Raw genomic sequence first — 43864 nt, 5'->3', positions numbered from 1 at the left:
CAAGTGGGACTTGCGGTATGACTGCGCTGCACCAATGATGCCAGGCGCGCTCGTTACCAACGGTCATGAAGGGCCACGCCGTCAGTAACGTTCAAGTATCAATCGCTCCGAACCGTCCGTTTTGTTACCGCTTTCAGCGGATTTCCTCCGATTGGACTACGGCAGCGAGGCCGCCACCTGGCGATTTGCTCCCGAACCGGCGATTCGGCTAATGTTCTGTCTCGCAAGAGCGAGCGCCTATAGCTCAGTTGGTAGAGCAAGTGACTCTTAATCACTGGGTCCGGGGTTCGAGTCCCTGTGGGCGCACTTGCAAAGGTCCCCACCTTCTTCGGAAGGTGGGGATTTTTCTTTGTGGCTTGGTGGACAGGTCGTGGTGAATAGACTTCACAGTTACCGGAACCACGGCCTGGAGGTCTGATGACTGAGCGCGAATTCACGCCCGGCGGCGAACTGGCATTTGCCGGGGTGGCAGGTCAGGCAGCTCTGATCCGGTCCGGAGCTTTGTCCGCCCGCGAACTCACCGAGACCACACTTCGCCGTATCGAGCGCCTCGATTCGACGCTCAACGCATTTGTACGAGTTCTCGCGGACGAAGCACTCGACGAGGCGACACGGCTCGATCAACGTCAGGCCGACGGCAAAACCCTGGGCCCACTGCACGGAGTCCCGATTGCAATCAAGGACGAGAACGACGTCGCCGGAACGCCGACGACGTACGGCGGTGCGGCAGCAACGCGCATCGCATCGGCCGATTCAGAGGTTGTCCGTCGGTTGCGCGAAGCGGGTGCGGTGATCGTCGGCAAGACGACCATGCCCGAGTTCGGCATCTGGCCCTTCACCGAGACTGCCGCAAACGGATACACGAGAAACCCTTGGGACACCGGCATATCCACCGGCGGATCGAGCGGAGGATCTGCGTCGGCCGTCGCGTCGGGAATGGTCGCGGCGGCAATAGGCGGCGACGGCGGCGGTTCCATACGATTGCCTTCGGCGTTCTGCGGGTTGTTCGGACTCAAGCCGCAACGCGGTCGGGTGAGCACCGCGCCGAACCGAAACCTCTGGCGCGGACTCGGCACACTCGGGCCTCTCACTCGTTCGGTCGAGGACAGCGCGCTCGTATACGACGCAATCACCGGTACCACCGAGATCGACGACTACACGGCCGAAACGCTCCGAACCAGCTTTGCCGACGCGGCCGTGTCGGCACCCGGGCCGCTTCGCATCGCGGTGTCCACCCGGAGTCCGGTCCGGGGCGTCCGTCCGTCAGCGGAGATCGTTGCCGCGGTGCTCTCGATCGCAGAGATGTTGAGCGTGTTGGGACATCACGTCGAAGAACATGATCCCGAGTACCCGGATGCCACTGCCGCTTTTCTCCCGCAGGTGCTCGGCGGTGTCCGCGACGAAGCGCTTCGTGTCGATCATCCAGCGCTTCTCGAGAAGCGCACGCGAGCGCTCGCCTCGATCGGCCGGATAGCTGCACCCGCGCGCGTCGGTAAATTCGCCTACCGCAAAGGTGAGCGAATTGCAGCGACGGTCAACCAGGTCTTCGACACCTTCGACCTGGTCCTGATGCCGACGACGCCCGCGCTGCCACGCCCGATCGGACAACTCGAAGGAACCGGCCTTCTGTCCGCAGTCCGCAAGGCGTTGCCGATCGCCGCCTACTGTTCTATCTGGAATGTCTGCGGCAACCCGGCGGCCGCGGTACCCGCCGGCTTCTCCGAACATGGACTCCCCCTGAGCGTCCAACTGGTTGCGCGCAGCGGTGGCGAATCGGCGATTCTCGCCGTCGCACAGCAGTTGGAAAGCACCGTCCGCTGGCCGGATTCACGCCCGCCACACTCGTGAATTCCGGAAGCGATGTAACCATCGTCACCACGATGAACACGCGTTTTGCAAACTCCTGAGCCTGTCGGCTAATGTTCTGTCTCGCAAGAGCGAGCGCCTATAGCTCAGTTGGTAGAGCAAGTGACTCTTAATCACTGGGTCCGGGGTTCGAGTCCCTGTGGGCGCACTTGCAAGAAGGCCCCCACCTCACCAGGTGGGGGCCTTCTTCATGTGCTGCCTTCGAAAACTCGGGTCAGCGAATGATCTTCCGGACCACGAGTAGTCCCACCACGGAACCAACTGCGATCAGCGCGTACTTCACTGCCGGCTCGTTGAGCTTGGCGAGCACCGTCTTCTTGGTGTTCTCGACCAGCCGCTTCGGGTTGGTGCGGACCGTCAGTTCGTCGAGTGTGCTCGCGAGCTGGTTACGCGCCTTCTCGATCTCGCGTTCGATGCTCTCGGTGTCCCTGGGCACGTGTCCTCCAACTTGTCTGTGTTCTGCTGCTCTGTGTGCGGGTCTGCTGTGCGGACGCAGCGCGCCGACACTTCGCTCTACCGTAGAGGAGCAGAATGCCCTCGCGCCCACCTGCCGCGCAATTTCTCGACTAACCTCGATTCCCGTGACCGAGAACAGTAGATTGTCCGCCGGCGACGTCGCGCCGGATTTCACGCTCCCAGACGCCGACGGCAACGAGGTTTCGCTTCACGATTACCGCGGCCGCAAGGTCATCGTGTACTTCTACCCCGCGGCCAGCACCCCGGGGTGCACCAAGCAGGCCTGCGACTTCCGCGACAGCCTCGCCGAATTGAACGGCGCCGGGCTGGAGGTCGTCGGAATCTCGCCGGACAAGCCAGCAAAACTCGCGAAGTTCCGCGATACCGAAGAGCTGACCTTCCCGCTGCTCTCCGACCCCGAGAAGGCGACGCTCGAAGCCTGGGGCGCATTCGGAGAGAAGAAGATGTACGGCAAGACGGTCCAGGGCGTCATCCGCTCGACGTTCCTCGTCGACGAGGAAGGCAAGATCGAGGTGGCCCAGTACAACGTCCGGGCCACCGGCCATGTCGCCAAGCTACGACGCGATCTATCCGTCTAACTCCCGTACCTGCTCAAGAACAGCGCCTCCGCGAAAGCGAGATTCTCGATCTCCGACGGGTCGACGCTTTCGTCAGGTGCATGAATGCGGCACTGCGGTTCCTCGACGCCGATCAACGCGATCTCCGCGTCGGGGAACTGCTCGGCCAACGCACTGCACAGCGGAATCGATCCCCCTTGGCCGGCAAACCCCACTTCGCGGCCGTAGGCATCGGTCAGCGCAGACTTCAGCTGCGCGAAACCCGCTCCTTCCGTCGAGGACGAGAACGGTGATCCCGTCGATTCCGGTACGACCTCGATGTGGACGCCCCACGGCGCCGCTGCGCGGAGGTGGTCAGTCAACAACTTCTGTGCCTGCGCCGGATCCGTGCCAGGCGGGACACGAAGATTCAGGCGTGCGGATGCACGGGGCGTGATTGCCGCCGCAGAACCCACGACCGGCGGGCAGTCGATACCCAGGATGGTCAGCGCCGGACGAGCCCACACCTGCTCGGCGACCGAACCGGAACCAGTCAGCTGTACCCCTTCGAGTACCCCGGCGTCGGAGCGGAACTGATCGCCGTCGTAACTGACTCCCTCCCACTCCTGGTCGTTGGTCAAGCCTTCGACAGTGGTGTTTCCGGCGCCGTCGTGCAGCGTCGAGAGAATGTGCACCAGCGCGGTGATCGCATCGGGTGCCGGTCCACCGAAGACACCGGAGTGAATCTCACCCTCGAGCGTCGACACGTGGACCACCACGTTGGCGATCCCGCGCAGTGATGTCGTGATCGTCGGCTCCCCCACCTCGGTGTTGCCGGTATCGGCGATCAGGATCATGTCGGCCGCAAAAAGTTCGGGCCGCTCTCGCACCAGATCCTCGAGACCGCCAGTGCCCATCTCCTCGGATCCTTCGGCGACGATCGTCAGATGTGCGCTCGGATCCACACCGGCAGCGGCGAGCGCTCGCAGAGCTGTCAGATGCATGACGACGTTGCCCTTGCAGTCGGAAGCGCCGCGTCCGTACCACCGTCCACCCCGCTCGGTGAGTGTGAAAGGCGGCGAGCCCCAGAGCTCTTCGTTTCCCGGCGGCTGAACGTCGTAGTGGCAGTACAGCAGAACGGTCGGAGCACCGTCTGGACCTGGTCGACGACCGACGACGGCGGCCGAGCCGTCGGGGGTCTCGATCGCCTCGATATCGGCGAAACCCTGATCGCGGAATGCCTCCAGGACCCAATGTGCCGCGGCCGCGCATTCTTCCGGCGGGTACTGCCGTGCATCTGCGACGGACTTCATCGCCACAAGTGCACTCAGATCCTCATGGGCACGCGGCATGAGTTCACGTACCGCGGTTCGCAGTTCTTCCGTCATCGTCTCCCTCTCCTCGGCATCGAACCTCGGTGTGCCCGAAGAATCTCAGTGTGCCCGAATCGGGCGTAGGGAGTCGGCAGGATCGCCGTTGCGCCACACCGCGCAGCAACCTCTTCAGCTACTGGACAGGTGGTCACCTAGTATCGAGGTGTGGCAACAGCATCGGGACTCGTGTGCGCGCACCTGCGCGGTGCGTTTCGACCGATCACGACCGCCGAAGTAGGTGGCCGATGACACCGGATAATGCACAAGTCCCAAATTCGACAGAAAACACCGATAGCCTGGAAGACGTGCAGCCCACGACTCGTAACCGCGCGCGGCGACGAGTCGACCCAGCACTGGAGAATCCTCAGAGCCTCGAAGAACCGCAGGAACTGCTGCCGCGCAAGCGTCCGACGCAAGAGCGCAGCCAGCGTAAATTCGACGCACTCCTGGCAGCGTCACGGGAACTCCTCACCGATGTCGGTTTCGAATCGTTCACCTGCGAAGAGGTCGCGGCACGTGCTGACGTCCCGATCGGGACGCTCTACCAATTCTTCGCGAACAAGTACGTCATCGTGTGCGAATTGAACCGCCAGGACCTCGTCGGGGTCCAGCACGAGCTTGCGCAGTTCGGCGGCGAAGTACCCTCGCTCGACTGGTTGCGGTTCCTGAACAGTTTCGTCGATCACATGGCCGGACTGTGGACGTCCGATCCATCGCGCCGCGAGGTCTGGCTGGCGATGCAGTCGACGCCGTCCACGCGGGCCACCGGAGTCATTCACGAAAAGCAATTCGCCGAGACCGTAGCGAAAATGCTCGGTCCGTTGACGCCTCGTACGCGGCGAGATCGTCGCCTGATGATGGCGGAAGTTCTTGTCCACGTGGTGTATTCGATGCTCAATTTCTCGGTTCAGGACGGTCAGTCGCATGCCGACGCCGTCGCCGAACTGAAAAGGTTGATGATCGCGTATCTCCTCGTCGCCGAGAAGGAATCCCGCACGAAGGACTAGTCGAACGACAAAGAGCCGGTCTCCCCTTGGGAGACCGGCTCTTTCGTGTCCGGCAGTGCTACTCCGGGTCGGATTCGATGACCGCGAAAGCGCCCGCCATGTCCCCGTCGTGGGTGAGCGAGATATGAATTTTCACTCCGGTGAGGTGTTTGGCCACGTCACCGCGAAGCCGGATGCCCGGGCGACCCCAGGCGTCCGAGATGACCTCGATATGATTGTGGATCATCTCCCCCAGCACCGGCGGGCTGGCGAAGAGAGCAGTTGACCATGCCTTGATCACTGCTTCCTTCGCTGCCCACCGGGCGGCGAAATGTCGTGCCGGTTCGGAGCTCCGGGTAGCGGCGTCTCGACGCTCGCCCGGTGTGAAGTTGTCGAGCATTGCCGTTCCCGGCCTGTTCAATTGCTCGGCGAACTCCGACACCGTCACGAGGTCGAAGCCGATACCCAGAACTCCCATACCGTGATTATTACTTGCAGCCGGGCAGATTCGAGCGGTACACCAGATCTGCGCCGAGTCGTGCGTCCTCGCTCAGCAGCATGTCCGCTTCGAGCTGACGCGACGCCTTTGCCGGCGTTCCGTCGGCACCGAGGCGACGATCCGCCGGGCGCTCGTAGAGGCTGTCGCCACCGCACATCGCCTTGGCGAGGCGGCGCTGACCGTCGATCGTCCGCTGCTGCGCCGCAGCAACATAGTCGGCGCGCTTGTCGGCCGGAACCGACTCGACGAATGCCTGCGGGTGCACGACTGCGATCAGGCCGGAGACGTGACCGAAGCCGAGGCTGGTCAGCAGGCCGGCACGCAGCGGAAGCTGATCACCGAACTTGAGCGGCTGACGTGCCCACACGAGGTGCTCGAACTCGGCCATCTTGTCGTCGACGCAGTCGAGGCTGCGGTTCGGCGGGACGATGCCCTGGCTCAGTACCTGGCAGAGCCCGATCAGCTGGAAGGCTGCGGCACCACCCTTGGCGTGACCGGTCAGGCTCTTCTGCGAGACCACGAACATCGGCGCACCTTCACTGCGTCCCAATGCCCCGGCGAGGCGCTCGTGCAGCTCTGCCTCGTTCGGATCGTTGGCGGCAGTGGAGGTGTCGTGCTTGGAGATCACGGCGATGTCGTCGGCGCTCACGCCGAGAGCGTTGAGCGAGAGTGCGAGCTGCGAATCCGCTCCCCCACGTCCGGCGCCCAGTGCTCCGAGTCCCGGTGCCGGGATCGAGGTGTGGACACCGTCGGCGAACGATCCGGCCCAGGCGACCACACCGAGGACGGGCAGGCCCATCTCGAGTGCCAGGTCTCCGCGAGCGAGGAGAATCGTTCCGCCACCGGCCGACTCGACGAATCCGCCGCGGCGACGATCGTTGGCCCGCGAGAAGCGGCGATCCTCGATGCCCTTGGCGTGCATGTCCTCGGTCTTGGCAGTTGCCGACATGTCACCGAAGCCGATGATGCCTTCCGTGCTCAGATCGTCGAACCCGCCGGCAACAACCAACTGCGCCTTGCCGAGTCGGATCTTGTCGACGCCTTCTTCGACGGATACCGCTGCCGTGGCGCAGGCGGCGACGGGGTGAACCATCGCGCCGTAACCGCCGACGTACGACTGAACGACGTGCGCTGCAATGACGTTCGGCAGCGCTTCCTGCAGGATGTCGTTCGGACGGTTCTCGCCGAGCAGCGTGTCGATGTACAGGCTCCGCATCGAGGTCATGCCGCCCATGCCGGTGCCCTGCGTGTTGGCGACCAGGCTCGGGTGTACCCAGCGGAGCAGTTCGCTCGGAGTGAAGCCGCCGGTGAGGAAGGCGTCCACCGTTGCGACGATGTTCCAGAGTCCGACGCGGTCGACCGAATCTGCCATGTCGGCGGGGATGCCCCACTTGGTGACGTCGAAGTTGGTCGGGATCTGGCCGCCGACACTGCGAGTCAGCTTCATCTTGCGCGGGACGCGGATCTCGGTGCCTGCGCGGCGGGTGACCGTCCAGTCTCCGGACTCGGCGGAAACCGTCGCCGTCGTGTTCTCCGGATCGGATTCGACGAAGGCCTGAGCCTCTGCCTCACTGCCGACCACGAAGCTCAGATCCTTGTCCAGGAACACGGAGGTGAGCAGCGGAGCGGTGTTGTCGACCATCGCGCCCTCGTCGACGTAGCGACGGATGCCGCAACGCTCGACGACTGCGTCGTGGTACTTGTCGGCGATTTCCGCCTCGGGTACCAGGTCACCGGATTCGACGTCGTACCAGCCCGGCTTGGGGTCGTTCTCCCAGACGATGAGTCCGGTGTTCCACGCCAATTCGAGAACGCCTGCGGCAGAGAGCTGCTCGTCGACCTCCATCTCGAAGCGGGTACGCGAGGAACCGTAGGGTCCGAGCTCTCCGGCACCCACGATGACCACGAGGTCCGCGGGGGTGACGTCCAGTTCGGGCCAGCTCGGAGCCTTGACCGAGTCGTCGATGCGAGCCGGCGTGGGCAGCGCCAGGATGCTGGACTCGTCCACTGCTTCGTCGACAGCCTCGGCGATCTCGGCAACCTCGGCAGCTTCCTTGGCCAAAGCACCCAGATCCAGGTTGGCCTCGGACAGTCCGCCGGTCAGGTCGACCTCGAGCGGAGCCTCTGCTGCAGCGCGCCGCGACTCGCGGGTTGCCGTCTTCAGCAGTTGGGTCGCCATCTCCTGGGTGGACCAGGTGCGGACGCCCGCAGCTTCGACCGCGTCGACGATCGGATCGTTGTGACCCATGAGTCCGGTTCCGCGAACCCAACCGATGACCGCGTGTGCCAACGTGACCCGCTCGGCCCAGTTCCGCTCGGCCTTCCAGCGGTTGACCACGGCGATCAGCGAAGCCTTGGCCTCACCGTAAGCACCGTCGCCGCCGAACGTTCCGCGGTTCGGCGAACCGGGCAGCACTACGTGCAGGTGCGTGTCGACATCGCTGTCGTAACCGATCTTCGACAGACCGCCGATGAGGCGCTCCACCGACCAGAGCAGCACGCGCATTTCCATTTCGGCGCGAGCGCCGGCGTCGGAGAGTTCGCCGCCGACACGCGGAGCTGCGAACGGGAAGAGCATCGTCGGCGTCATGGCCGGCTTGATGAGCTTCTTTGCGCCGCCTGCGTTCTCGGTGGCCTCGTTGCCGATCCAGTCGATCAGTGCGTCGACGTCGGTGTACGACGCCATGTTCGCGGGAACCACCCAGAGGGCGGCACCGGCGCGAGCGTTCTCGCGGTACAGGTCGCGGTAGAAGCCCAAACGCTGACCGTCGAGTCGTGAGGTGGTCACGAATACCGTTGCGCCACCGGCAAGGAGCTTGCCCGTGACCGCTGCCGCGATGGAACCCTTGCTGGCGCCGGTCACTACTGCGACCTCGCCTGCCCACTCGGGTGCGTCGGATTCTGTCGTCACGGCTGCATCAACGATGCGGGTGTAGACCTCGGCGAGCGCCGTGCGGCCCTCGTCGGTTGCACGGGTGGCCCACCACTTGGCCTGTGCGGCGACGGTGGAACCGGCACCGATGAAGTTCTCGACCGACAACGCGGTGTCACCGAGCCAAATACGAGCGAGATCCTCACGCGCACTTGCCCAACGGTCGTCGAGCAGCACGGCCTTCTGTGCGTCGAATGCCGGAGCAACCAGACGCGGCCAGTCGGAGCCGAGTTCAGCCGAGACCAGGTCGACCAGTTCGGTGTCCTCGACCGTCGCGACTGCCGCTTCTTCGTTCAGTCCGAGCTGCTCGAGCACCAGGCGTGCAGCCGAGGCCAGAACGCCGTTGCGCCCGGTGATGTTCTCGGTGAACTCACCCAGGGCGGCTGCGTCGACGGTTCCGCCGCTTCCGCCGCCGGTGGCCGGCAACGAGACACTGACTCCGCGTGCAGAGCCGACCGAGGCAACTGCGCTGTCGATGACTGCGTCGACCGCTGCGGCGTCGGCCAGTGCGCCGGAGCTCAGGCCACCGAGGTCGCCGCCGCGGATGCTGGCGCCGTCACGGGTGCCGAGAGCCACTGCTGCGGTGACGTGGTGCGCCCAGCCGTCGCCCAGTTCCCAGACCTTCTTGACGCGGTCGGCGATGTAGCCGGGACGCTTGCCCGAGGGGCCGAAGACCTTGCGCAGGTGATCGTTGATCGAATCGGAGAGCACCGGTCCGAACGGCTTGTACGTACGGGCGAGCTTGTCGACGGTTGCTCCCAAGGAGCCCATGTCGGCATCCGCGGCACCGTCGATGGCGCCGAGGGACAGCTCGGAGCCGAGGTCGACCAGAAGCTGGTTACGACGCGAGGAGACGCCGTCGCACAGTGCCTCGATCGTGTCGGCGGGGCCGACCTGATCGGGACGGAGCTTGGTCCACAGGCTGATCAGGACCTTCGTGGCGTCGGGCGCCTTGAAGGTGAGGTCGTCCGGACGCGGTCCACCCGAAGGTGCGGCCGGCGCAGCAGCTGCAACCGGAGCAGCGGCCGCGGCAACCGGTGCAGCCTGCGCGGCAGGCGCTTCGATCTCGTCGTCGTCATCGACGGCGGGGTCGACGTCGGTGCCGTAGACGATCGCAGCTTCGCGCTCGACGTTGAGAACCTCGACCGGGTAGCCGAAGCGGCCCGGCAGCTTGAGGGTCTGCGACGCGAGGTTTGCAACGGTCGGGGCAGCGCCGAGACCGATCTCGACGAAGCGTTCGACCCCGAGTCCACCTTCGGACTCGTCGCCGAAGAGCAGGTCCTGCGTCTCGATCCAGCGGACCGGGCTGGCGAACTGCCAAGCCAGCAGCTCGATCAGGATGATGCGGGACAACTCGTGAGTGCGCGTTGCGTAGCTGTCGAAGTCTGCGAGGACTTCCTGCAGCGGCTCGGACGGCACCAGGTCGGCGATTTCCTGAACGAAGTCACGACGCAGCGAGAACGGCTTCGGAACCAGGTTCGGGATGTAGCGGCCGATCAGGATGTCCGGATCGATGTCGTGCGGGAGCAAGTCCTGCAGGCACACGCGGAAGTCCGCCACGCCGCCACGAAGGACGGTGGAGTGGAACGGCACGTCGATGCCGGGAACCTGGATGTATGCCCGCTTGCCACCGAATTCTGCTCGGCGACGGTCGATTTCGACCTCGAGTGCGTCGAGACCGGCTACCGAACCGGCGATGGCGTACTGGCTGCCGCGCAGGTTCAGGTTGACGATTTCGAGGAACTCACCGGAGGTCTCGGCGACACCGGCGACGAAGCCCTGCACGTCGTCGTCGGAAACACCGATCTGCGACGGGCGAATAGCAGCCATGCGGTAGTCGGAGCGTCCGGCTTCGTCACGGGGAACGAGCTGGTGCATGGCGGAGCCACGCTGGAAGACGACCTCGAGAAGTGCTTCGAGCGGGAAAACCTCGGCGACAGCAGCGAGTGCGTTGTACTCACCGACCGAGTGACCGGCCAGAAGGGAATCCTCGATGAAGGTTCCGGATTCGCGCAGCTCGGCAACCTGGGCAACACCGAGAACGGCCATGGCCACCTGGGTGAACTGAGTCAGGTGCAGGACACCGTCAGGATGCTTGTGCTCGACACCGCGCGCCTTGACGGTCACCGGGTTGTCGCGCACGACAGCGAGAATCGAGAATCCGAGCGCCTTGCGGGTGTGCTTGTCCGCACGCTCCCAGACGTCGCGGGCGGCCTTGGAGCGTGCACGAGCGTCGAGGCCCATGCCCGGGCGCTGGATGCCCTGGCCGGGGAAGGCGTAGACGGTCTTCGGTGCGGCAGTGCGGCCGGTGGCGACCATCACCAGTTCGCCGTCGATGCGGCAGCCGACCTCGACGATTTCTGCGCCCTGGTCGATGCCGACACGGTCGACGCGGACGTCGATCTCGGCGCCGGGGCGAACCATCCCGAGGAAGCGGGCGGTCCAGGCGGTCAGGCGGCGCGGCGGGACGCGGGTCTCGGCCGGGTCGACTGCGGTGACTACCTGCTGCGCTGCGGCGGAGAGCCACATGCCGTGCACGATCGGGGTTCCGAGGCCGGCCAGCAGAGCGGCGTTGTCGGAGGTGTGAATCGGGTTGTGGTCACCGGAAACCTGAGCGAACGCGCCCATGCTGACCGGCGCGAGGATCTTCGCGTCACGGCGACGACGACGCGAGGTGTCGACAGCCGCATCGCTGATCGATCCACCGGCGCGAGCCGGGTCGGCGAGTTCGCCAGCGCCGGTGCGTCCGCGGATCGCGAAACGCTCGGTCATGGTGACGACTGCGGGGGCGTCGAGGCCCTCGCCGAGCATGGCACCGACCTCGACCTTGACCTCGACGACGCGACCGAGGTCGGTGTCGAGAACCGAGGCGACCTCGGCATTGACCACGAGAATGCTTGTCTCGGAGGGAAGTTCACCGACGAAGTCGACGGTGTGGTCGAGGTGGACCAGGTCGAGCATGCCTTCGATAACGGAAAGACTGTCGAGCTTGGCTGCGCCGAGGACTGCGAACACTGCAGGCCAGCATGCTCCGACGACGACGTCCGGAACAGCCTTGCCGCTGACACTGAGCGTGGTGGGCAGGCCGGAACCGGTGACACCGGCGTGATCGGCGATGCGATCGGGAACCCACGCGACGTTGAGGCGGGCCTTTCCGTTCTTGACTGTCGGAAGTTCCTGTCCGGCAGCAACTGCCAGCAGCGCGGACATCGCACCCTCGGCGTCTGCCTCGGTGACAACCGGAGCGCCGCCGTCTACGACGGACTCGGGGATGGTGATCGTGATGTCGACCGACTTGTCTGCCACCAACGGAACCGAGAGCAGCACGTGCGAGGAATCGACGACGGTCAAGCTGGACCCCGTGGTGCCGTGAACTGCCTTGTCGGCAGACTCTGCGTTCCACTCGTCGAGGTCGCCGAGGCGACGGACGGGGTTCTGGGTCAGGCGGCCGGCCCACTGGAGGTCGGGAGCGGAGAGGACGGCGTCGAGAAGTCCGGGTGCGGAATCCTGGTGGCGACGGCTCGCGAGTGCAACCGGAGCGGCTCCGGCAGCAACCAATTCGTCGTAGGTCGCCTTCTCGAAGCGATCGAGCAGGTCACCGACCGGCTCGTCGACACGGGTGATGCCCGCGACGGCGACGGTGCCGGGGATGACACAAACCTGATCGGCGGTGTAGCGGGGATCGTGTGCCTGCCACAGGGAGTCGCTGCGCCACCAACGGCGAACGTCACCGTCGACGACGGGAACGAAGTTGACCGGCTTGCCCGGCGTCTTGCACAACGAGGTGAAGAACGAGACGTCTGCGGGATGCAGAACCGTCGTCGAGTAGTCCGGGTACGACGCCTGCAGTGCGCAGATCGCAGCCTCGGGGCGCTCGAGGGTCTCGGCGTCGCCGAACAGTGTGGGGATCGGGCCACGGTCGACCGGGTGCAGACGCGCCTCGGTGCGCTGGAGCATCTCGCCGAAGCGAGCACGCCAGGTGATGTCGAGCCACGGGCTCGAGGTCGCCTCGACGATGGCGTCCTGAAGATCTGCGCCGCAATCGAATTCCTTCGCCGCGTCGATGCCGACGGTCAGCTCGAGGTAGCGGCGCAGCCACTGTGCGTACGTCATGGTCTCGACGTCGCCGAAGTACGGCTTGGCGGTGACGTCGAGGGCGGCGATGATCTCGTCGCGGCGCTCGGCCACTGCCTCGGAATCGCCGGCAACCTCGTCGAGGAGGCGTCCGGTGCGCGAAGCCGCGTTGTCGATCTCGTGAATGTCGGCACCGAGCTGGCTACGGCCAGAGGCCATTCCGCCTTCGGCGGTACCGGCACCGACCCAATCCGGTGTTCCGGGCGTGTCGACGAGGAGCTGCTTGACCTCGGGAGAGGTGGTGGCCTCGAGAGTCGCCATGGCTGCCGTGCCGACCAGGATGCCGTCGACGGGCATGGCCGGGAAACCGGCTGCGGCAGACCAGCGACCGGTGAGGTAATCGGCTGCGCGCTCGGGTGTTCCGATGCCGCCGCCGACGCAGATGACCAAGTTCGGACGTGTACGCAGCTCGGCGTACGTGTCGAGGAGCAGGTCGTCGAGGTCTTCCCACGAGTGGTGTCCGCCGGCGCGGCCGCCTTCGATGTGGACGATGACCGGGAAGTTCGGAACCTCGTTGGCGATGCGGATCACGGAGCGGATCTGCGCCACGGTGCCGGGCTTGAACGCGATGTTGGTGATGCCGATCTCGGACAGCTCGTCGATGAGGGCAACGGCCTCTTCGAGTTCCGGGATACCGGCGGTGACGATGACGCCGTCGATGGGAGCGCCGGCAGTACGGGCACGCTGCACAAGGCGCTTGCCACCGAGCTGCAGCTTCCACAGGTACGGGTCGAGGAACAGGGAGTTGAACTGGACCGCACGGCCCGGCTCGAGCAGCATCTTCAGCTCTGCGACACGGTCTTCGAAGATTTCCTCGGTGACCTGTCCGCCACCGGCGAGCTCAGCCCAGTGACCGGCATTGGCTGCTGCGGCAACGATCTTGGCGTCGACCGTCGTCGGCGTCATGCCTGCGAGCAGGATGGGTGAACGACCGGTCAGCTTCGTGAACGCCGTCTCGACGCCGATGCGGCCACCGGGAAGCGAAACAGGCTTCGGCGCGAATTCGCTCCACGAACGTGAGACCTCAGGCGCAGCACCGGGGGTGAGGAGATTGCGGTGTCCGCCGCGGGTGGCGGCTGCGATGATGCCGATGCCCTGCCCACGCAGCGAAGAGGACGTCATACGGGTCAGCTGATCGCTGGGTCCGAGATCGAGAATCCACTTGGCGCCGGCGGAGATTGCGCCGTCGACAGCCTCGACCCAGTCGACCGGATCGACGAGGACACCCTGTGCAAGTTCACGCGCACGGTCGGCATCGAGACCGCAACGGGTTGCCCAGCTGCCGACAAGTTCGACGGCCTCGGCCAATGCTGGGTGATGGAAGCCGATTTCGGTGTCGAGCGGATCGAAGGACGGAGCGAAGACGGAACCGCCACGCTTCTTGCCCTCTCGCTCGCGAGCTTCTTCGGCTTCGATCTGCTCGCAACGCTCTTGCACGCGTGCCAGCTGAGCGGGTGGTCCGGCGAGAACGACGCGGCGACGGCCGTTGCGAATGGCGAGGACAGCCGCGCGTTCGGGGGCAACACCCTCGGCAAGCTCGGCGACGATGGCGGCGAGACGCTCGGGATCGACGCCCGAGACCGCAACCATCGGCTTCGCGGAGGCGCCGGCGATGACGCCGCGGCGACGGCCGACCAGGCTGGCAGCAGCACCGACGAGCTGTGCGACGGCGAGGAGTTCACCGTCGTCGTTGCCCTGCGCGGCTACGGCAGCGGTGGCCAGCAGGCCCTGCGAGTGGCCGATGACGGCAGCAGGCGGGTTGCCGGCTACATCCAGACCCTGAGCGGAGAGTGCACGCAACGCCGCAAGCTGCGTGAGGAAGACGCCGGGGAGTGACACCGGAGCTGCGGTGAGCGCGGCAGCGGAAGGCCCGGCCGACTTCTCACCTTCTTCTTCGTCGACGATCTCGGCTTCGAGCATCCACGCGATCGGATCGAATCCGACCGGACGAACCACGAGGAGATCCTGTGCGACGGGCGCGAGGCGTGCTGCTGCGTCATTGACCAGATCGGTCAGAACGGGCTCCAGGCCGTTGTCACGGCTGAGCTCCTCGAGCGAAGTGAGCCAGGGAGCGCCCTGTCCACCGAAAGCGATTGCGTAGGAAACGCCGTTGTTCAGCGAATCGACGAGGGCACCTTTGCTGGTCGTGCGGGACTGTCCCCCATCGACGCCGAAACGGCGTCCACCCTTCGAGTCGCGTCCGTTTCCTGTAGGTGTCGTGTCATCGATCGTCACGCGTACGTCCTCTCCTGGTCACCTCTGCGGCGAGGTGGGATTTGCGGTGTGCTGCCCGGCTGAAGTGCTCGCGAATTCGTCGAGAGAATCGACGGAGTCAGGGCGTTCGTGCAAGACAAGGTTTACACAGAATCATGAGGATTTCCTCACGTTTGTCGGCACCCTGGAAATCTGGACTTTCGAGGCCGTGATCTTCCTCACGAGACTTCGAGAAAGTGACTCGCGAGTAGGTCGCGAACGCCCTGCCTGGGACTGTTACCGGGATTTTCAGAAACCTGAGGAACCCCTCATATTTATTGTTACCAATTCGTGACCTCCTTGACGGACGGTCGATCCCGTGCGTTCCGGGCCACCATCTGTCGGACCCCCTCGCTACGTTCAGCGCGTCCACACCGGACGACTTCTCGGGGGGAGAAATCATGAAAGACACAGACGTAGTCAGAGCGGCCGAATTCATCGGCGCCGAGCTTCCGCGCGAGGCGTGGCCGCATTGGAATCAGGGATGGCCGCGCGAGTCCGAAGCCGCCCTTCTCGATGCGATCTTCTCGTCGCGCGCCGCCTACGGAACACCGAAGACCGGAGTCCGCGCCGTCCTCGACCGTTGGCGCACACACCGCTCGGTAGCCGCAGGCGAACACCTCGACAGCTTGTCCGCTCTCGCCGCCTTCACTGACCGTGGCGACGAGCTCGCAACGATTCTCGGCAATCGCCAGCGCGTGCCGGGCAACTACTTCACCAAAGCCGAGGGTGCGGCTCGTGCGGCCAAAGCGCTCGCCGACGCCGGTTGCCGGTGCGGTGCCGACGTCGAGGACACCGAAGGCCTCCGTTCGGCAGTCGTCTCCGTTCCAGGCCTGGGCCCCAGGACCTTCGAGACGCTGGTGTTCCTGTCCGGGAAGTTGACGGCAACTTCGATAGATCTACTTGCACGGTTCGCCACCGAAGCAAGCAGTAGCGAGGAATTGTTGTCGAGCACCGACGCAGCCGAGTTGCTAGTTGCGGTCTCCGAACATCTCGACGTCGATGTTCGGACACTCACCCACGCTGCGTGGCGGTATCAACGCACGGCCGAGCAACCTCGCAGATCGAAGAAATCCACCATGCCGTCCGCAGCGGATCCACTCGCCGAAACGGCCTGAGAGCCGGCGGGCGCATCCCGACCAGGGTGGTGTGCCCACGAGCGATTCCACTCGCGTATCGTTTGAATTCCGCGCGCGAGTGGCGGAATTGGCAGACGCGCTGGATTTAGGTTCCAGTGTCTCAGGACGTGGGGGTTCAAGTCCCCCCTCGCGCACAACGAAAAGCCCCGCCGGATCAGATCCGGCGGGGCTTTTTCAGTTCTTGATCAGGCTCAGCGCTTTCGAGCCTTGACCGGCGGGGTCATGTACGTCGTCCGGCTCGGCGTCAGCCCCAGACGGACCGAGCTCTCCAACCACGTGATCGCCGACGCCGTCGGATCCACAACCGGAACGTGAATCCCTTTGCCATGCAGCCTGTCTCGGACCGCACTGGTCACACCGAGCATCCCGGTGCAACCGAGAACGACGGAATCGGCCTCGCCGTTCTCCACTGCCGCAGACGCCTGAGCGGCCAGTCGATCGATCAGTTCCTCCCGATCGGTGAGGCCCAGCACCGGCATGTCCACGACTCGAATACTGCCCAGCCGACTATCGAGCCCATACCGCCGAGTGAGCGATCGGAGCATCGGCACGACGTTCGGCAGGATGGTCACGACACCGACGCGATCGCCCAGACTCATCGCTGTCAGAAATGACGGCTCGAAGCCGCCGACCACCGGTGCGTCGATGATCTCTCGGGCGGCATGCACTCCGGGATCGGCGAAACACGTGATGAATACACCGTCGACGCCGTCGACTGCCGCCTCTTCGACCCGCTGCACGATCCCGGGGCCGGCCAGTGCCTCGTCGTACTCGGACTCGATGCTCGCCGTGCCAGAGAGCAGTGACACGACATCGACCGTCGTGCCGGGCGCCGCCCAGTGCTCCACCTCGGCTGTCACCGCCGGAGTCAGTGTGGTGTCGATGACCGGGCGAATCACTCTGATGTGCATGAAACACTCCCCTGCTTTCGGATACGCCCGAGGTTATCGATGCAGCACAGCCGGAAAAATGTGTTCAATGCCCGACGGTGCGGTGTTGGGTGGGCATAACGCACAGGTGCTGTGGCACGGCCTCTACGACACGCCGTGGCACGGCTTCTACGACACGCCGTGGAACGGCTTCTACGACACCGTGTCGGAGATCGCAGGGCGAGGCACTATAGCTCTCAGGTACCGTCTTAGTGTGTCCAAGAACGCTACTAAACGCCGACCTGCGCTGATTCTGCTGGTCATCGTGTCAGCTGCCGGCTGCCTCTCGCTCGGCTGGTGGCAGTGGGAGCGCTTCGAAGCCGTCGGAGGCTCGGGACAGAATCTCGGGTACGCGTTCCAGTGGCCGCTGTTCGCGGCGTTTGTCGTGTACGCGTATCGCAAGTTCGTTCAGCTCGAAGACGTGGACCCCGAAGAGGCCGAAGCCGAGGAAGCCGCCGCGGAGCCGCGTGAGATTCCCGCCGACCTCTTGCCGCAACGCCCGCAGGCCGAGTTCGACGATGTGAACCTCGACGTCGACGACCCTGAAGCCCGCCAAATGCTGGAATACAACGACTACCTTGCGCAGCTCGCCGCTCGCGAGTCCGATAGGAGCACGACGTGAGTACCGGTTCGGAAGCGAGCATCGCTACCCCCGCAGTCAACGCAGAAAAGCAGAAGAAGGTTGCGTCGGCGCTCGTCCGATATCGCGTTCTCGCCTGGATCACCGGCCTCTGGCTGCTGTTCCTGACCGGTGAGATGGTCTACAAGTACCTGATTCTCGACAATTCGGCGGATGCACCGTCGTGGTTGTTCTACATCGGCCAGATCCACGGCCTGTTCTACATGCTCTATCTCGTGTTCACGATCGACTTGGCGATCAAGGCCCGGTGGAAGCCCGGTACGACGGTTGCCACCGCGCTCGCCGGCACGATCCCGTTCCTGTCGTTCGTGTTCGAGCACAAGCGGACTGCCCAGGTGAAGCAGGCTTATCAGCTCTGAGAGTTTCGAAAAGTAGAGCCCTGAACGCAGACGCGTTCAGGGCTCTACTTTTCGAAATTCGGTTCAGCCGGCCAGTGCCGCCAGCGCGGGAACGAGCTGCACGAGCGCGCGCCCTCGATGTGACGCCGCATCCTTCTCGGCCGGGGTGAGTTCTGCGGCAGAGCGGGTGTCGCCGTCCGGACGGAAGATGGGGTCGTATCCGAAGCCCCCGTCGCCGGCTGGTTCTCGGCCGATCACCCCGCGCCATTCGCCGCGCACGACAGTCTCGTCGCCGCCGGGGATCACCAGTGCACAAGCGGAGACGAATGCCGCGCCGCGCCGCTCGTCTGGCACGTCTCCCAGCTGAGCCAGGACAAGCGCCGTGTTGGCGCCGTCGTTTCCGTGAGTGCCCGACCATCGCGCGGACAACACGCCGGGCATACCGTTGAGTGCATCGATCTCGACACCGGAATCATCTGCGATGCAAGGCATTCCGGTTGCCACCGCGCCGTCACGTGCCTTGGCGAGTGCATTCTCCTCGAACGTCGCCCCGGTCTCGGGGGCTTCGGGGAACGGCGGCACCTCGTCGAGCCCGACCAGTTCGATTCCGTTCACTCCAGCGGCGTCGAGCACCCGGTGAAGTTCCTTCAGTTTCTTGGCATTTCGGCTGGCAACCAGTACTCGTACGCTCACAGCTCAGGCACCGAACTTCTTTTTGGGTTCCGGATTCTTCGGTTCGGGTAGCACCCCGGGATACGGCTCGGCCAACGCTTGACGCTGGATCTCGAAGAGTTGCTCACAACCAGCCAGAGCGGAGTCGAGCAGCTTGTCCAGCGTCGAGCGTGGGAACGTGGCACCCTCACCGGTTCCCTGGATTTCCACCAGCGTGCCGGTATCGGTGGCCACGACATTCATGTCGACCTCGGCGCGAGAATCCTCTTCGTACGGAAGATCGAGGCGCACTCGTCCGTCCACGACCCCGACGCTGACGGCCGCTATGCCACACGAGATGGGCTGAGGGTCGGAGAGCAGGTCGGCTGCGCGCAGGTACGTCACGGCGTCGACCAGGGCCACGTACGCCCCCGTCACTGCCGCGGTGCGGGTGCCGCCGTCGGCCTGGAGGACATCACAGTCCAGGGCGATGGTGTTCTCGCCGATCGCAGCGAGATCGATGCAGGCCCGAAGTGATCGGCCGATGAGTCGACTGATCTCCTGCGTACGGCCGCCGACCTTGCCCTTGACCGATTCGCGGCCACTGCGTGTGTGCGTGGCGGCGGGAAGCATCGCGTATTCGGCTGTCAGCCAACCCAAGCCGGAGCCCTTGCGCCAGCGGGGTACACCCTCTTCGACGCTGGCCGTGCACATGACGCGAGTGTTCCCGAACTCGACCAGAACGGATCCGGCCGGATGACTGGTGAACCCGCGGGTGATCTTGACCGTGCGGAGCTCGTCGTCCGCCCTACCGTCTTCTCGTGTAGTCACCTTCGTGAGCCTAGCGGTCGCCCGGTCGGCACTGCATCGAATGTGAGGGGAATCAGATGTCGTAGACGCTTCCGGCGGAGACGGCATGGACTGGTCCGGAGAATTCGGATTTCGCTTCGGCGATCACGTCTTCGCGGGAGGTCCACGGCGGGATGTGCGTGAGGAGAAGTTCCTTGACGCCGGCGAGGGCAGCCACACGGCCGGCTTCCTTACCGGAGAGGTGAACTCCCTCGGGGCGATCCGGACTGTCGGTCCACGAAGCTTCGGAGAGCAACACGTCCGCTCCACGGGCGAGTTCGACGACGTTGTCGCACATACCCGTGTCACCGGTGTAGACGAGCACGCGGCCGTCGGCGCCGGTGATCCGGAAACCGTAAGCCTCGGGAGGATGATTCATCCGACGGGCGACGACGCTCAGTTCTCCGAACCTCACCGGCTCGTTCTCGGCCCAGAGCCGGACGTCGATGGTGTCGGAGATGTCATCCATCTCGCCGGCGCACTCGGCGGAGGACACTCCGATGCGGCAGGCCGTGTCGGTGGGGCCGTAAACCAGAGCCCGCCCGACCGGCGGGTTGGGGTGATAGCGACGCCAGACGAGCAGGCCGGGCATGTCGAGACAGTGGTCCGCATGAAGGTGCGAAAGCAGGATCGTCACCTCGCCCGGATCGGCGTATCGCTGCAACGCCCCAAGAACTCCCGGGCCGAAGTCGATCACGAGCGGCGGAGTTCCCGGTGCCGTGAGCAGGTATCCCGAAGCCGGTGAATCCGGACCCGTGACGCTGCCGGAACACCCCAGGACGGTCATGCGCATACCGGTCATGCTGCCACGTCTACCCGTCTGGAAAAAAGCTCTTGGTGGTTTTGGCGCGTCGAAGTCACACCGCAGCGAGGGTGTGACCCACGTCCGTTCAGAAACTCGGTGGTCGGACGGCCGGCGCCGACCCTGCGCGCTTGGCCCTCTCCCCCGACGTCAGCGCCCAGGCGGCCACCACGCCGCCGATCGCTCCGAACAGATGTCCTTGCCAGGAAACCCGTGGATCGCTCGGGAGAACGCCCCACAGCACTCCGCCGTACACGACGAAGACGGCAACGCCGATCAGGATCTGTGTGAAGCTCCGCGTGAAGAACCCGCGCACCAGCAAGTAGGTGACCCAGCCGAAGATCAGCACGGACGCACCGACGTGATTCGAGTTCGAGCCGGCGAACAACCAGGTCCCGACACCGCCGATCACCCAGATGATGCCGGTCGCCGCGAGTCCGCGCGCAATTCCCGACACCAGCACGAGGAACCCGAGGATCAGGACCGGAATGGTGTTGGCAATCAGGTGAGCCCAGTCGTCGTGCAGAACCGGGGCGAACAGGATTCCCCACAGGCCGTCGAGCGTGCGCGGGGTGACGCCGGCGTTCTGGACGTTCTGACCGGAGATGACATCCACGATCTCGATCACGTAGAGCAGGATCGCGAAGCCGCCCACCAACACGGCCGACTGCTTCCACACCGAGGGCGGACCGGATTTCGGTGCCGGCGTCCGGGTGCCGAAGTCCGGATTGTTGAAATCCATCGTCATCGTGTGCGTCCTCCACCGTCGATCCGGTTTTCTGATTCGGTCACTCGCGACCAGGCTCAATTCGAGATTACCGCCGATTCCCGGAGTGCTGCCTAGAGAAATGCCGACGGAAAGAGTTCGCGGTAGCTCGGGATTCCGGCTACCGACGTGGCGTCGAGAATCGCTGTGACGATCGCACGTTCGACAACCTGCGCCGAGGCGGCACACACCGCATCGAGTATCGGCAGATCGTTCGGAAAAGCGGCCGGAACCGCGATCTCCGAATTCGGAGTGTGATCGCCGGTGGCGAGCGCAAAGATCGTGTCGCCGTCGAGCGGCGAATGCGCGGGCCGAATCGCACGAGCCAGACCGTCATGCCCTGCGACGGCGACGCGTCGGCACCCGGATTTTGTCAAGGCGGCGTCAGTGGCGACCACACCGATCGTGGTGTTGAGGACTGTTCCCTTGGCTGCAACGGCGTTGGCCGCCGCGAGTTCGGACGCGTCGGGAAGCCTGAGCCCGAACGACTCCGCCCCGTCCGAGCCGACGCCCCACGGCAAGCCTGTTCTGGGATCGAAGACCGAACCCACCGGGTTCGCCACGATCAACGCGGAGACCGTCGTACCCTCGGCCGGGCCGTCGGCGATCACGACGCTGGCCGTTCCCACCCCACCCTTGAGCGCTCCGGCTCTGGCACCTACCCCGGCGCCGACCGTGCCCGTGGCGAATTCGCGCGAAGCGGTGTCGGCAGCGAGGAATCCGAAGTCTCCGGTCGGACGAACGGTCCAGTCCCCCACCGGCAGATCGAAGATCACGGCGCCGGGCACGATCGGTACCACCTGACCAGGAGCACCCATCGCGATCCCGCGATCGTGTTCCTCGAGCCAGCGCATCACTCCATCGGCCGCGGCAAGTCCGTAGGCACTACCGCCGGTCAACAGCACGGCATTGACCTGCTGGACCGAATGGCTCGGGTCGAGTAGGTCGGTCTCGCGGGTACCCGGACCGCCGCCGCGGACGTCGACTCCGGCAACCACACCGGCCGACGCGAGCACGACCGTGCAGCCGGTGGCTGCGCCGCTTCCGAGAGTGGCTCCCTCGTCGAGCTTGTGGTGATGGCCGACAGCGAGGCCGGCGACATCTGTCAGTGAATCAGTGGGCCCGGTCCGCGTCATGGTCATGGCATGAGCGCCTGGACGAGGGAGTCCTGCATCCACGTCAACCAGTGATAGACGTCGAGATGCGGGGCGCGCGGGTCGTCGGGTTCGAGGCTCTCCGGGGTGTCGGCGTCGATGCCGAGATTGGTTCCGAGCGCGAGACGGACGTCGTTGAGCGAGGACAGCCACGCATCGGCCTGTTCCTGCGTGAGAACGACCTTGCCGCCGGCCTCCGGAAGCGAAGCCAACAACATGCGAGCGGACTCACGCTTGGCGTCGATGATCTCGGGTTCGTGCAAACTACGCAGCGCGCCGTTGACATTGGCGCCGGCGTCGTCGAGATCGTCACTGTCCGGAGCGACCTTGTCCGGATCGGTGCGCTGGAAGTCGGGAAGCAAACGCGCCAACACCGGATTGTCGGGCGTCTCCGAATTTCCGGTACGAAGGCCCGTCAGCGCGGCGAGCTCGTCTTGCGGCGCCGAAGACGCGCGCTCGTCGAGAAGCCCGGTCACCGACTCCACGAGCGAGCGCAGAACCGCCGCCTCGTGGCCGTCCATCTCGGACTTGAACTTCACTCCGCCGAGTGAACTCTTCCTACTCCACGTCCGCACGCGTCGGACTCCCGTCTACGAGTTGGGCGAACAAATCGGTCGAAAAAGTGCTTTTCTCAGGGCTTTTCTCAGGTGTCGTCGCGTTGCATCGTGGCCCAGAGACCGGCAGCGTGGAGGCGACGAACATCGGCCTCCATCTTGTCGCGCGAACCGCTCGAGACCACGGCCTTGCCCTCCGAATGGACCTGCATCATCAGGTCGGTGGCCTTGGCTTTGCTGTAACCGAACAACTTCTGGAACACGTAAGTCACGTAATGCATGAGATTGACCGGGTCGTCCCAGACGATGGTCACCCAGGGCCGATCTGCGGCTTCGATGGTCGCAACAGCCTCCGACTGCTCGGGCGTGGTTTGAGGAGAAGAAGCCGTAGCGCCTCTCATCGTTACGTTCGCCGAGTAAGTGCCGGACACGGTCGCGCCGCCGAAAACCATGTATCCAGGGTACGGCGCGACGAGAGGCGACAACACCCACCCACGTCGTCTCGCGCATAGAGTTGTGTGCGTGCCTACGCAAATTTCCGACATCCGCGACGCCGGTGCCAGCACCGCACTGCTCACCGATCAGTACGAACTGACCATGCTCTCGGCGGCTCTCGCCGACGGATCTGCCTTCCGCAACTGCAGTTTCGAGGTATTCGCACGGCGGCTGCCAGACGGTCGTCGCTACGGCGTCGTCGCCGGTACCGAACGCCTTCTCGACGCACTCGAGCAGTTCCGGTTCGGTGAACCGGAACTGGCGATCGTTGCGAGATTCCTCGACGACACGACCGTCGAGTGGCTGCGCAACTATCGATTCTCCGGTGACATCGACGGCTACCGCGAGGGCGACTTCTATTTCCCCGGATCACCGATCCTCTCGGTCCGCGGAACGTTCGCCGAGTGCGTCATCCTCGAAACCTTGATTCTCTCGATCCTCAACCACGACAGCGCGATCGCTTCGGCCGCAGCCCGCATGGTGAGCGCAGCGGGCGGTCGACGGATGATCGAGATGGGCTCGCGCCGTACGCACGAACAGGCCGCCGTCGCCGCTTCACGTGCCGCGTATCTCGCCGGCTTCGACGCCACCTCCAACCTCGAAGCCGCGCGGCGTCACGACGTACCCAGCGCAGGTACCAGTGCGCACGCCTTCACACTCCTGCACACCACCGAAGACGGTCCGGACGAGGCAGCGGCATTCCGCGGTCAGGTCGCGGCACTCGGCGTATCCACCACGTTGCTCGTCGATACCTACGACATCACCGAGGGTGTGAAAACGGCTGTCGCCGTTGCCGGTCCCGAGCTGGGTGGGGTTCGCATCGACTCCGGCGATCTCGGCGTTCTTGCTCGTCAGGTACGCCAACAACTCGACGATCTCGGTGCTACCAAAACACGCATCGTCGTCTCCGGCGACCTGGACGAGTACGCGATCGCGGCTCTGCGCGCCGAACCCGTCGACTCGTACGGTGTCGGTACTTCACTGGTCACCGGATCAGGCGCACCCACCGCAGGCATGGTTTACAAGCTGGTCGAGGTCGACGGAATCGCGGTCGAGAAGAGAAGCACCAACAAGGCATCTCGCGGCGGCGCCAAGAAGGCACTGCGCGTGGTTCGCCCGACCGGAACGATCGTCGAAGAAGTCATCTACCCTGCCGGCTCGCCCGCTCCGGTTTCCGAGGCGGACGGCGCGACCGAACTGCTGATCCCGTTGGTTCACGAAGGCAAGGTCGTCGAGAGCGCACCGACGCTCGAAGAGAGCCGCGCAGTTCTGAAGGCCGGGCTCGTGAGCCTGCCGTGGGAAGGGCTCAAGCTCTCGCGCGGAGACTCGGCTGTGCCCGTTCGATTCTCCGGAGGTGAGCACCAGTGAGTGCAAAAGCACTGATCGTCGTCGACGTTCAGAACGATTTCTGTGAAGGTGGCGCTCTCGCGGTCGACGGCGGCGCTGCGGTTGCGGCGGCCGTCAACGATTTCGTCAACTCCCACGAGTACGACGCCGTAGTCGCGACTCGCGATTTCCACATCGATCCTGGGGCGCATTTCTCCGAGACCCCAGACTTCGTCGACAGTTGGCCGATTCACTGCGTCGTCGGGACGGCCGGCGCCGAGTTCCATCCGGCGTTCGACGCTTCCGTCGCCGGTTCGGCGATCTTCTCCAAGGGCGCCTACAGCGCGGCCTATTCCGGTTTCGAAGGAGCAGCCGAGGACGGCACGACACTCGAGGACTGGCTCCGCGCCCACCAGATCACCGACGTCGACGTGATCGGCATTGCCACAGATCACTGCGTCAAGGCCACGGCCATCGACGCGGCGCGCGCGGGATTCGCCACGACGGTCCTTCTGCCCTTCACCGCAGGTGTGTCGACTGCCACGATCGAGTCGGCATTGGTACAGATGCAGGAGGCGGGAGTGCAGCTGATCGGGCGAGACGAGGCGTCGTCGGAAGAAGACTCGAATGCCGGGGAACTACCCCGGGAATCATCCGTGGACGTTTCTGACGTAGGGATCCATTAACCTTCGTGGGTGGCCGATCAACTCCCGAACGTTCCCGAACTGCTCCAGACAGCGGTGCGGTCGCTCGGCGGTGCCGAACGAACCAGTCAGCTGACGATGGCGTCGGCCGTGGCGCACTCGATCGACACGGGCGAGCATCTGGCCGTCCAGGCCGGCACCGGTACCGGTAAGTCACTCGCCTACCTCGTTCCGAGCCTGCGCCATGCGGTCGAGTCTGGGCGCACTGTGGTCGTGTCCACTGCCACCATCGCGCTTCAGCGCCAGCTCGTCGATCGAGATCTGCCACGGCTGGCCGATGCACTGAAGAAGCCACTCGGCCGACGCGCCGAGTTCGCAATCCTCAAGGGCCGCAACAACTACCTGTGCATGAACAAGATTCACACCGGCGCGTCGGAACAGCCGCCCGAGGACGAGTTGTTCGATCCGTTCACGGTCTCGCGTCTGGGCCGGGAGGTCGTCCGCCTCACCGAATGGTCCTCCGACACCGAAACCGGTGATCGTGACGAATTGGTACCGGGCGTATCCGATCAGGCGTGGCGGCAGGTCAGCGTCACCTCCCGCGAGTGCATCGGAAAGAACCAATGCCCGGTCGGTGAGGACTGCTTCGCCGAGCGCGCCCGCGTCGAGGCGTCGAAGGCCGACGTCGTCGTCACCAACCACGCGCTGCTCGCTATCGACGCCATCACCGGCATCCAGATCCTCCCTGACCATGACGTCGTAGTGATCGACGAAGCCCACGAGTTGGTCGACCGCGTCACCGGCGTTGCCACGGCCGATCTCACAGCTTCGTCGATCAGTGCCGCGGCCAGGCGTTGCGGCAAGATCGCCGAAGAGCAGGACGCCGACCGACTCGAAGCTGCCGGCGAGGGTTGGGCGGGACTCCTCGAGGAATTGCGTCCAGGTCGATGGGAAGGCCTCCCGGACGGTGCGGCGCCCGCACTGGCCGCGATACGCGACGCGGCCTGGTCGCTGCGCACCGCGATCGGTCCGGCCAAACCGGGCATGGCAGCCGCAGACCCCGAAGCCGCTGCAGCCCGCAACGCTGCGCTCTCGTCCGTCGACGACGTCCACGACAGCGCCGTGCGTATTCTCACCGCCTTCGACGAACCAGACCCGGCCAAGCGCAAGGACGTCGTCTGGCTGTCCTCGGACGAGTTCCGCGGATCGGTGCGGCGCTCCGTCCGGATGGCTCCGCTCTCCGTCGGCGGATTGCTGCGCTCGCGACTGTTCGCCGAATCCACCGTCGTTCTCACTTCCGCGACACTGACCGTCGGCGGATCGTTCGACGGTCTCGCCGTCAACTGGGGCCTTCCCGCGGAATCGTCGGTGCGACCCGACTCGGGTACCGCCATCGGCACCGAAGCACCTTCTGACGCTTCTGCTTTCCGCTGGAACTCACTCGACGTCGGGTCGCCCTTCGACCATGCCAAGGCCGGCATCATCTACATTGCCCGCCACCTGCCCACGCCCGGCCGCGACGGCCTCTCCCCGGTCTATCTCGACGAGATCGCCGAACTTGTCGAGGCTGCCGGCGGACGCACCCTCGGCTTGTTCTCATCGATGCGCGCCGCCAAAGCCGCATCGGAGGCGATGCGCGAACGCCTCGACACCCCGATCCTGTGCCAGGGCGACGACGCCACCGGCACCCTCGTCAAGGCCTTCGCCAAGGACGAACCCACGTCACTGTTCGGCACGTTGTCCCTGTGGCAGGGCGTCGATGTCCCTGGCCCATCGCTGAGCCTCGTCATCTTGGACCGGATTCCGTTCCCGCGCCCGGACGATCCACTGTTGATGGCTCGCCAACAAGCCATCGAATCCCATGGCGGTAACGGCTTTCTCAGCGTCTCGGCCAATCACGCGGCGCTGCTCCTGGCACAGGGCGTGGGTCGCCTGCTTCGCAGCACCGACGACAAGGGCGTGGTGGCCGTGCTCGATCCGCGTCTGGCCACGGCGAGATACGCGGGTTACCTTCGCGCATCGCTGCCGCCCTTCTGGGAGACGACCAACCCCGAAGTCGTCCGCAAGGCGCTCACCCGCATCCGCGACTCACGTCCCTGAGCCAGTTCTCACGCGGACACAATTCTGCCCCGGTACCGACCGAACGGACCGGGGCAGAATGCAATACGTCAGACGCTCGGAGTGGTCACCAACCCGAGTTCGGACGCATCGACCAACAACCGGTGATGCGGCAGCACCCGCACGGTGTATCCCACGGAACCGGAGACCGGAAGCGCAACCTCGGCTTCGAAAATCTCGGTTCCGTCCTCGGCGCCGAAGTGTGTCATCGGGAACGTCACCACGTCGGTGAGCTCCTCGCCCGGGCTGACGCGTCCCAGGACTGCCTGGACCTGGACATCCGAGACCCACAAGCCGCCGAGGCGGACCTTGGCCTTCAACGAGATGGTCGCACCGATCTCCGGAGTGTCCGGCAAGCCGGAACCGTCCACCTGCTCGACGGCGACCGACGGCCACTGTGATTCGATGCGACGACGGAACTCGGCCACCTCACGCGCGCCGGCAAAATCGTCCGCCACTACCGCTCGAGCTGATTCCGCCGAAGGGGCGTAGTAGTCGACGGCGTAGTCACGAACCATGCGTGATGCCAACACCTTCGGGCCCAGATTCTCGAGAGTGTGGCGAACCCTCTCGACCCAGCGCGTCGGCAGATCGGCTGCATCACGGTCGTAGAACGTCGGCAGTACCGCGTGCTCGAGAAGTTCGTAGAGAGCGCTGGCTTCCAGATCGTCACGCCGCACGTCGTCGAGAACACCGTCGGCCGTCGGAATGGCCCACCCGTTCTCGCCGTCGTACATCTCGTCCCACCATCCGTCGCGAATGGAGAGGTTGAGTCCACCGTTGAGAGCGGACTTCATGCCGGAAGTGCCGCACGCCTCGAGTGGGCGAAGTGGGTTGTTGAGCCACACGTCGCAGCCCCAGTAGAGGTACCGGGCCATCGACATGTCGTAGTCGGGCAGGAAGACGATGCGGTGACGCACATCCGCTTCGTCGGCGAACCGTACGACCTGCTGGATGAGTGCCTTACCGCCGTCGTCGGCGGGGTGCGACTTACCGGCCACCACCAACTGCACCGGACGCTTCTCGTCGAGCAACATCGCACGCAGACGCTCGGGATCACGCAGCATCAGCGTCAACCGCTTGTACGTAGGCACGCGCCTGGCGAATCCGACTGTCAAGACGTTGGGATCGAAAACTCCAGTGGTCCAGCCGAGTTCAGCTTCGGTCGCGCCGCGTTCGAGCCACGACGCTCGGACGCGACGACGGACTTCGTCGACCAACTTGCCGCGCAACGCATTACGTGTCTCCCACAGTTCGTTGGCCGACAACTCGTGTAGGCGCTCCCAACCGCGCGCTTCTTCGAGTTGCTCCTGCCCCACGATCCGCCTGGCCACGTCCATCCACTCCGGCGCAGCCCACGTCGGAGCGTGGACACCGTTGGTGACCGATCCGATCGGCACCTCGTCGGCGTCGAATCCCGGCCAGAGACCGTTGAACATGTCGCGACTGACGATGCCGTGCAACTTCGAGACGCCATTGGCTCGCTGGCCCAGGCGAAGACCCATGTGCGCCATGTTGAAGATCGACGGATCGGATTCGCGCCCCATCCCGACGACGCGGTCGACGGTCAGTCCGGGAAGCAAACTCGATTCGTTCTCGCCGTTCGCTCCGCCGAAGTAGTGACGGACCAGATCCGCCGGGAAGCGGTCGATTCCGGCGGGAACCGGAGTATGCGTCGTGAAGACCGTTCCGGCGCGGACCGCGGCCAGAGCCGAATCGAAGTCCAGACCGCTGGTGGTCACAAGTTCCCGAATCCGTTCGATGCCGAGGAATCCGGCATGCCCCTCGTTCATGTGGAAAACCTCGGGATCGGGCAATCCGTACGCCGCGGTGTAGGCACGCACCGCACGGACGCCGCCGATACCTGCGAGGATCTCCTGCTTGATGCGGTGATCCTGGTCCCCACCGTAGAGACGGTCAGTGACGCCGCGCAGATCCGCGTCGTTCTCGGCGATGTCGGAATCGAGCAGCAGCAACGGCACTCGTCCGACCTGAGCGATCCACACTCGCGCACGCAGCACTCGGCCACCGGGCATGGCGACGTGAATGACGACCGGCGATCCGTCGTCGGACGCCGGACCTGCGTCCGTCAGCAAACGAAGAGGCAACCCTTGAGGGTCGTGCGGCGGGTAGTGCTCGGCCTGCCAACCGTCGGCGGTCAGCGACTGGCGGAAGTAGCCGGATCGGTAGAGCAGTCCGACGCCGATGAGCGGCAGCCCGAGGTCGGACGCGGCCTTGAGGTGATCGCCCGCGAGGATGCCCAATCCGCCGGAGTAGTTGGGCAGAACTTCGCTGACTCCGAACTCCATGGAGAAGTACGCAATTCCGCCGGCCAACGATGTGCCCTTGGCCTGCTGGGACTGATACCAGCGCGGCGTGCTCAGATAGGCATCGAGATCGGCTGCTGCAGTGTCGAGGTCACCGAGAAATGCCTCGTCACTGCTGAGTTCGTCGAGACGGGTGGGGTTGACTTCCCCGAGCATGCGGACCGGATCGAACTGGACTGCTTGCCAGAGTTCGGGGTCGAGTCGCGAGAACAGATCCTGTGTCTCGGGATGCCACGACCACCGAAGGTTGGTGGACAGGGGGCCGAGCGCGGCGAGGCGCTCCGGAATGTGGGCTCGGACAGTGAACCGACGCAAGGCTTTCACCCCGCGAACCCTAGTCGAGTTCCTTGCACTCTGTCCGGTGGAACCGAACGCCCGAGCCGACCTGACCACCGACAGACCCGAATTCGTCGTTATCAGCACTCCAGCGTCGCACCCACTACGGTTGGACCCGGCGAAAGAAAGTTTTACCGCGATCCATCATCAGAAATGGAGCTTCCCGTGTCAGGACGCCTCGGTATCGACGACGTGGTACCCGAGATCTCGGGTAACTATCCGGCAAAGGCCGTGGTCGGTGAAGTCTTCCCGGTGCACGCCACCGTGTGGCGAGAAGGCCACGACGCCATTTCCGCCACTCTTGTCGTGCGTGGTCCGCGCGGCACCAAGCCGCTGCGCATTCCGATGGATCCCGGGACCGAACCGGACACCGTCGACGCGGTGTTCACGCCGTCCGCCGAAGGTATGTGGTCGTTCCGGATCGAGGCGTGGAGCGATCCCATCGCCACCTGGAAGCACGCCGTGGAAGCAAAGCTCGCCGTCGGGCAAGGGGCGGCCGAGTTGGCCAACGACCTGGAAATCGGTGCGCGCCTGTTCGAAAAGGCCGCGCACGAAGTGCCGCGGGGCAACAGGTCCAGGCTCGAGGCCGTCACGGCGTCGCTGCGCAGCGATCAGGCGCTGACTGCTCGCGTCGCTCCGGCCTTCGCCTCCGACGTCGCCGAACTGCTCCGCGCTACTCCACTTCGCGAACTGGTCACCAAGGGCGAGTCCCACCCTGTCGTCGTCGATCGCAGCCGTGCGCTGTTCGGCTCCTGGTACGAGTTCTTCCCCCGTTCGACCGGTGGATGGGACGAGAACGGAGTACCGCAGCACGGCACGTTCCGCACTTCGGCCGAAGACCTGCCCCGCATCGCCGCAATGGGTTTCGACGTCGTCTACCTTCCGCCGATCCATCCCATCGGCGAGATCAACCGCAAGGGTCGCAACAACACCCTCACCCCCGAACCCGGCGACGTCGGTTCGCCGTGGGCGATCGGCTCTGCCGACGGCGGGCACGATGCTGTTCACCCCCAACTCGGCACGCTCAAGGACTTCAAGGCCTTCGTCACTGCGGCCCGCAAGCTGGATCTCGAAGTGGCACTGGATCTCGCGCTGCAGTGCGCCCCGGATCATCCATGGGCTCAGAAGCATCCGGAGTGGTTCAACGTTCTTCCCGACGGCACCATCGCCTACGCCGAGAACCCGCCCAAGAAGTATCAGGACATCTACCCGATCAACTTCGACACCGATCCTCGCGGTCTGGACAAGGAAATCCTGCGCGTGGTCCGCCACTGGATCAACGCCGGAGTCAAGATCTTTCGTGTCGACAACCCGCACACCAAGCCGCCCAACTTCTGGGAGACACTCATCTCGGAGGTCAAGAAAACCGACCCCGACGTCTTGTTCCTCGCCGAGGCTTTCACTCGTCCGGCGCGCATGTACGGCCTTGCCAGGCGCGGGTTCACGCAGTCGTACACGTACTTCACCTGGCGAGTTGCAAAGTGGGAGCTCACCGAATTCGGTAACGAGCTGGCGGCAAAGGCCGACGAGGCCCGACCGAACCTCTTCGTGAACACACCGGACATCCTGCACGAGTCCCTCCAGCACGGTGGGCCCGGAATGTTTGCACTGCGAGCAGCTCTCGCCGCCACCCTGGCGCCGACGTGGGGCGTCTACTCCGGTTACGAACTCTACGAACATCAAGCCGTTCGCCCCGGCAGCGAGGAATACCTCGACTCCGAGAAGTACGAACTTCGTCCGCGCCGTTTCGCCGAAGCGGCAGCGCGAGGCGAATCTCTCGAGCCGTGGATCACCGCACTCAATCGCATCCGGCGTGCACACCCGGCCCTGCAGCAGTTGCGGAACCTGCACTTTCATCACATCGACAACGACGCGTTGATCGCCTACTCGAAGTTCGACGCCTCGACCGGTGACGCCGTCCTGACGGTGATCAACCTCAACCCGTTCGCGGCAGAAGAGGGCACCGTCTGGTTGGACATGCCGGCGCTCGGACGCGAATGGCACGACCACATGACCGTGCTCGACGAGGTTACCGGCGAGCAGTTCAATTGGGGCCAGGCCAATTTCGTCCGGCTCGAGCCCTGGCGTTCGGTGGCGCACATCCTCGCGCTCCCACCCGTTCCGTATCCGGCCCGGATCTCTCTGGCCTACCAAGCTCGCAATGCGCACCGCGCAGGTGGAGGCAAGTGATGTCAACCGAAAAGTCCCCTTCGGGTATCGCGCCGGACAATCACGATCTGGAACTGTTGGCGCGCGGTGAACATCACGATCCGCACAGTGTCCTCGGCGCCCATCCCCACGCCGACGGCACCGTTCTCCGAGCGTTGCGTCCCAACGCCGAGTCCGTCAGCGCCGTCATCGGCGGCAAAACCTTTCCTCTCGAACATGTTTCGCACGGAATATTCGCGGCCCTGGTCCCCTACCCAGACCTGATCGACTATCGCTATTCCGTGACGTACCCGGGTGGCCACACAGTTCTCGCAGCCGACCCTTACCGATTCCTGCCGACTCTCGGTGAACTCGACCTTCACCTGTTCGGCGAAGGTCGGCACGAACGACTGTGGGACATCCTCGGCGCACATCCGCGTTCGTACGAGACACCGGACGGACCCGTCGACGGCACCTCGTTCGCCGTCTGGGCTCCGGCCGCCCGCGGCGTGACCGTCGTCGGCGACTTCGACGGGTGGAGTGGGCAATTCGCCCCCATGCGAGTCCTCGGCTCCACCGGGGTCTGGGAACTCTTCCTGCCCGACATCGCAGTCGGTTCGCTGTACAAGTTCCGGGTCCACGGCCACGACGGCTCGGTTCGCGACAAGGCCGATCCCATGGCATTCGGTACCGAGGTACCGCCGGCGACGGCGTCGCGAGTGACCACCAGTTCGCACGAATGGAACGACGCGGCCTGGCTGGAAACCCGCGCTGGTGTCGACCCTTCGCAGTCCCCGATGAGCGTGTACGAGGTGCACCTCGGATCGTGGCGTCCGGGACTCGACTACCGGCAGATGGCCGAGCAACTCGCCGTATACGTCACCGAAACCGGATTCACCCACGTCGAACTGCTGCCCGTCTCCGAGCATCCGTTCGGTGGATCGTGGGGGTACCAGGTCACCTCGTACTACGCACCGACCTCCCGCTTCGGCACCCCGGACGACTTCCGGTGGTTCGTCGACCACCTGCACGCCGCAGGGATAGGCGTCATCGTCGACTGGGTGCCTGCACACTTCCCCAAAGACGAATGGGCGCTTGCCCGTTTCGACGGAACGCCGTTGTACGAGCACGCCGATCCGCGTCGCGGCGAGCAGTTGGACTGGGGCACATACGTATTCGACTTCGGTCGCCGCGAGGTCCGGAACTTCCTCGTCGCCAACGCGCTCTTCTGGCTCGAGGAGTTCCACATCGACGGACTGCGCGTCGACGCCGTCGCATCGATGCTGTACCTGGACTACTCACGTCCGGAAGGTGGATGGACTCCCAACATTCACGGTGGCCGCGAGAATCTCGAAGCTGTTGCGTTCCTGCAGGAGATGAACGCCACCGTCCACAAGAACCACCGAGGAGTCGTCACCGTCGCCGAGGAGTCGACGGCGTGGCCCGGAGTCACTCGGGCGACCAATGTCGGTGGCCTCGGGTTCAACATGAAATGGAACATGGGGTGGATGCACGACACCCTCGGATTCCTCGGTCACGACCCGGTGCACCGGACCTACCACCATCACGAGATCACTTTCTCGCTGATGTACGCGTGGAGCGAGAACTACCTGCTACCGATCAGCCATGACGAAGTGGTGCACGGCAAGGGAACTCTGTGGACCCGGATGCCCGGCAACGACTTCGCCAAGGCTTCCGGCCTGCGCTCACTGCTTGCGTACATGTGGGCGCATCCGGGCAAGCAACTGCTGTTCATGGGACAGGAGTTCGGTCAGAGCGCGGAATGGTCCGAAGAACGCGGCCTCGACTGGTGGCAACTCGACGATCAGTACACCGGCACTCTCCACCGCGGCGTCCAGCGACTGGTCGGAGATCTCAACTCCGCGTACCGACGCCATCCGGCGATGTGGACCCTCGACACCTCCCCCGGCGGATACTCCTGGATCGACGCCAACGACACCGAGAACAACGTCCTCAGTTTTCTGCGTTACGGTACTGACGGTTCGATTGTCGCCTGCCTGTTCAACTTTTCGGGCAGTGAGCACTCGAGCTACCGCGTCGGGCTACCAGAGCCCGGCCGATGGGTGGAAATTCTCAACACCGATGCCGAGGTGTACGGCGGCTCCGGAGTCGGGAACCTCGGAGCGGTCACGGCAACGTCGCGTTCGTGGCACGGTCGGCCAGCCTCCGCACAGGTGGCGCTGCCAGCTGCTGGAGCGATTTGGATAAGTCTGGAGCGTTGATGGTCGGCCGGCGAGTAGTCATTGTCACGTCGTCACTGTTCGCAGTGGCCGCACTGCTCGCCGGTTGTGCAAGCGGAACGAACGGGCACGCCGTCTCGATCTATCACGATCCGTTCCGCGTCGCCGGACTCGACGCAACAGCAGGCCCCAGCGGATTGCGCCCGGGAGCCCCCAATGCCGACCGAGCAATCACCGGTACCGACGGCGGGGACATCGACGCCCTGGCGGCCAACGCCATCACCGACATCGAAACTTACTGGGCCGCCGAGTACCCGGCTCTGTTCGACAAGCCCTTCGAACCGGTCGACGAGCTGATCTCGTGGGACCCCACCGAATCGAACGGCCCGGACTTCTGCGAAGAGACCACCGAAGAACTCATCAACGCCGGGTACTGCAGCATCGATCACACCATCGGTTGGGATCGCGAACTGCTACTGCCCGAGGTACGCGAGAAGTTCGGTGAAGTGGCCGTCGCCTTCATTTTCGCGCACGAGTACGGCCACGCGGTTCAACGCAAAGCCGGGATCGTCGGCGGCAAACGAGATGCGGCCCTGGTGCGAGAACAACAAGCCGACTGTTTCGGTGGTGCCTTCTTGCGGCACGTCGCCGAGGACAAGGCCGCACACTTCACGATGAACACCTCCGACGGCCTCAACAAGGTGTTGGCCTCGGCCGTCGCCATCCGCGACGAAGACCCTAATGATCCTGAGAGCCACCATGGTTCGGCGTTCGAGCGCGTCACCGCCACTCAGATCGGCTTCACCGACGGCGCCGGCGCCTGCGCGAAGATGGACGCCGACGAAATCGAGTCACGACGCGCAGACCTCCCGCAGCAGTTCGCCGAAGGCAACGACTCCGGAGAACTGCCTGTCACCGAGGCAACGCTCGACGAGTTCGTGAAGACATTCCAAGCGATCTTCGATCTACCCGAGCCGCCGAAGGTCGTGTTCACCGGCGCAGACACCGGGTGCAGCGACGCCGTTGCGACCGAGCCCGTCTCGTACTGCCCGTCGACGAACACCATCGGAATCAGCGTCGACGACCTGGCCGAGCGCGGCACGCCGGGTCGCGTCGGACGGCGCGAGTTGATCCAGACCAACATCACCGGTGACTACAACGCCTACGTCCTGCTCGCGTCGCGGTACACCCTCGCGATGCAGAAGGAGAACGGCCAATCGCTCGACACTCCGCAGACTGCCTTGCGCGCCGCCTGCCTGTCCGGCGTCATCACCGCAGCGCTCAGTCCCACCAACGCTGCGGCGTCCGGAGCTCAGGTCACACTCTCCCCTGGTGACCTCGACGAAGCCGTATCGGGGCTGCTGACCGACGGCCTTGCTGCCAGTGACGTCAACGGTGAGACGGTGCCGAGCGGGTTTGCACGCGTAGACGCGTTCCGGACCGGCGTACTGGGTGGCCGGGAAGTGTGCGACAGCCGCTACACGGAGTAGCGGCTGCCGGTCCACACGTCAGTAGAGAGCGGAAGCCAACTTACGTCGGGCCGCGATGACGATCGGTTCTGCCGGGTCGAACAGTTCGAACAGCTCGAGCAGGCGCGTCCGCGCTGCGGCCTTGTCGTCGCCGGCAGTTCGCGAAACCACCGAGATCAAGCGCGCGAACGCCGCCTCGGGTTGCTGGGCGAACATTTCCAGGTCGGCCGCAGCGAACTGCAGTTCGAGATTGGACGGATCAGCATCCGCGGCCGCGATCGACTCGGGATCGACGCCCTGAACCCGGGCCATGAACTTCACCTGGCGGACAGCGCTCTTGGCCTCCGCATTGTTGGGTTCGGCGTCGAGAATCATCTGGTACGCAGCGATGGCGGCGTCGAGATCGCCCCCGTCCAGCGCGGTTTCAGCGGCCACGAAGCGTGGATCCTCGACCTCCTCCACCGGTTCGTCCCCGTCGGACACCGGCCCACTCAACTTGCCCTCGACAGCTTGGAGCACTGCGTCGAACCACTGGCTGAGCTGCGCCTCTGGCTGAGCGCCCTGAAAATCGGCCAACGGCTGACCAGCTGCGACGGCAACAACCGTCGGCACCGACTGGACACCGAATGCCTGCGCGATGCGAGGACTCACGTCGACGTCGACGTTGGCAAGAATCCACTTGCCGCCGGCGCGCGCCGCCAATGATTCGAGAACTTCGGTGAACACGACCGAGGGCTCGTATGCGCGGCCACCGATGTTGACGATGACCGGCACCTGGCTCGACTTGAGCAGGACTTCGCTTTCGAAGTTCTCCTCGGTCACCTCGATCACTGCCCCGGAGACAGCAGAAACGGCCCCGTCGCCGCTGGTGTTACGCGGCGGTGGTGGGGCCGTGGCCCGCTCTTTGAAGGCGGACAAGTCGACTGCGCCGCTCATGGCGGCAGCAACTGCGGACGAACGCGCGGGGGGCCTGGAACCTGGTCGAGTCACGACTCCCAGTTTGTCACGAGTTGCGCGAAGCTACGTAGAGGGATGCAGCACTCAGACGAGCGCCGCGTTGCCCTTGGACGCCTCGAACTCCGTGGACAGCTCACCGAGCTTGCCGTTTCGCACTGCCCAGCGTTCGAATATGACGGTGCCGAACGGGGGAACGCTCGAGATCAGCGCAAGGATCGTGGTCTTGATATCCCACTTGAGCGACCACGCAGTCAGCAGAGCAACAACGATGAACACCAGGAAGCCCGCGGTGCCGTGGACCATTCCGGGGATGCGAATCGCTTCTTCGTGTCCGAGGACCCACTTGAAGAACATGGCAACCAGCAAGGCCGCCCAGGTCACAGCTTCCCACCACGCCACCAGACGGAAGCGTTTCGCGGGAGTGGATACGTCAAAGATGTTCGCCATGAGGCCATTGTGCCCGAACAACTACGACGCCCCGTAGTTGTGTGAGCAAAACCACGGGGCGTCGCAGAGCGAGAGCGCTCGTTCAGGTGTATTTAGACACTCAAGCCTTGGGGACGCGGATGATGAGTGCGTCGCCTTGTCCGCCGCCGCCGCAGAGTGCGGCTGCGCCGATGCCGCCGCCGCGGCGTTGCAGTTCGAGGGCGAGGTGCAGGGCGATGCGGGCGCCGGACATGCCGAGGGGGTGTCCGACGGCGATGGCGCCGCCGTTGACGTTGACCTTGGCGGGGTCGAGGCCGAGTTCGCGGGTGGAGGCGATCCCGACGGCGGCGAACGCTTCGTTGATTTCGACGAGGTCGAGGTCGGTGGGGTCGATGCCTTCCTTGGCGCAGGCCTTGGCGATGGCGCGGGCGGGTTGGGACTGGAGGGTGGAGTCGGGTCCGGCGACGACGCCGTGGGCGCCGATTTCCGCGATCCAGGTCAGGCCGAGTTCTTCGGCTTTGGTTTTGCTCATCACGATCACGGCGGCGGCGCCGTCGGAGATCGGGGAGGCGGAGCCGGCGGTGATGGTGCCGTCCTTGCTGAACGCGGGACGCAGTTTGCCGAGGGATTCGGTGGTGGTGTCGGCGCGGATGCCTTCGTCCTGGGCGAAGACGATCGGCTCGCCCTTGCGTTGGGGGATGGAGACGGGGACTACTTCGTTGTCGAAGTAGCCGTCTTTCCAGGCGCGGGCCGCGTTCTGGTGTGAGGCGGCGGCGAAGGCGTCCTGCTCGGCGCGGGTGATGTGGGTGGTTTCTTGTTGGTTGACTTGTTCGGTGAGCAGGCCCATGGCCTGGTCGGTGAAGATGTCGTGGAGGCCGTCGTAGGCCATGTGGTCGCGGAGGGTGACGTCGCCGTATTTGAAGCCTTCGCGGCTTTTTTCGAGCATGTGGGGTGCGCGGGACATCGATTCCTGCCCGCCGGCGACGACGATGTCGAATTCGCCGGCGCGGATGAGTTGGTCGGCGAGGGCGATGGCGTCGATACCGGAGAGGCACACTTTGTTGATGCTCAGGGCGGGGACGTTCATGGGGATGCCGGCGGCGACGGCGGCTTGGCGGGCGGGCATCTGGCCGGCGCCGGCGGTGAGGACCTGTCCCATGATGACGTAGTCGACTTGTTCGGGGGCGACTCCGGACTTGTCGAGGGCGCCTTTGATGGCGATGCCGCCGAGGTCGGACCCGGAGAGGTCTTTCAACGATCCGAGGAGTCGACCCATCGGGGTACGAGCTCCCGCAACAATCACAGAACTGGTCACGATTTCCTCCGGCTGCAAAAGAGACATAGTCGTCGGTTCCGTGCGGCCTAAGAGCCAAGTCACATCCCGACGTGTACTCCTCAAACGGTAGCGCTACCGTGAAAGGTATGACACAGACCTCCCCCAGTTCTGCACTCGCACCTTTGTCGTCCGACCTCGTCGTCGCGATCGATCACGTCGGAATCGCGGTGCCCGATCTCGACGCGGCAATCGCGTGGTACACGCAGCACCTGGGCATGGCGTCGACCCACGAGGAAATCAACGAATCGCAGGGCGTGCGCGAAGCCATGCTCTCCGTCGTCGGCTCCCCCGCCGGATCCACTGCCGTTCAGCTGCTCGCACCACTGGACGAGAACTCGACCATCGCCAAGTTCATCGACCGAAGCGGCCCCGGACTGCAGCAGCTCGCCTACCGGGTCACCGACATCGACGCCATCTCCGCCGAGCTTCGCGAGCGCGGCGTTCGGTTGCTGTACGACGCTCCCCGGCGCGGTACGGCCAACTCGCGCATCAACTTCATTCACCCGAAGGACGCCGGCGGCGTCCTGGTGGAACTGGTCGAACCCGACGCGAGCCACTAGCAGACCCGACTCCAGCTCGTATGCCAGGTAGATTGTCGCCATGGCATACGAGCAGGACCGCGGTTCGATCCAACTTCCGTTCCAGATCGCACGGAAGGGATACGACCGCGACGAGGTACGTAACTACTTCGAGCGATTCGACGCGGAGCTGCGAGTTACCGCGGCCGATCGTGATGCTGCCGCTGCGCAGGCCCGTGACCTTGCCAAGCAGCTCGACGATGCACGCGACGACATCGACGACCTCCGCAAGGACGTCGACCGCCTCTCGGTACCGCCCACCACTGCGGAGGGCATGAGCGATCGCATCAGCCGCATGCTGCGCCTTGCCTCCGACGAGGCTTCGGAGGTGCGCGCGAAGGCCGAGGCCGACGCAGCCGAGATGACCTCCATCGCCGAACAGGACGGCGCCCGCCTGCGCGGTCACTACGAGTCGCTGATCGCCGAACTCGAGGACCGTCGCAATGCGATGGAAACCATGCACGAGCAGACCATGGCGCAGGCCCGTACCGAGGCCGCCCGGATCGTCGAAGCCGCACAGGCCGAGCGGGATCGCCTGGCTGCCGAGTCCGAGGCCAAGCGCACTCAGATCCGCGAAGACTTCGACATCTCGATGTCCGAGCGTCGCGCCAAGGTCGTCGCCGCCGTCAACGACCTGGAGTCGTCGAGCAAGGCAGAGGCCGAGCGTCGACTCTCCGATGCGTCGCACGAGGCTCAGCGCAGGCTGCAGGCCGCCACCGATCAGTCCGAGCGCAAGATCGCTCACGCGAAGGAACTGACCGAAGAACTGCGTGTTCTCCGTGGTCGAATCCTGGCTCAGCTCTTGGGCATTCGGGGACAACTCGATTCGGTTCCGGCCATGCTCGCATCGGTCAACCGGGAGAGCGAACTCCTCGATGCACCGCCCGCTCCGGTCATCGTCGAAGCCGAGGAAGATCTCGAGATCGAAGACAAGAAGGCCGACTCCGATCCGGTCGACTCAGAACCGAGTATCGACGAAGACGATGTTCTCGAGGACTCGGACGAGACCAACACCGCCGAGATCGACACCCGCGCCGTCGAGCAGCGAGCCCAGTCCCGGAACTGATCGACGCTCAGGACCACCGTCTGGTCAGGCTGCGAGTTCCGCGGCCTGACCAGCATCCGGTGTGCCAGTGTCGACGTTCGTTCGCGCCGCCCGGTTCCGAAGGCCACGTCACCACATGGGCGACACCGGGCCTGATGTCGTGATCACAACCGGGGCAGCGATAGAACTTCGTCGCGTTGGAGCCGGGTATCGGCCTCACCATGTACATTTCACCGCCCGGCCCTGGCTCCTCCCGGACCAGCGCCCCGCCGAACAACACACCACTGGGTGACTGCGATTCCGCGCTCGAATCCCGAGCACGCCGAGTATCCGTTCGACGGGATTGCTTCGGCGAAGGTTTGCGGCGCGGCATGGTTCGAGTCTAAACAGCGTCAGAAAAGTCGGAACTCGGTGCTTTCGGTACCACGCAAGGCCTCGTAGTCCAAGACCAGGCAACGGATCCCACGGTCGTTGGCCAAAGTCTTTGCCTGCGGCTTGATCTGTTGCGCTGCAAAAACTCCCGTGACCGGCGCGAGCAGAGGATCGCGGTTGAGCAACTCCAGGTACCGCGTCAACTGCTCGACGCCGTCGATCTCGCCGCGGCGCTTGATCTCCACCGCCACCGATGCACCGTCCGCGTCACGGACCAGAAGGTCGACCGGCCCGATGGCCGTCATGTACTCGCGCCGCACCAACGTGTAGCCGGGGCCGAGTGTCTCGACATGCTCCGCCAGAAGTTCTTGAAGGTGTGCCTCGACTCCGTCCTTGATCAATCCCGGATCGAGACCGAGTTCATACGACGAATCGTGCTCGACCTCTTCGAGAGTGATCCGAAGCTCCTCGCCCGCCTTGTTGGTGACGACCCACAGGATGTCGTCGCTGTCGCCGGTGGTCTCGACCAACCAGCACGGCGGACTCATCCAGTTCAGCGGCTTGTACGCCCGGTCATCGGCATGAATGCTGACCGAACCGTCGGCCTTCACCAACAGCAGTCGTCTTGCGGTAGGGAGGTGGGAGGTCAGGCGTCCCACATAATCGACACGGCAACGAGCAATAACTAGGCGCACCGGACCACCCTAAGCGATCATTACGACTACTCTCGACACACTATGCAGCGAAGCCGTGTCCCGAGTGCGCCCCTTGGGTCGTGGCTGCTCGGATCCACCGACGAAAGCCCCAGGCGCCGCCGAATCCGCGTCCAGGCACTACTCACCGCCCCTCTCCTGGTCACCAACCTGATCGGAGCGGTGCTGGCGATCGTGCTCGTCGGATTCGTGGTTCCCGGACCCGAGATCATCCACCCCGAATTCGCGTGGATCAACTTTATTGCCGTGCCCGTCTTCATCGGGTGTGTCTTTCTCATCGGACTTCTGTGGGGCACCAAACGCCTCATGAGGGATCTCCGGTGGGCCACCGAGGATCACCGGCCAACCGAGCAGAATCAACGCGCGGCGTTGCGCGGGCCGTGGCGGCTGACCCGAGTGCAAGCCGTCCTGTGGACGGCCGCGCTCATCACCTTCACGACCATGTACGGAATCGTCGACCCCGACACCATTCCGAAAGTTCTGTTCACCGTGGCTTTCAGCGGTATCACCACCTGCGCTTTCTGCTACCTGCTCAGCGAGTTCGCACTCCGCCCGATTGCTGCGCGTGCACTCGAATCCGGAGCGCCCCGCAAGGCTGCCGTTCTCGGACTGACCGGCCGGACAATCCTCGTCTGGCTGCTCGGAAGCGGGGTCCCCGTCACCGGCTTGATGCTCGTAGCGGTCTTCAGCTTCATCCGACCTGCTTCGTGGCAAGCCCTCGCGACCGCGATCCTCGTCATCGGCGGGATCACTCTGTGCGTCGGACTCGGGCTGACGTACATCAACATCCGATCAGCCGCGGCCCCCATTCGGTCCGTACGCCGAGGCATGGAGCAAGTCACCCGTGGCGACCTCACCGCGTCCGTCGTCGTGTACGACGGGACCGAATTGGGACTGCTGCAGACCGGCTTCAATCGCATGGCCGAGGGCCTGCGCGAGCGCGAGAGGATTCGCGACCTCTTCGGGCGCCACGTCGGACACGAGGTTGCCGCAAACGCGGTTCGCCGAAACCCGGAACTCGGCGGTGAAGAACGCGACGTTGCCGTTCTCTTCGTCGACGTCATCGGATCGACCACGATCGCGGCAACCAACTCCCCTACCGCGGTGGTCGCTCTACTCAACCGATTCTTCGACGTCATCGTCGACGAGGTAGATGCACACGGCGGATTCGTCAACAAGTTCGAAGGCGACGCGGCGCTGGCAATTTTCGGAGCGCCGACGACACTCGACGATCACGCCGGCAGTGCACTCGCCGCCGCCCGCAAGATTCGGCAGCGCCTGCGTGCCGAAGTTCCGGAAGTGAGCGCGGGTATCGGCGTCGCTGCGGGAATTGCTGTTGCCGGAAACGTCGGTGCGCGAGAAAGATTCGAGTACACCGTCATCGGTGATCCCGTCAACGAAGCAGCGCGACTGTCCGAGGTCGCCAAGACGGTTCCGGGTAACCTCGCCGCATCCGGACGGGCTGTGGCCGCCGCTGACAGCGCCGAAGCCGCACAGTGGTCGATCACCGAGAACATCACCCTTCGTGGCCGCCTCGAACAGACCGAGCTCGCGATTCCCTGCGACGCCTTGGAGTCCGAGACCATCCCGGCAGACTCTGTGCCCGTTCAGCCCTGATCTCACCGCCCACCTTGAGCGAACGGCACGTTCGGTCGATCCAAGGCGATGAACGCCACGTTCGCTCGATGACTTTCCCGCTTCCCGACGGTCTATATCGAAACAGCGGAAATCCGACGATGCCGGGGAGATGGGTACGACTATGAAACTGACGACATTTACCATCGTCACTCTCGACGGGGTGATGCAAGGACTCGGTGGGCCGGACGAAGATCGACGCGGCGGATTCGAACGCGGCGGATGGTCCGCGCCGCTGGTGGACACAGAAGCCATGTCTTACCTTGTCCAGGTCTACCAGCGCGCCGACGCCTTCCTGTTCGGTCGGCGGACTTACGAAATCTTCGCCGGTTATTGGGGCGCGTTCGAGAATCCAGAGGTCAACCCGATCGCAAGCGCCTTGAATACGCGGCCCAAGTATCTTGCCTCGACAACGGTCACCGATCCGCAATGGAAGAACACCACGGCCCTTTCAGGTGACACCGCCGCAGCGATCGGCGAACTGAAAGCCAGACCCGGCGGCGAGCTTCAGGTGCACGGCAGTGGCGAATTGTGCCGCTGGCTTCTCGCGAACGATCTCGTCGACGAGATGATCCTGCTGATCGTTCCGGTGGTCGTAGGCCAGGGCACACGACTCTTTCCCGATACCGGACCGGATATCGCACTCGAGCTGGCCGAATCGCGAGCCACACCAAAGGGCGTGACGATCCAGCGGTATCTGCCCACTGGCCGGCCGAAGTATGCAACTGCCACCGCCGACGGCATCGGCTGATCCGGGCAGAGCGCCTGTCGTCGTCAGTCGTGCTCCCGCCCCCAATGGCGTGAACGTATCGTTCCCCTCGTCTGAGAGGGTGAGTGTGTCGTTCACTCGATGCGGGGTG

At 64.6% G+C, this 43864-nt stretch carries 34 protein-coding genes and 3 tRNA genes; 19 read left to right on the top strand and 18 right to left on the bottom strand.

Going from position 1 to position 43864, the window contains the following annotated elements; all coding sequences use genetic code 11:
* The first annotated feature begins 233 nt into the window (after positions 1-233).
* The 3 genes from RE4_RS27285 to RE4_RS27275 all read left to right on the top strand — a co-directional run bounded on the left by RE4_RS27285 (position 234) and on the right by RE4_RS27275 (position 2014).
* Positions 234-306 (top strand) — tRNA-Lys (locus tag RE4_RS27285).
* A 111-nt stretch (positions 307-417) separates the two neighbouring features.
* Positions 418-1848, top strand: a complete 1431-nt coding sequence (locus tag RE4_RS27280; protein WP_060939701.1) for an amidase — start codon at positions 418-420, stop codon at positions 1846-1848.
* A 93-nt stretch (positions 1849-1941) separates the two neighbouring features.
* Positions 1942-2014, top strand: a tRNA-Lys gene (locus RE4_RS27275).
* A 66-nt stretch (positions 2015-2080) separates the two neighbouring features.
* On the opposite strand, the gene RE4_RS27270 is transcribed toward RE4_RS27275, so the two are convergent.
* Complete coding sequence (locus RE4_RS27270; RefSeq protein ID WP_003945299.1) at positions 2081-2302, bottom strand: DUF3618 domain-containing protein; 222 nt, start codon at positions 2300-2302, stop codon at positions 2081-2083.
* A 145-nt stretch (positions 2303-2447) separates the two neighbouring features.
* Between RE4_RS27270 and bcp the strand changes: the two genes are divergently transcribed.
* The gene (bcp, locus tag RE4_RS27265) at positions 2448-2921 is read left to right on the top strand and encodes a thioredoxin-dependent thiol peroxidase (protein ID WP_019749140.1); all 474 of its coding nucleotides are present in this window, start codon (positions 2448-2450) and stop codon (positions 2919-2921) included.
* Here the strand turns inward: bcp and RE4_RS27260 are convergent.
* Entirely contained in the window at positions 2918-4267 is a 1350-nt protein-coding gene (locus RE4_RS27260) for a dipeptidase (protein ID WP_060939700.1), read from the bottom strand. The genes bcp and RE4_RS27260 overlap by 4 nt on opposite strands.
* Positions 4268-4557: 290 nt before the next feature.
* On the opposite strand from RE4_RS27260, the gene RE4_RS27255 reads away from it, so the two are divergent.
* Complete coding sequence (locus RE4_RS27255) at positions 4558-5259, top strand: TetR family transcriptional regulator (RefSeq protein ID WP_019749142.1); 702 nt, start codon at positions 4558-4560, stop codon at positions 5257-5259.
* A gap of 58 nt (positions 5260-5317) precedes the next feature.
* On the opposite strand, the gene acpS is transcribed toward RE4_RS27255, so the two are convergent.
* Positions 5318-5716, bottom strand: coding sequence for a holo-ACP synthase AcpS (gene acpS, locus RE4_RS27250; RefSeq protein ID WP_060939699.1), 399 nt, complete (start codon positions 5714-5716; stop codon positions 5318-5320).
* A gap of 10 nt (positions 5717-5726) precedes the next feature.
* Entirely contained in the window at positions 5727-15038 is a 9312-nt protein-coding gene (locus RE4_RS27245; protein ID WP_060939698.1) for a type I polyketide synthase, read from the bottom strand.
* Between the two features lie 419 nt (positions 15039-15457).
* On the opposite strand from RE4_RS27245, the gene RE4_RS27240 reads away from it, so the two are divergent.
* The gene (locus RE4_RS27240) at positions 15458-16174 is read left to right on the top strand and encodes a DUF8548 family protein (protein ID WP_060939697.1); all 717 of its coding nucleotides are present in this window, start codon (positions 15458-15460) and stop codon (positions 16172-16174) included.
* A gap of 73 nt (positions 16175-16247) precedes the next feature.
* Positions 16248-16329 (top strand) — tRNA-Leu (locus RE4_RS27235).
* A gap of 57 nt (positions 16330-16386) precedes the next feature.
* Here the strand turns inward: RE4_RS27235 and RE4_RS27230 are convergent.
* A complete protein-coding gene (locus tag RE4_RS27230; protein ID WP_060939696.1) occupies positions 16387-17106 on the bottom strand; it encodes an aspartate/glutamate racemase family protein in 720 nt (239 codons plus the stop codon).
* A gap of 232 nt (positions 17107-17338) precedes the next feature.
* On the opposite strand from RE4_RS27230, the gene RE4_RS27225 reads away from it, so the two are divergent.
* The gene (locus RE4_RS27225) at positions 17339-17746 is read left to right on the top strand and encodes a hypothetical protein (RefSeq protein WP_060939706.1); all 408 of its coding nucleotides are present in this window, start codon (positions 17339-17341) and stop codon (positions 17744-17746) included.
* Positions 17743-18123 (top strand): DUF3817 domain-containing protein, encoded by a 381-nt coding sequence (locus RE4_RS27220; RefSeq protein WP_003945334.1) that lies wholly within the window; start codon positions 17743-17745, stop codon positions 18121-18123. The genes RE4_RS27225 and RE4_RS27220 overlap by 4 nt, the downstream gene beginning before the upstream one ends.
* A 63-nt stretch (positions 18124-18186) precedes the next feature.
* On the opposite strand, the gene rdgB is transcribed toward RE4_RS27220, so the two are convergent.
* The 7 genes from rdgB to clpS all read right to left on the bottom strand — a co-directional run bounded on the left by rdgB (position 18187) and on the right by clpS (position 23279).
* A complete protein-coding gene (gene rdgB, locus RE4_RS27215) occupies positions 18187-18795 on the bottom strand; it encodes an RdgB/HAM1 family non-canonical purine NTP pyrophosphatase (protein WP_060939695.1) in 609 nt (202 codons plus the stop codon).
* Between the two features lie 3 nt (positions 18796-18798).
* A complete protein-coding gene (rph, locus tag RE4_RS27210; protein WP_003945332.1) occupies positions 18799-19584 on the bottom strand; it encodes a ribonuclease PH in 786 nt (261 codons plus the stop codon).
* A gap of 52 nt (positions 19585-19636) precedes the next feature.
* The gene (locus RE4_RS27205) at positions 19637-20395 is read right to left on the bottom strand and encodes a cyclic nucleotide-degrading phosphodiesterase (protein WP_037119612.1); all 759 of its coding nucleotides are present in this window, start codon (positions 20393-20395) and stop codon (positions 19637-19639) included.
* Between the two features lie 97 nt (positions 20396-20492).
* A complete protein-coding gene (locus RE4_RS27200) occupies positions 20493-21152 on the bottom strand; it encodes a rhomboid family intramembrane serine protease (RefSeq protein WP_020970033.1) in 660 nt (219 codons plus the stop codon).
* Positions 21153-21244: 92 nt separating this feature from the next.
* Entirely contained in the window at positions 21245-22312 is a 1068-nt protein-coding gene (locus RE4_RS27195) for a P1 family peptidase (protein WP_060939694.1), read from the bottom strand.
* Positions 22309-22899, bottom strand: coding sequence for an oxidative stress transcriptional regulator AosR (gene aosR / locus RE4_RS27190; RefSeq protein WP_003945318.1), 591 nt, complete (start codon positions 22897-22899; stop codon positions 22309-22311). The genes RE4_RS27195 and aosR overlap by 4 nt, the downstream gene beginning before the upstream one ends.
* A gap of 68 nt (positions 22900-22967) precedes the next feature.
* Complete coding sequence (gene clpS / locus RE4_RS27185; protein ID WP_060939705.1) at positions 22968-23279, bottom strand: ATP-dependent Clp protease adapter ClpS; 312 nt, start codon at positions 23277-23279, stop codon at positions 22968-22970.
* Between the two features lie 121 nt (positions 23280-23400).
* Between clpS and RE4_RS27180 the strand changes: the two genes are divergently transcribed.
* From RE4_RS27180 to RE4_RS27170, 3 genes are read left to right on the top strand one after another with little or no spacing between them, the layout of a single operon-like run.
* Complete coding sequence (locus RE4_RS27180) at positions 23401-24741, top strand: nicotinate phosphoribosyltransferase (protein WP_174531796.1); 1341 nt, start codon at positions 23401-23403, stop codon at positions 24739-24741.
* Positions 24738-25385 carry an isochorismatase family protein gene (locus RE4_RS27175; RefSeq protein WP_020970037.1) on the top strand — a complete coding sequence of 216 codons (648 nt, stop codon included), beginning with the start codon at positions 24738-24740 and terminating at the stop codon, positions 25383-25385. The genes RE4_RS27180 and RE4_RS27175 overlap by 4 nt, the downstream gene beginning before the upstream one ends.
* 9 nt (positions 25386-25394) lie before the next feature.
* Complete coding sequence (locus RE4_RS27170) at positions 25395-27443, top strand: ATP-dependent DNA helicase (protein WP_019749155.1); 2049 nt, start codon at positions 25395-25397, stop codon at positions 27441-27443.
* 68 nt (positions 27444-27511) lie between these two features.
* Here the strand turns inward: RE4_RS27170 and glgP are convergent, their stop codons facing one another.
* A complete protein-coding gene (glgP, locus tag RE4_RS27165; RefSeq protein WP_060939692.1) occupies positions 27512-30112 on the bottom strand; it encodes an alpha-glucan family phosphorylase in 2601 nt (866 codons plus the stop codon).
* 177 nt (positions 30113-30289) lie between these two features.
* On the opposite strand from glgP, the gene RE4_RS27160 reads away from it, so the two are divergent.
* The 3 genes from RE4_RS27160 to RE4_RS27150 are packed head-to-tail and all read left to right on the top strand — an operon-like array spanning position 30290 to position 35963.
* Positions 30290-32314 (top strand): alpha-1,4-glucan--maltose-1-phosphate maltosyltransferase, encoded by a 2025-nt coding sequence (locus tag RE4_RS27160; RefSeq protein ID WP_060939704.1) that lies wholly within the window; start codon positions 30290-30292, stop codon positions 32312-32314.
* Entirely contained in the window at positions 32314-34515 is a 2202-nt protein-coding gene (glgB, locus tag RE4_RS27155) for a 1,4-alpha-glucan branching protein GlgB (RefSeq protein ID WP_060939691.1), read from the top strand. Before RE4_RS27160 ends, glgB begins: the two co-directional genes overlap by 1 nt.
* On the top strand, positions 34515-35963 hold the full coding sequence (locus tag RE4_RS27150) for a neutral zinc metallopeptidase (RefSeq protein ID WP_020970042.1): 1449 nt from the start codon (positions 34515-34517) through the stop codon (positions 35961-35963). Before glgB ends, RE4_RS27150 begins: the two co-directional genes overlap by 1 nt.
* 18 nt (positions 35964-35981) lie before the next feature.
* Here RE4_RS27150 and RE4_RS27145 read toward each other — a convergent pair whose 3' ends face one another.
* The 3 genes from RE4_RS27145 to RE4_RS27135 all read right to left on the bottom strand — a co-directional run bounded on the left by RE4_RS27145 (position 35982) and on the right by RE4_RS27135 (position 38640).
* Complete coding sequence (locus RE4_RS27145; protein WP_060939690.1) at positions 35982-36878, bottom strand: co-chaperone YbbN; 897 nt, start codon at positions 36876-36878, stop codon at positions 35982-35984.
* Positions 36879-36983: 105 nt separating this feature from the next.
* Positions 36984-37346, bottom strand: coding sequence for a DUF3817 domain-containing protein (locus tag RE4_RS27140; RefSeq protein WP_020908283.1), 363 nt, complete (start codon positions 37344-37346; stop codon positions 36984-36986).
* Positions 37347-37446: 100 nt separating this feature from the next.
* Entirely contained in the window at positions 37447-38640 is a 1194-nt protein-coding gene (locus RE4_RS27135; RefSeq protein WP_060939703.1) for an acetyl-CoA C-acetyltransferase, read from the bottom strand.
* 107 nt (positions 38641-38747) lie between these two features.
* Here RE4_RS27135 and mce point away from each other — a divergent pair, with 107 nt between their 5' ends.
* Both mce and RE4_RS27125 read left to right on the top strand, forming a co-directional pair.
* On the top strand, positions 38748-39221 hold the full coding sequence (mce, locus tag RE4_RS27130; protein WP_060939689.1) for a methylmalonyl-CoA epimerase: 474 nt from the start codon (positions 38748-38750) through the stop codon (positions 39219-39221).
* 40 nt (positions 39222-39261) lie between these two features.
* On the top strand, positions 39262-40305 hold the full coding sequence (locus tag RE4_RS27125) for a hypothetical protein (RefSeq protein WP_019749164.1): 1044 nt from the start codon (positions 39262-39264) through the stop codon (positions 40303-40305).
* Between the two features lie 7 nt (positions 40306-40312).
* Here RE4_RS27125 and RE4_RS31715 read toward each other — a convergent pair whose 3' ends face one another.
* Together RE4_RS31715 and nucS are read right to left on the bottom strand one after the other, a co-directional pair.
* The gene (locus RE4_RS31715; RefSeq protein WP_020908287.1) at positions 40313-40657 is read right to left on the bottom strand and encodes an Rv1322 family protein; all 345 of its coding nucleotides are present in this window, start codon (positions 40655-40657) and stop codon (positions 40313-40315) included.
* A 19-nt stretch (positions 40658-40676) separates the two neighbouring features.
* Positions 40677-41351: an endonuclease NucS gene (nucS, locus tag RE4_RS27120; RefSeq protein ID WP_003945160.1), complete on the bottom strand. Its 675-nt coding sequence runs from the start codon at positions 41349-41351 to the stop codon at positions 40677-40679.
* Between the two features lie 42 nt (positions 41352-41393).
* Between nucS and RE4_RS27115 the strand changes: the two genes are divergently transcribed.
* Both RE4_RS27115 and RE4_RS27110 read left to right on the top strand, forming a co-directional pair.
* Positions 41394-42986 (top strand): adenylate/guanylate cyclase domain-containing protein, encoded by a 1593-nt coding sequence (locus RE4_RS27115; protein ID WP_060939688.1) that lies wholly within the window; start codon positions 41394-41396, stop codon positions 42984-42986.
* A gap of 142 nt (positions 42987-43128) precedes the next feature.
* On the top strand, positions 43129-43755 hold the full coding sequence (locus RE4_RS27110; RefSeq protein ID WP_060939702.1) for a dihydrofolate reductase family protein: 627 nt from the start codon (positions 43129-43131) through the stop codon (positions 43753-43755).
* Positions 43756-43864: the final 109 nt, after the last annotated feature.

Source organism: Rhodococcus erythropolis NBRC 15567 (assembly GCF_001552595.1).
Taxonomy (GTDB): Bacteria; Actinomycetota; Actinomycetes; order Mycobacteriales; family Mycobacteriaceae; genus Rhodococcus_F; species Rhodococcus_F erythropolis.
The sequence above is the reverse complement of the archived record's forward strand: the minus strand, read 5'-3'. Positions and strand labels throughout refer to the sequence as shown.

Excerpts from the sequence above, each read along its gene's own strand:
- RE4_RS27260 (WP_060939700.1), bottom strand. The coding sequence starts at position 4,267 with ATGACGGAAGAACTGCGAACCGCGGTACGTGAACTCATGCCGCGTGCC.
- RE4_RS27125 (WP_019749164.1), top strand. The coding sequence starts at position 39,262 with ATGGCATACGAGCAGGACCGCGGTTCGATCCAACTTCCGTTCCAGATC.
- mce (WP_060939689.1), top strand. The coding sequence starts at position 38,748 with ATGACACAGACCTCCCCCAGTTCTGCACTCGCACCTTTGTCGTCCGAC.
- RE4_RS31715 (WP_020908287.1), bottom strand. The coding sequence starts at position 40,657 with ATGCCGCGCCGCAAACCTTCGCCGAAGCAATCCCGTCGAACGGATACT.
- RE4_RS27200 (WP_020970033.1), bottom strand. The coding sequence starts at position 21,152 with ATGACGATGGATTTCAACAATCCGGACTTCGGCACCCGGACGCCGGCA.
- RE4_RS27240 (WP_060939697.1), top strand. The coding sequence starts at position 15,458 with ATGAAAGACACAGACGTAGTCAGAGCGGCCGAATTCATCGGCGCCGAG.
- RE4_RS27115 (WP_060939688.1), top strand. The coding sequence starts at position 41,394 with ATGCAGCGAAGCCGTGTCCCGAGTGCGCCCCTTGGGTCGTGGCTGCTC.
- RE4_RS27110 (WP_060939702.1), top strand. The coding sequence starts at position 43,129 with ATGAAACTGACGACATTTACCATCGTCACTCTCGACGGGGTGATGCAA.
- acpS (WP_060939699.1), bottom strand. The coding sequence starts at position 5,716 with ATGGGAGTTCTGGGTATCGGCTTCGACCTCGTGACGGTGTCGGAGTTC.
- RE4_RS27205 (WP_037119612.1), bottom strand. The coding sequence starts at position 20,395 with ATGCGCATGACCGTCCTGGGGTGTTCCGGCAGCGTCACGGGTCCGGAT.
- glgB (WP_060939691.1), top strand. The coding sequence starts at position 32,314 with ATGTCAACCGAAAAGTCCCCTTCGGGTATCGCGCCGGACAATCACGAT.
- RE4_RS27150 (WP_020970042.1), top strand. The coding sequence starts at position 34,515 with ATGGTCGGCCGGCGAGTAGTCATTGTCACGTCGTCACTGTTCGCAGTG.
- RE4_RS27230 (WP_060939696.1), bottom strand. The coding sequence starts at position 17,106 with ATGCACATCAGAGTGATTCGCCCGGTCATCGACACCACACTGACTCCG.
- RE4_RS27140 (WP_020908283.1), bottom strand. The coding sequence starts at position 37,346 with ATGGCGAACATCTTTGACGTATCCACTCCCGCGAAACGCTTCCGTCTG.
- clpS (WP_060939705.1), bottom strand. The coding sequence starts at position 23,279 with ATGAGAGGCGCTACGGCTTCTTCTCCTCAAACCACGCCCGAGCAGTCG.
- RE4_RS27195 (WP_060939694.1), bottom strand. The coding sequence starts at position 22,312 with ATGACCATGACGCGGACCGGGCCCACTGATTCACTGACAGATGTCGCC.
- RE4_RS27145 (WP_060939690.1), bottom strand. The coding sequence starts at position 36,878 with ATGAGCGGCGCAGTCGACTTGTCCGCCTTCAAAGAGCGGGCCACGGCC.
- RE4_RS27280 (WP_060939701.1), top strand. The coding sequence starts at position 418 with ATGACTGAGCGCGAATTCACGCCCGGCGGCGAACTGGCATTTGCCGGG.